Below are 57,671 nucleotides of genomic sequence, written 5' to 3'. Positions count from 1 at the left end.
AGTTGATATAGCCGCGATCCAGATACCAGGAACGCAAACGCTCAAGGTCGCCGGTCAGTTTTTCCCGGGCATAGCGATCATCTTTTTTGTAGAAGGACCAGAAGTTGGGCAACTTTAATGAGAACAGGTCAGTCAGTTCTTCATCACTGAAAACTGTATTACCCACTATGTTGATATGCTGAATCGAGGCAACCTGGCCTTCGCGAATATTGATATTCAACTGTACCCGGTTGCCTGAAAGAGGCTCAACCTCGGTTTGAATATCGGCACCGTAGCGCCCCTGAGAAGTATATACACGCAACAGATCCTGGCTGATCTGATCCAGCGCAGCGCGACGGAACACGTCGCCCTCCTGCAGCCCTGATTGCTTAAGGCCGTTCAGGAGATCCTCTTTTTTAATGACCTTATTGCCATCAATGTTAATCAACGCAACAGATGGCCGCTCCTGCAGGCGTACAACCAGCACACCACCATCACGCTCGACCTGCACATCTGCAAAATAGCCCGACCGAAACAATGCCTTGACCGCATCCGACAACTGGGAGCGTGTCAGCTCATCACCGGCTGTAACAGGAAAATTACGGAATACGATGCCGGGCTCAACCCTTTGCAACCCTTCCAGACGAATATCGTTCACTTCGAAGGGGAATGCAGCCGCCTGCGCCTGCACCATCCATAGCATCGATACGAAAAACAGACCCAGTTTGCGTTTCATGCACTACTTCTTACGTTAGGTTATCGACTGATAGGAAAAACTGGCGCAGATCAGAACAGCCGTGCCAGATCATTGAGTATCGCCAGTGCCATCAAGCTGAACAGCAACACCATGCCGATTCTCAGACCCAGCATCTGAACCCGCTCACTGACTGGTCGCCCTCGAATCAGCTCGACCGCGTAATAGAGCAGGTGTCCACCATCAAGCATAGGTATCGGCAACAAATTGAGCACGCCGAGACTGATACTCAGATAGGCCAGAAAACTGACAAACGACTCCAGACCTGACGCAGCCGAAGTCCCCGCCACTTTAGCAATGGTTATCGGACCACTCAAGTTTTTTACCGAGATCACCCCAGCAATCATCTTGCCGATGGCATCCAGAGTCAGACCGATCATTTGGCCCGTTTTTTCGACACCCGCCACAAGTGCCTCAATTGGACCATAACTCAGGGTGCGCTGCATTGACTCGGGATATTCAACAGGAGACACGCCAGCACCGATATAGCCTTGCGGTCGTCCATCAGGCAGTGCTCGGGTGGCGGGTACCACAGTCAACGTGACGATACGCCCTTCGCGCTCAAGCATGAGTTCAAGCGGCTGCTCAGGCGCTGCCTGAACCTTGTGCACAAGCTCGATCCAGTCCGCCACCGGCTCACCGTCAACTTTCAGCACACGGTCCCCGACCTGAATGCCGGCAGCCCCGGCACGACCGTCTTCAGTCAGCAAGCCGATCACGGCCGGTATTTCCGGTTGCCACGGCATAAGCCCAAGAGCGGTGACCGGTGACTCGCGCTCAAGATCAACATCCCAGCGCTCTATTGGCACCGAATAGCTTCGAGCATAGCCACGTGCAGGCTCGCCCAACATCAACTCAACACGACCGGTTTCACCCACCCGCGCCGCCAGCCTGAGGTTCACCTCACTCCATGAGCGAACGCTATTGCCATCAACCTCCAGTACCTCATAACCGGACTCCACATTTGCGGAAGCAGCTGGTGAGTCTGGACGCACATCACCTACCACCGGTACGACCGATGAAACCCCGTAAATAAACAAAAACCAGTAGGCAAGGACCGCAAACAACAAGTTAACCAGCGGCCCAGCTGCAACAATGGCGATGCGCTGCAGTACTGGCTTGTTATTGAAGGCCTGAGCACGCAATGACTCTGGCACATCCCCTTCGCGCTCATCCAGCATGCGGACATATCCGCCAAGAGGAATGGCTGCAATGGTGTACTCAGTGCCGTCACGCCCCACACGCATCCAGAGGGGCTTGCCGAAGCCGACCGAGAATCTCAGCACCTTGACACCACAGCGACGCGCCACCCAAAAATGCCCCCATTCATGTATGGTGACCAACAACCCAAGTGTCACAAGAGTAGCCAGAATCGTCTGCAGCAAGCTCATGATGTCGTTTTCAGACCCCTGTCACAAAATAAAGACCCGCAAAAAATACGGGTGCCGCGGCCGTCAGGCTGTCGATACGATCAAGCACACCGCCATGCCCCGGCAGAAGCTGACCGCTGTCCTTGATGCCGCGCTCACGCTTGAGCATGCTTTCCAGTAGATCACCCAGCACTGACACCATACCCGTCAACAATGACAGCAACATCAGAGTGACCGATGCAATCAGGCTTAGTTCCAGCCAAACGGCAAAGCCAAAACCCGCCAGGACACAAGCCACAAGACCTCCAGCAGCTCCCTCAAGGGTTTTGCCTGGACTGACTGCGGGCAGCAATTTGCGACGCCCCCAGGTCTTGCCAGACACGTAGGCTCCAATATCAGCCCCCCACACCAGAACAAGAAGCATCAGCAGCAGCGTCAGGCCGTTTTCACCCGCACGCAGAGCAGAAACGGCGTACCAGGCCGGCACCAGCACCAGCAATCCCATCATCAACCTGAGCGGTACTCGGCTGTAGCCTGCCGTTGCCGGATATCCTTTCACCAACAGCAGCGCTACCGACCAAAACAGCAGGGCAAGCACGATAGCCACCGACTGACTGCCCGGAACGAATGCCACAACAGTCAGTACCACGGCATGCAAGGCAAGATAAACAATCCGAGAAAACAGAGACAGCCGACACAGGTTGCCCCATTCCCAGCTGCCATACAGGAAAACCACAGCCAGCACGATTTCAAAGGCCGCCTGCGGTAACAGAAAAACAGCCGCCAATGCCAGAGGAGCCAGCACAAGCGCCGTCAAAACACGCTGTTTCAACACTGATTATCAGCCCCCACCTGCTCACTGGTTCGACCAAAACGACGCTCACGAGTGAGATAGGACTGCAGCGCCGCCAGCATCTCCCGCTTATCAAAGTCAGGCCAGAAGCAGTCGGTAAAATAGAGTTCAGTGTAGGCCAGCTGCCAGATCAGGAAATTACTGATGCGCTGCTCTCCACCGGTGCGTATGCACAGGTCCGGCGGCGGCAACTCTGCCAATGAAAGCTGACGAGTAAACAATTCCTCATCGATCTGCTCAGGTGACAACGCCCCCTCAAGACAGCGCTGTGCCAGAGAACGGGCGGCCGATACAATATCCCAACGACCACCGTAATTGGCGGCAATATTGAGCGCAAGCCCAGTATTGGAAGCGGTTTCGGCTTCAGCCTTGCGAATCAGGGCCTGCAGTTCCGGACTGAAGCGCGAAAGATCACCGATAACCCGCAGTCGGATATTGTGACGGGCCAGCTTGCGCACCTCATTCTTGAGCGCAAGCATGAAGAGCTGCATCAACCCACTGACCTCAACGGCAGGCCGCTTCCAGTTCTCGCTACTGAACGCAAACAGCGTCAGCGCTTCCACACTCTGTTCGGCACAGCATTCAATGACAGCACGCACACTGTCCACACCAGCCTTGTGCCCTGCCAACCCCGGCAGTCGCCGCTCTTTGGCCCAACGGTTATTGCCATCCATAATGATGGCGATGTGACGGGGCAGTGAGCGCCCCGGAGGTATCGTCAATTGGTGCTCAACAGCCATGCAGATCCGCGGCGGGGCGTACCCCGCTCCGTTGGTTCAGATTTCCATCAGGTCCGATTCTTTTTGTGCCAGCAGGCTATCCACCTCGGCCACATACTTGTCGGTCAGCTTCTGCACCTGATCTTCGCCACGACGGCTGTCATCTTCAGTGATCTCTTTTTCTTTCAGCAGATCTTTCAGATCACCGTTGGCATCGCGACGGATATTACGGATGGCAACGCGGGCATTTTCCGCTTCGGTGCGTGCCTGGCGAATATAGCCCTTACGGGTCTCTTCGGTCAGTGCGGGCATGGGCACGCGAATCACATCTCCGTTGGTGCTCGGATTCAAGCCCAGATCAGACTTGTGAATCGCTCTTTCGATATCGCTGACGACCTTTTTTTCCCAGGGAATAATGGTCAGGGTACGGGCATCTTCTACCGAAACGTTGGCAACCTGCTGAATCGGTACATCCGAGCCGTAGTAGGACACCGTAATGCTGTCGAGAATGCTCGGATGGGCACGCCCGGTACGGATTTTCTTGAAGTTTTCAACCAGCGCCTCAACGCTTTTTTTCATGCGCGCTTCAGCATCTTGAACAATTTCATTAATCATCGTTTTCTCCAGCAACAGAGCCGCTATCAATCAGGGTACCTTCATCGCCACCGAACACCAGATTCACCAGCGCACCGGGCTTGTTCATATTAAACACCCGCACCGGCATATCATGGTCCCGCGTCAGGCAGATGGCGGTCATATCCATCACCCCAAGCTGTTTTTCCAACACTTCATCGAAACTCAAACGGGTGTACCTGCGCGCATCCGGATCTTTCATCGGATCTGCCGTGTATACACCATCAACCTTGGTCGCTTTCAGGACCACGTCCGCTTCAATTTCGATGCCGCGCAGGCAGGCAGCAGAATCGGTTGTAAAGAAGGGATTGCCGGTACCGGCTGCAAAGATTACCACATCGCCCTGATTCAGGTAGCGCATTGCGTTACGGCGATCATACTGATCAACCACACCGCTCATTGGAATGGCGGACATAACACGGGTCGCAATATTGCAGCGCTCAAGCGCATCACGCATGGCCAGCGCATTCATCACTGTTGCCAACATACCCATGTGATCACCGGTAACCCGATCCAGGCCTGCCGCACTCAGCGCAGCGCCACGGAACAGGTTGCCACCACCAATTACCATTCCAACCTGAACACCTATACCTACCAGCTGACCGATTTCCAGCGCCATGCGGTTGAGCACCTTGGGATCGATCCCGAAGTTCTCCTCTCCCATCAGCGCTTCGCCGCTGAGCTTCAGCAGCAATCGTTTGTATCTGGATTGTTTATCTTTGGCAGGCATGATCTGTCTCCGCGCGGACGAAATGGCGTAAAGTGTAGCAGGAAAGCATGCGGCTGGGCATAAGAGCTACACCCAGCCGGAAAGCGCAGCAGCTGTTTACTTTTTCAGCTGTTCTGCAACCTCAGCAGCGAAGTCCTTGTGCTCGACCTCGATACCTTCGCCAACGGCAACGCGAACGAAGGATACAACTTCAGCACCGGCAGCCTTGGCTACCTGACCTACGGTCTGCTCAGGATTCTTGACGAACGGCTGCTCAACCAAGCTGTTTTCAGCCAGGAATTTCTTGATACGACCACCAGCCATCTTTTCCTTGATTTCCTGCGGCTTACCTTCCATATCCGGCTGTGCCATGATGATCTCTTTCTCACGAACCAGCTCTTCTTCCGGCATATCTTCCGGACGTGCAACACGCGGGTTGACTGCGGTTACGTGCATCGCAATATCGCGTGCCACATCAGCGTTACCGCCATTCAGTGCCACGATGGCAGCCAGACGGTTAGTGCTGTGCACGTAGGCATCAACCTTGTCGCCTTCAACCAGCATCAGACGGCGCACGCTGATGTTTTCACCGATTTTCTGTACCAGCGCTTCACGTGCAGACTCCAGCTCACCTGACATCAGCGCAGCCACGTCTGTTTCCTTGGCAGTAAAGGCCTTTTCCAGCACGGTGTTAACAAAGCCCAGGAAATTGTCGTCACGCGCAACAAAGTCGGTTTCAGAGTTGACTTCAACCGCAATCGCATAGCTGTTGTCATCAGCAACCTTGACCGCTACCACACCATCAGCTGCAGTACGACCCGCCTTTTTAGCCGCTTTCATACCGGAGGACTTGCGCAGATCGTCGATCGCCTTTTCGATGTCGCCTTCCGATTCAACCAGTGCCTTTTTGCATTCCATCATGCCCAGGCCGGTACGTTCGCGCAGTTCCTTGACCATCGCTGCAGAGATATTCGCCATGTCGCGTTCCTCTTTATTAATCGCTTCAATTCAAATTCAAAAAAGGGGAGCCAGGCCCCCCTTTGCACATCCAGACACGTTTACACGCGTCAGTTGTCAACTCTATTACTGAGCAGCTTCTTCAGCGTCGACTTCAACGAACTCGCCTTTGCCGGCATTGGCAGCAGCGCCTTCGATGCAGGCATCGGCAACTGACTTGACGTAAATCTGGATGGCACGCAGAGCATCGTCGTTACCCGGGATAACATGATCGATGCCATCCGGGTTGCTGTTGGTATCAACCACGCCAATAACCGGGATACCCAGCTTGTTAGCTTCGTTGATGGCAATACGCTCGTGGTCAACGTCGATCACGAACAGCGCGTCAGGCAGACCGCCCATTTCCTTGATACCACCGATGGAAAGCTCAAGCTTATCCATTTCACGGCTACGCATCAGCGCTTCTTTCTTGGTCAGCTTGTCAAAGGTACCGTCCTGAGACTGGGCTTCCAGCTCACGCAGGCGACGGATTGACTGACGGATGGTCTTGTAGTTGGTCAGCATGCCACCGAGCCAGCGGTGGTTAACGTAAGGCATACCGGCACGCGCGGCTTCCTCTTTGATCACCTTAGCCGCTGCACGCTTGGTGCCGACAAACATGATCTTGTTCTTGTTGCTGGCCATATTCTGAACCACATCCAGGGCGTTGTTCAGCGCCGGCAGGGTGTGCTCCAGGTTAATGATATGGATCTTGTTACGCGCACCAAAGATGAACTTGGACATCTTCGGATTCCAGTAACGGGTCTGGTGACCGAAGTGAACACCTGCCTTCAGCAGATCGCGCATTGAAACTTTAGCCATTGTGGTATTTCCTCTAACGGGTTATAACCTCCACATATCCCATCGCCCAACCGCTTGGCGGCACCCTGAACGCATGTGACGATATGTGTGTGTTTTCAGTTGATGTATTTAAAAGCCCCGATCGATGCCTGAGCATCCCTTTCGGGAGCGCGATTTATACCATAGCCGATACACTTTTTGAAGCGCCCTTTGGCTGAACGCGTCTTGTTCGCTACAATAGACGCCAGTTCACGCCCGGCTTCTCGCCCTACAGCCACGGGCATCCCTTCAAGCGCCAAGACCGAGTATTTATGACTATCAAAATCAAGACCCCGGAAGAGATTGAAAAGATGCGTACCGCCTGCCGACTGGCAGCGGAAGTTCTCGAAATGATTGAGCCATATGTCAAGCCGGGCGTGACAACCGATGAACTGAACCAAATCTGCCACGAACACATCGTTAACAAGCAGCAGGCCATTCCTGCCCCGCTCAACTACCACGGCTTCCCCAAGTCGATCTGCACCTCTGTAAATCAGGTGGTTTGTCACGGCATCCCCAATGATAAAAAACTCAAGAATGGCGACATCATCAATATTGATATCACCGTGATCAAGGATGGATACCATGGCGACACCAGCAAGATGTTCTACGTGGGCGATGTTGCCCCACATGCCCAACGTCTCTGTGAAATCACGCGCGAATGCATGCAGAAAGGCATCGAACTGGTTCGTCCTGGCGCACACCTGGGTGATATTGGCGAAGTGATCCAGAAGCACGCCGAGAGCAATCATTACTCAGTGGTCCGTGAGTACTGCGGCCACGGCATCGGCGCTGAGTTCCATGAAGACCCACAGGTACTTCACTACGGCAAAGCGGGCACCGGCGACGAACTCAAGGAAGGCATGATTTTCACCATCGAACCAATGATCAACGCCGGCAAGCGCCACGTAAAACTTAACAAGCGCGACGGCTGGACCGTTGAAACCACTGACCGACGCCTGTCCGCACAATGGGAACATACAGTTCTGGTAACCGCTGACGGTTACGAGATTCTGACCCTGCGCAAGGAAGAGATGGTCGCCTGATTTCACTCTGAACGAGCCCTTTCCATGACCCGTACCGCTCAGCCACTAGAAGCCGCACCGGAGCTGCTGGACCCCAGCCAGCTCCACACCAGCCTGTCCAATCGTGACAGACCGGTCATGAAAGTGCTCAAGGAATCGTTGCGTGAAGCACAACAACGCATGGATGATGCGTTCCGGCAGGGTGAAGACATTCGCCGCCTGATCTATGGCCGCGCCTGGGTACTGGACCAGATCCTTGATGCTGCCTGGTCCCAGTTTGCCTGGCCACCGGCACATCAGGCCGCCCTCATAGCCGTGGGCGGTTATGGCCGCGGAGAACTACACCCCTTCTCTGATATCGACATCCTGCTGCTGTTCGACCAGATCGATCCCAACGAATGCCAGGACAGCATCAGTGGCTTCCTGACTCTACTGTGGGATATAGGCCTGGACCTGGGGTCCAGTGTGCGCACCATTGACCAGTGTTATGACGAAGCGCGCAACGACATCACCATCGCCACCAACCTGATCGAGTCGCGCACGCTCTGCGGCGATCCTGCCCTGCAGAACGAGATGTATGATCGAGTGACCTCTGAGGGCGCCTGGACCGACAAGGAGTTTTTCAAGGCCAAGCTGGCCGAACAGAAAGAGCGCCACGAAAAAACTAACAACACCGAATACAATCTTGAGCCCAACCTGAAAAACTCGCCCGGAGGCCTGCGAGACCTTCAGACCGTAGGCTGGGTAGCCAAGCGCCACTTTGGCGCCACCTACATCCGCGATCTGGTGGACCACGGCTTCCTGACCGAACCCGAGCTGGACACCCTGAACAAGGGCGAACTCTATCTTTGGACCGTCCGCTACGCCCTGCATATGCTATGCAAGCGCCGCGAGGATCGACTGCTGTTCGATCATCAGCGTGCACTCGCCACATACTTCGGCTACGAAGACCAGGAAGGCGCTCTGGCGGTTGAGCAGTTCATGAGCAAGTATTACCGCGTCGCCATGGCCATGTCGGAATTCAACGACATGCTGCTGCAACACTTCGACGAGGCGATCCTGCGCATTGACGACGAGCAGAGCATCCAGCCACTGAACAATCGCTTTCAGATTCGCAACAACTACCTGGAAGCAGTCTATGACAAGGTATTCGAGCATCACCCCTTTGCCATCATGGAGCTGTTCGTACTGATGGCCCAGCACCCTGACATTCAGGGGGTTCGCGCCTCAACCATTCGACTGGTGCGCAACCATCGCCATCTGATCGACAACGACTTTCGCAAGGATATTCGCAACACCTCCCTGTTTATGGAGCTGCTGCGCTCACCGGAACGCGTGTCGACTGAACTTAAGCGCATGAACCGCTACGGCATTCTGGGGCTTTACCTTCCCGAGTTCGGCAAAATCGTGGGCCAGATGCAGCATGACCTGTTCCATATCTACACCGTGGATGCGCATACCCTGAAAGTGATTCAGAAGATGCGTCAGTTCCGTCATCGCGAATACCGCGAACAGTTTTCCATTGCCCACCGTATCGTCAACCAGCTGCCCAAAATTGAGCTGCTGTACATTGCGGGCCTTTATCACGACATTGCCAAGGGCCGTGGCGGTGACCACTCGGAGCTGGGTTCTGACGATGTAATAGCCTTCTGTCGACGCCATCATCTTGGCAAATGGGACACCCACCTGGTGGCCTGGCTGGTACGCAACCACCTGAAGATGTCCATGACGGCGCAGCGACGCGACATTTCAGACCCGGAGGTGATTCACGCTTTCGCCATGGAGGTGCGCGATTTGGTACATCTGGACTACCTTTACGTCCTGACCGTCGCGGATATCAATGCCACCAATCACACCCTGTGGAACAGCTGGCGCGCCACTTTGCTGCGCCAGCTCTATATGGATACCAAACGCTCACTGCGCCGCGGACTGGAAAACCCCATCAACAAGGAAGACCGTATCGAGCAGGTACAGCATGAAGCGATGCTGCTGCTGGCCCGCCAGGGTATTCGAGAGCAGGACATATTCGACCACTGGGCATTGCTGGGGGATGACTACTTCCTGCGAGAAGATGCGCACAACATCGCCTGGCATACACAGGCGATTCTGGAACACGGTGACAGCCCGCTACCGCTGGTCCTGATTCGCAAGACTTCTTACCGCGTCTTTGAAGGTGCTACCGAGATCTTCATCTACAGTGAAGATCTGCCTACCCTGTTCCCGGCGACGGTTGCCGCCATGGACCAGTTGCACCTTAACATTCAGGATGCCCGTATCATCCTCACCGACCATGGCCGCACTCTCAACACCTACACGGTACTGACGGATGACAACCAGCCACTGTCGGAAAACCCTGAATATCTGGCCAACATCCAGCGCCACCTGACCGAAGAGCTGGACGACCCGGAAGACTACCCCGAGATCATTCAGCGCCGGGTGCCGCGCCAGCTCAAGCTGTTTGCCACACCCACGCGCCTGACTCTGAGCAACGACCCCTCATCTCAGCAAACCATTCTGGAGGTGATCACTCCGGATCGCCCCGGCCTGTTGGCACGCATCGGCCGCATTTTTGTGGAGTTCGGCATTTCAGTGCGCAAGGCAAAGATTTCAAGCATTGGCGAGCGGGTTGAGGACTTTTTCTTCATCACCGACAGCAACAATCAGCCGATCAGTGATCCCGAGCTGTGCCACCAGCTGCAGCAGGCGATCTGCCAGCAGCTGGATGAACATGTGCAGAAACAGTAGCAGATCTCGACTCAGCGCGCCGCCTCATGCACCCAGGCGCGCTGAACCTGATTCAGGTCCACCTCCAGCACTGTTGCATAGGTATCGTCCTGTACCGGGTAGCTTTTGACCACCCGTGCGCCACGCACGATACCGGCAACGGCCGTTTTGAAGCTATCATTCTGCACCACCATGTCCTCGACCCGTGTAGTGCCATACAGATACTGCCCATGAATGATACCGGCCAGCTCCTGATAGGCTCGCAGCTTGGACGCACGCATCGCCATCAACATCCTCTGCTGTTCGGTCTGCCCCGGCTGCAAACTAATCGGCGCATAGCCGGTCGCACTGACCCAGTTCGGCTCTACAGGCGCCTCAATTCGAGGGCTCGCGTGCACGTCCGGCAACGCTTCCGCCACCGTCTTGGCCGAATGCACCACAGTTTCACAACCGGTCAGTACCAACGCCAGCATCATCAGAACCACTGATCTCATCACTGAGAACCTCCAGCCGGACCTTGCCGGTTTTCGATGATCATGCCACGCTCTCGCGCTTCCAGCAGATCGTAGCCGGGCCAGCGTTGCTCCAGGCGGGACAGAGGAATGTGGCTCTGGCCGGAGGCCAGCACCTGACGTGTTGTGGTATCGAGCAATCGAGCGTTAATCACAACACCATCAGGGTGCAGCGCATAGGTACCGGTAAGCACAAAGTAGATTCGATGACGGGTACGCAGGGCCGACATGTTATAGGGCTCGATATCCGGCTTTACACTGGTCACCAGGCTCTGTGCGCGGTAATCAACCAGATTGTAACCCCGCTGCTCCAGCTGAAACACAAAACTGTCACCCAGCCGTTCGCCCAGTTCGCCCACCTGGCCCGGTTGCAGCAGGTTGCGAAAAGCCAGCACAGCCAGCGGCAGCCGACTGATATTGCTTTTGTCCATGCCTGTTTCCAGCTGATGTGCCATCTGCACAACCGCCTCACTGACAGGGTCCAGTCCATTGCGATCACCCCCTGTCTGTTTCAGCTCGGTTCTGCCGTACGACCGCTCTGACCGGGCATCTTCTATTTGCGCAAGCACTTGAGGATGCATGCTGACTACATGAGCCTGGACCGGGCCGGGCCCCTGCTGGGCGCAGCCGGCCAACAGCATCAGCAGACTGCAGGCTGTAAGCACTGCCACTCTCATCAGTTTTGCTCTCTGTCAGGTGTGATTTTTCTGAATGTACCACAAAATGGAGCGATGACAGGAGAGTACCGCCGTCAGCGTTTGCATCGCACTCGCAAATTGCATACCTTTTGGCCAATACCTGAGGACACTGACCATCATGCTGACCCGACTTTGCCGTCTGCTACTGCTCTGCCTGACACTGGCCATCCCCCATGTTGCAGCCATCACCATCGAAGCCGAGGGCTCGGCACCGATTATAAATAATGACCTTGATCAGGCGCGAGAGCTGGCCGTCAGTCGTGCCCGAGAACAGGCTTCCCTTCAGGGCAGCGCCTGGATTTCTACCACACAGGAAGTACGTGACGGCATACTTGAAATTGACAATATGCGCATTAACAGCCTGACCCAGCTCAACAACATCCGCATCATCGATGAATACATCCGTGGCAGCCTGCTGACTGTGCGTATCCTGGCCGAGGTAGAAGCTGAGGCCGGCTGCGCCAACGGCCAGCCTCCCCTGGCCTATCGCAAAACGATTGCCATCGGCGGATTCAGCCTCGCCCGTCCCGCTGACGCCAGCCATGGCAATCTGCAAGGCATTCAACAGGGACTGGCCACGATAATCAGTCAGTCTTTGCAACAGAGCACACTTAATGTCATTGACCGTGGCAATCTGCAGTTGATGGGCAACCAGGATCAGCCCCCCCAGCAACTGTCCGAGGGCGCTCTTTCCCGCCACTTGAATCACGCACAACAGCAACAAACCCAGTTCCTGGTAACCGGCATTATCCGGGACCTGAGCCTGCACAACCCGGCGGGCCCTCGTCCACCCAACATCCTGCTCGACACCTACCGCAGGCTCGACTTCGCCAGCTCAAAACATCTGCGCAACTTTGTATTGGACCTCTACATTTTTGACACTTTCACAGGCCAGATGATGTGGCAACAATCCTTCGCCACAGCAGGCCGCTGGAACCGCCCAGTACATGAAAAAACAGGCTTCGGGAGCCCCCTGTTCTGGCAGCAGGACTTTGGCCAGAAGGTGGAGGCCACCCTGCAGGATATCAGTCGCTATATTGATGAAACACTGATGTGTGAACCGTTCCGCAGCAGCATCACACATACGGAAGGCAATGAGGCATGGATCGGCGCCGGCTCGCTGGCAGGCCTGAAACCGGGTGATCGGCTGAGCGTGTATAGACTCTACACCCATTATGATGCCAATCAGATGCCGATGAGCGAGCTGCGCAACACTCGCCAGACGCTGACTCTGGAAGACGTACAACCCACCATGTCACGGGGCCGACTGCCTGCTGACAGCAACACCCTCAACATCCAGCAGGATGATATTGTAATCGCCCATTGAGCAGCTTAGTCTTGCGCCCTTGAATCATCCACACCCATACAGGAGCACCACCAAAATGCAGAGCGGACTCTTTACCGAACTGGAAAAAAAGATTGAGGGATTAATCGAAGAGGTCGAACTGCTGCGACTGGAAGTCAGCGAGCTGCGTGAGAGCAAGACAACACTGGAAGCCGAACGCGAAAGTACTGAGCAGAGTCTGCAGCGACTGCTGGGCAAGTTTGACCGGCTTCGGGAAAGCGAAAACCTTTGACAGATATTTGCAGCCGTGCGGAACCAGCGCCCGCACGGCCAGCAGACTCAGCGCTGAGTGCCGCGAATCTTGATCTCGACGCGACGGTTCATAGCCCGCCCCGCTTCAGTGTCATTATTGGCAATCGGGTAACGCTCACCCAGACCGCGCGCATCCAGTCTCAAGTGGCTGACCCCAACCGAATTCAGGTAGCGTGCAACACTGGTGGCGCGACGCTCCGACAACTGCTGATTGTATTCAAATGAACCGGTTGAATCGGTATAGCCTTCCACTGCAACCTGACTCTTCTCGAACTTGATCAACACACGAGCAACCGAGTCGAGCACCGAGTAAAAAGACGGATCAACCCGATCACTGTCGGTGGCAAAGGTAATATTGCCCGGCATAATCAGCCGGATGTCATCCCCGACACGCTCCACTCGAACACCGGTACCTTCAAGCTGCTGGCGCAGCTGCATTTCCTGCTGATCCATGTAATAACCGATACCACCACCAACAGCACCGCCAATAACAGCCCCTGCCAGTGCGCCCTCATTTCGATCGCCCTTGCCAGCCACGGCTGCACCCAGTACGGCGCCACCCAGAGCACCCAGACCTGCGCCCTTGGTTGCCTGCGACGTTTTAGACTCCTGAGTGTAGGGGTCCAGCGTTGTACACCCACCCAGCAACAATACTGACGCAAGTGAGGTGATCATCAGCTTTTTCATGGTTTCCTCCTGAATACGGTCTCCCGCTCCTCCATATGAAAGAGCAGGCCTGATACCTTTTAGCTCAGAATAGCTTAATACGAAATGAAAACCAGTATCGCTTTTACACCGGAGTGCATATGGGTGCTGGCCAGCGCCAGGATCAGACGATAAAATGCGCTGTTATCCTTCTTTGTCATCCGCGTCACCACTCCGAGGAGTATCTTTTGTCTCAGCTGCCTGTCATTGTCGGTTTTGGTGGTATCAGCCCCGCTGGTCGCTCTTCCTTTCACCAGGGCTATCGTCGCCTGATACTGGATCAGCTGGATGCATCCAGTCGACAGGATACGCTGGTTGATCTGGCAACACTGACCGGGCTTGCGCAGTATAATGCCGGCAGCTACCAGCTGCAGGGTGACACCAGCCAGCACTTCACGGCTGCAGAGCTGGCCAGCCGCATTGAACAGCAGGTACGAGACAACACCCTGATTCGCCGCATCCACCCCGATTGGTTCGATGTTAATGCCGTCATGTTCAACCGCCCAGCCAGCATCAAAGGCAGCGATCAAGGCCTGAGTTTCCGCCTGCGCAGCCGCCAGCTGCCGCAGCAAATCCCGGCAAACTGGCAGGTAGAAGAGATAGGTGGCGGTCAGGTTGAGGTACGGATCGACGGCAGTTGCGAACTGATTTTCCCGGATTCCAAACCAGCCCTGGTACAAAGTGCCGGCATGCTACCGACCGGGTTCGAGCCCGGCAAACTGTACCAGTCACGCAACCATCCCCGCGGCCTGCAGATGGCGGTTTATGCTGCCTCCGATGCACTGCGCTCGATGGGGATCGAGTATCAGACTATTCTGGATCTGCTCTCTCCGGATCAGATCGCAGTGTTCGCCAGCAACTCAATTGGCCAGCTGGACGATCTTGGCTTCGGCGGCCTGACCAAGTTCCCGGCGCTGGGCAAACGCACCACCTCCAAACAGATGCCACTGGGTTATGCCCAGATGCCGGCTGACTTCATCAACGCCTACCTGCTCGGTAACGTCGGCACGACCGGCGGCGCGCTGGGCGCCTGCGCCACCTTTCTGTACAACCTGAAAAGCGGCGTCGAGGCGATACGTACCGGCCGCAGCAAGCTGGTACTGGTCGGTGGCAGTGATGCCCCGGTAACGCAGGAGATCATTGAAGGCTTCCGTGCTATGGGCGCCCTGGCCGAAGACAAACAGCTGATGGCGCTGGACGGTCTTGCCGAGATGGCTGAGGAGCACTACCGCAAAGCCTGTCGTCCATTCGGCAACAACTGTGGCTTTACCATGGGTGAATCCAGCCAGTTCCTGGTGCTGATGAGTGACGATCTCGCACTGGAGCTTGGCGCTGACATCCACGGTGCGGTGGCCGATGTTTTTGTCCATGCCGACGGGCACAAAAAGTCGATTTCGGCACCGGGCATCGGCAACTACATGACCCTTGGCAAGGCGGCATCGCTGATCGGCACACTGTTGGGTGAAGAGTCACTCAAGCAGCGCAGCTTTGTACAGGCACACGGCACCAGCACCCCGCAAAACCGCGTAACCGAATCTCATGTCATCAACGAGACCGCCAAGGCGTTTGATATCCCTGACTGGACCGTCAGTGCCATAAAAGCCTATCTTGGGCACTCACAGGGCACTGCAGGAGGGGATCAGCTATTTGCGTCACTGGGCGTCTGGAAACACGGCATCGTGCCGGGTCTGACCACCACAACCGAAATTGCAGAAGATGTGCACAGCTCCAACCTGCATTTCCCGCTGACCCATAAGGAAACCGGCGCTACAGGGATGGACTCGGTATTGATTAACGCCAAGGGGTTTGGCGGCAACAACGCCAGCGCCGCTGTAATGGCACCCCATGTGGTCGAGCAGCTGCTGACAAGGCGCCACGGCGAAGCCGCCATGAATGCCTGGCGCAAGCGACGCGAGCAGGTACGCGAACAGGCCGAAAGCTATAACCAGTCTGCTATCATGGGTCAGGCAAAACCCATCTATCTGTACGACCACAACGTGCTGACGGGGGATGACCTGCAGATCAGTGCCGATGAAATTCGCCTGCCCGGTTATGCCAACCCGATCTCACTGCAGGTCGAAAACCCGTACAAAGATCTGTGCTGAAACGACCATAACAAGGAGGAATCGGGATGAAACAACTGCTGTTACCGGCCGCTGCAGCCCTGCTGCTCGGTGGCTGCGTCAACCTGTCAGGGGCTCTGAAGGAAGACCCGACCGCTGATCAGTTCTATGTCCTGGACACCCGTTACTTCCAGTTTTGCAAGGGTGAAACCCGTCGTTGCCAGGAGCTGACGTCCATCGTATCGGTACGTTACAAACTGGGGCCGATTGAAGAAACCTATGGTGAACAGATCAAGGGCCCGAACTACCCCGCCAGCCTGGCAAAGCTGATCCTCACCCCGCCGGATGGCAGCTACAGCAGTGAAGCGGTTGATGCAGAGAAGCGTTACTATCGCGTTCCCGTGAACAGCAAGACCGACACTGTCTGGAACACGCTGGAAGCCGCCTACAGCAGCATTTATCAATAAGGCAGCCGCAACAGACCGGAAGCCGTAGCAGTGGTTACGGCTGAAACTTCTGCATCGTCCATCCCTCGCAGTTGGGCAATGAACGCGGCCACTTCCGCCACACGGCAGGGCTCATTTCGCTTACCCCTGTGCCCCTGCAGTGGCATATCCGGCGCATCGGTTTCCAGCACCAGCCACTCCAGCGGCAGCTCAGCTGCCAGTCTTCTCAATTTACGCGCACGTTCGTAGGTGACAGCCCCACCAAAACCCAGCTTAAAGCCCAGTTTTGCATACTCCCGCGCCTGTTGTTCACTGCCGGAGAACGCATGCACGATACCCGCCCGGGGCAGGTGCTGACGACGCAACAACTTCAAAACCCGGTCGTGTGCTTTCACCGCATGCAGCAATACCGGCAGGTCGTGAGCCTTTGCCAGTTTCAGCTGCGCTTCCAGCAGCTGCTCCTGCTGTGCTGTCCCCTCTTGTCCGGAACGCAACTGTGCAGGGCGAAAGTCCAGGCCGATCTCGCCCACCGCCACTACGGCTCCTGCCGCCAGCGAAAGCATCTCATCCAGCCGTGCCAGATCGTGCTCAATATCATGACTGAAACAGGGATGCAGACCCAAAGCAGGATACAGGCTTCGATCTGAAGCACACAGATCCAGAACCCGCTCAAAGTTATCCACCGTGATCGACGGCACCACAATCTGCTCAACACCCGCAACGTGCGCACACTCAATTACCGCTGCTCGGTCAGGATCAAAATCAGCAAAATCAAGGTGGCAGATGGTGTCGATCAGCAATCAGTGCTCCCGCGTTGCGCGGAACTGGATATCCGGCCAGCGCTCTTCGGTCAGTGACAGATTTACCCGGGTTGGCGCCAGGTAGGTCAGCAGGCCGGAGCCATCCACCGCCAGATTGTCGTAGCCCTTGCGGCGGAAATCTTCCAGCATCTTGTTATCACTGCACTCCACCCAGCGTGCAGTCTGTACGCTGATCGGTTCGTACACGCACTCGACCTTGTACTCGTCCTTGAGACGGAACACCACCACTTCAAACTGCAGCTGTCCGACAGCACCAAGGATCAGGTCGTTGTTCTTCAAAGGCTGGAATAGCTGAACCGCGCCTTCTTCCGACAGTTGCTGCAAACCCTTCTGCAGCTGTTTCATTTTCAGCGGATCGGTCGGGCGTACACGGCGAAACATTTCCGGTGCGAAGTGCGGAATACCGGTGAACTTGAGGCTCTCGCCAGCGGTAAAGGTATCACCGATCTGGATGGTGCCGTGGTTGTGCAGACCGATGATGTCACCAGACCAGGCTTCTTCCACGTTCTCACGATCGCCGGCGATAAAGGTTACGGCATCAGCAATGCGGATATCCTTGCCGATACGCACATGTTTCATCTTCATGCCTCGAGTATAGGAGCCGGAGCAGATGCGCATGAAAGCGATACGGTCACGGTGCTTCGGATCCATATTAGCCTGGATCTTGAAAACAAAACCGCTGAATGCTTCCTCACTGGCCGCTACTTCACGGCTTTCGGTCGGACGCGCCGGCGGTGCGGGTGACCACTGGACAAAATCATCCAGCATCTCTTTCACGCCGAAATTGCCCAGTGCCGTACCGAAAAACACCGGCGTCATTTTACCTTCCAGATAGGCCTGTTGATCCCACTCATGACAGGCGCCCTTGACCAGTTCGAGCTCGTCAACCAGCTCGTCATAGTCATCTTCCAGCAGCGCGCGGGCCTCTTCCGAATCGAGCCCCTGAATGCGTTTGTCTTCCGGCAGCTTGTGGCCCTGACCCGGAGTGAACAGGTGGATGGTATCGGTGTAGAGGTTATACACACCCTTGAACCACTTGCCGGAGCCAATTGGCCAGTTGATCGGGGCCGCCTGAATCTTCAGCACCTCCTCAATCTCGTCAAGCAACTCGATCGGGTCACGAATATCACGGTCCATCTTGTTAACGAAGGAGAAGATCGGCGTATCGCGCAAGCGACACACATCCATCAGCTTGATGGTGCGCTCCTCAACGCCCTTGGCACCGTCCACCACCATCAGTGCCGAGTCCACAGCGGTAAGAGTACGGTAGGTATCCTCGGAAAAGTCTTCGTGCCCCGGTGTATCCAGCAGGTTGACGGTACGGCCGTTGTACGGAAACTGCATCACGGAGGAGGTGATGGAAATACCGCGCTCCTGCTCCATGCTCATCCAGTCAGATGTGGCATGCCGGTCGCTGCCACGCCCCTTGACGGTACCCGCCACCTGAATCAGCTGCCCAAGCAGCAGCAGTTTTTCGGTGATAGTGGTCTTACCGGCATCCGGGTGCGAGATAATGGCAAAGGTGCGGCGTTTGGAAACTTCCTGAGCGATGGACATGAATTCGGGTCTTCTGTTCTGGACAGGGACAGGGCGTTGCGCCCCGTGTGTGCGGTTGATCGTCAATGGCGGGTATTTTCGCTGATCACACCGGGTTAAACAATGTCCGTTTTCACTCAGCCCAGGCAACAGCATCGTGTGGGTGAAGGCTTTCAAGATGCTTGACCTGAGTACGTGGCGCCCTGAAGTGGGCTTGCAGGGCATCCTGTATACGCCGGGCCGCATCCTCCACAAACATCAAATTGGCGCCATTAAGCGCCGCAAACGCCTGCTCATCCGCCCGTTTCACTGCGGTTTGCACCGGTGTCGCAACGGCAGCCTCAATGGTATCAATCAATGCAAGCAGCGCCAGCGAAGGGTCGGTTGCCTCCAGGCCCACGCTGACACGCGCTTCACTGCGCTGGCTGTGCGGCGTTGCCAGTGTAGCGTTGCGGCGAAGCCAACTGGCCATTTCTTCACGATTAAGGGGCTGATCTCCGGGAAAATCGTCAAGAAAGCGACGCTCCACAAGCTGTCGTGCCAGCGCCGCCGAACAGGGACAGGTTGAGGAGTATTCCACAACCACTTCGGCGCGCAGACTGAAGCGGCCCTGTACCAGTTGAGCATTCAGCCTGACAGGGTACGATTTCCAGCCCGCCAGAGCCTCAGATACCAGTGCTGCCCGGCGCACCAACAGATTAAACGAAAGACCGATACGCGCACTGCTGCTGTTGCAGTCCCGGTGACTGTCGATCATCGCCAGCAGTACCTGCTGTATGCGCTCAGGTGTCAGCGCATCCTCACCCAGACCATCTAGCAAACGGTAAAGACGCGACATGTGAATACCCTTGATATGCGCAGCCGGCAGATCCACCTGAGCATCGGCACACGCATGCAGACTACGCCGGTAACCCGGCTCTGTCAGCGTAATGGGCAGATCAATGTCCTGCATCCCAACCCACTGCAAAGGGGTCATAAATGGGGCGTCGTCGGTCAAGGACACATCGGGCAGTACTGCATTCATAGGTATGTCGCTCTCAAAAAACTGCGGGTATTCAGCCGACCCACGGGGGTTTTGCCCACAGGCGACCATCAAATTAATGTTATGATATAACACATAATAAGACTTTGAATACCGTTACGCCCCCCCTCAGTGTATCAACCCTGACTGGACTCGCGCTTGAAACGGGCAAACATCCGCTCTCCCAGCACCAGCATGCAAGGGGTGAGCAATAAAGTCAGCAGGGTGGCAAAGGTCAACCCACCGGCAATGGCGCTGGACAGCTGCGTCCACCACTGGGTCGAGGGCGCACCAAAACCCAGGCTGGGTTCCAGCAGATTGACGTTTACGCCGATCACCATCGGCATCAATCCCAGCACTGTGGTAATGGCGGTGAGCAGTACCGGACGCATGCGCAGACAACCGGTTTCCAATGCTGCATCTACAGGCGACATGCCCTCACTGCGCAACTGGTTGTAAGTGTCGATCAGGACGATATTGTTGTTCACCACAATACCTGCCAGCGCAATGATGCCCATACCCACCATGACAATGCCAAACGACTGGCCATTGACCAGCAGCCCGATCAGAACACCCGCGGTCGAAAACACGATGGCCGACAGCACCAGAAGAGTCTGGTAAAAGCTGTTGAACTGGATCACAAGAATCAGCATCATCAACAGGATTGCAGTGATGAAGGCACTGATCAGGAAGCTGGCCGACTGCTGCTGATCCTCACCCTCGCCCCCAACACTGAGGCTTACACCCTCAGGCAAATTACTGTCACTGGCCTCCAGCAGCGCTTGCAGCCGCTCCGCCACTTGATAGCCTGACGCCACATCGGCCTGCAGTGTAATGGTCCGCTGACCGTCCACGCGGCGCAGGGTGCCAGTCTTATGAGACGGCTGCAGCGTCACGAAATGACTCAGTGGCATTTGTCCACCATTGCCAGTCAATGTCATGCGCTGCAGCTGATCCAGGCTGCGCCACGACTCGGGCAGGCGCACACGAATATCAACTTCATCCAGCGCGTCTTCAGGCCGCCAAGTAGCCAGCAACAAACCATTACTGACCATTTGCACGGCATTACCGACGGATAGCACATCCGCACCGAAGCGAGCGGCCTCCTCCCTGTCCACCTGCAGCTGCCACTCGATGCCCGGTAGGGCACGGTCATCCTCGATATCCACCAGGCCGCCCAGCTCAACCATGGCACTGCGCACCCGGCTTACCGCCTGATCCAGTGCTGTGCTGTCCTGTGAACTGAGTTTCAACACCACCGGCTTACCGGCGCTGGGGCCCTCCTCCTGTTTGCGAAATTCAAGCTTCAACCCGGGAAGATCAGCGGTTCTATCACGCATGTCATCCAGGATGGTGGCCGCCGGACGGCGCTGATACCAGTCGATCAGCTGAAACTGCAGTATTCCAATCACGTCTTCAGCCATTTGCCCGTCGGCCATGGCAAAACTGCGCGCGTACAGCACCTCGACCTCAGGCATGCCAAGCAAACGCTGCTCTACCCCCTTGACCAGCGTGTCCCGCTCATACACGGACAGATCACCACGGGCGTGAATCAAAACCTGGGCGGACTCCGGCTCCACATCCGGAAAAAACTCAACGCCATGGTTAAAACGACCATAAAAAGCGTAAACCAGAAGCATGGCCAACAGCATCGCCGTCAACGTTTGTCCGGGCCTTGCCAGCAAAAATGCCAGCGTGCGGCGATAGCCACGGCCCAGCCTGCTGTTGCGGCTTTTCTGTGGCGACAGGCGCCCACCTCCGCTGACCTGTCCCATAACCGGCAGAAACACCAGTGCCATCGCCAGTGACGCCAGCAGGCAAAGGATCACGGTAGCTGGCAGGTATTTCATGAACTCACCCACGATACCCGGCCAGAACAGCAAGGGCAGGAACACCATAACAGTTGTGGCAACGGAGGCGATCACCGGCCAGGCCATGCGACTGGCAGCACCAGCCCAGGCCTCAGCCGGGTTCATCCCCTGCTGGCGGTTACGATCAGCCAGTTCAGATACCACGATTGCACCGTCCACCAGCATTCCGGCCACCAGTATCAGCGAGAACAGCACAATGATGTTCAGCGTGAATCCCAGCATGTAGATCAGCAGAATACCGGTCAAAAAGGCGCCGGGGATGGTCAGCCCCACCAGTAACGATGAGCGCAGCCCAAGCGCCGCCAGCATTACGATCAACACCAGCACTACCGCCGTCAACACGTTATTGAGCAGATCGGTAAGCAGTTCCTGCACCTCTTCCGACTGATCCATCACGTAGTGCACCTGCACCCCCTCGGGCAGCAGTGGGCGCGCCTGCTTGATCAACTCCTTGATCTGATCAATGGTGTCGATGATGTTGGAGCCGGCACGCTTGGACACTTCCAGCACCACACCCGGTTGACCATTGATACGCGCAAAGCCGGTGGGGTCCTTGAAGGTTCGACGCAGCACCGCCACATCGGAGAAAGTGACGACCCGATCATCTTCCACCTTGACCGGCATGTTGAGCAGATCTTCGATATTTTCGATCACGCCGGGCACTTTCAGCGGCAACCGCCCCGAACCGGTATCAAGGCTGCCGGCGGCGACCAGCCGGTTATTGTTGCTGACCAGCTGGTAGAGGGCGGCATAGTCCACGTTGTAGCTGTCCAGTACCTGAGGGTCGACAATGATCTCAAGCAGGTCTTCACGATCACCGCCGATATCCACTTCAAGCACATCGGCAATACCTTCTATTTCCTGCTTGAGCCGACGCGCGGTTCCAACCAGTTCAGCTTCACTCACCGGGCCGGAAAGGGCTATGGACAGCACCGGAAAGAGGGCGATATTGATCTCGTTCACGCTGGGTTCGTCGGCCTCAGCCGGCAGTTCGGTGCGGGCGGTATCAACCTTCTCACGCACATCCGCCAACGCGGTTTTGGGGTCAAAACCGGCATCGAACTCCAGCATCACCGACGCGTGTCCTTCCGCGGCGATGGAAGTCATCTCCTTCACTCCTTCGAGCGATCGCAACTCCTGCTCCATCGGCCGCACCAACAGCCTCTCTGCATCCTCGGGGCTGATCCCTTCAAGGCGCATGGAAACATATATATAGGGGATGGTGACATCCGGGTTGGCCTCCTTGGGAATTGTCACCCATGAAGCAAACCCAGCCGCAAGCAGGATCAGCAACAGCAGCAGAGTGGCTCTGCTGCGGTTCATTGCGGCCCGAATCAGCGCATCCATCAACGCGTCTCCGACGCTTGATCAACCTTGACCTGCTGACCCTGCGAGACAAAGCCGCCGCCCAGCGTGATCAACCGAATTTCTTCCGGCAACCCACTCACCCAGCTGCCTTCGGTTCCGGTACTGATAAGCTGCACCGGGGCGAACTGTACCCGGTCGTCCGGCTCCAGATACAACACACCCAACTGACCGCCTTCACCCAGCGTCAGCAGGGCTGTGGAGATCCGGTGAGCATCCACGCCGCCGATATCGATCCGAACCGTGGCACTGGCGCCGGCGATTCTGAGACCTTCGGGGTTTTCCAGCCGTATCTCCACTGTAAAACTTCGGGTGGCGCTATCCGCCTCCCTTGAGATGTGACTGACAACACCGCTGAAAGTACGTTGATCCAGCAAAACCACTTCTGCTCGTTGCCCCAGCTCGAGCCCGACCACCTGTTGCTGCGGCACCTGCGCTCGCACTCGCAGTACTGCCGTATCGAGCAACCTCCCCCACACTTGACCGGCAACCAGATAGTCCCCCAGGTCCACATCGAGACTGTCAAGTACGCCTGCGAAAGGTGCGACCGGACGTGTGTGTTCAAGTTCAAGTTCTGCACTGCGTACTGCCTGCTCAGCAGCGGCCAGCTCACTTTGTAATCGCAACAGGTCGGTTTGTGCATTCAGTCCCTGCCGACGCAAACTCTGTCCTGCTTCCAGCTGACTGCGGCTATAGGCCAGCTGGGCACGCGCCTGCGACAGGCGGCTGCGGCGGTCGTCTTCCGACAGTTGCAACAGAAGATCGCCCTTAGCAACCTGAGCACCCCGCCCTACCGGCAGAACATCGACTGTAGCACTGATCTGTGCACGCAAATCCACACTTTGCCAGGGCTCTACCTGCCCCTGCAGCACAATTTGTCGACGATAGGGCTGAGCCGCACTCAGCCTGGCAGCGACCGTAATCGGCTGTGCTACGGGAGCAGCCGCTTCAGGTGCATTGTCGCGACTGCTGAGCAGTTCACCGCTGAACAGCCACACCAGCAACGCCAGCGTGAGCAGCAAGGCTAGATGACCAAAACCGGGTTTGAATTTCATGGCCTGACAAGACTCCGTTTCGGGCCTGAATCGGGGGATAAAAGCTGGCTTAAGACTACCATTGCCATGGTGCAGGGTCATCCGGTTTCAGCTTTAACCCTGCCGTTTCTACTGCTACTCTTTGAGCAAACTTCAGGAAGGAAACCACCTCCCATGACCGCAAAAACCGGATTTCGTACCCGCATCGCGCTCCCCTTTGTTATTACGGCCGCAGCACTGGTCTTTGTCGGGCTGTTCAGCGTCAACACCAGCCGCAACCTGGTAGCCGACACCGATGACATTTCCGGCAACTATCTTCCCGCCATCAGCGAAGTGCTCAACGGTGACCGCGATCTTTATCAGGCACTGGTAGCACAAATGGCGGCCGTCGATGCGGGCACCAACCTGCAGGAAGCCGACGCACAAGTCGCAAGCTTTGACGAAAATACTCAGCAGGCGCATGACCGTTTCAATCAGGCTGTTGCGCGCCTTCGCGGTACCGGTATCTCGAGTTCGTCCGAGGGATTTGAGCAGGCTTTCCGGCAGTGGGAGAGTTCAGCTCGTCAAGTGATGGAACTGGCGCGAGGCGGTAACCCTGAGCGTGCACGTGCCTTGTCACATCAGGTCACACAGCCGCTGTTCAGCCAGCTGCGCGACTATTTCGACCGGGTAGGCTCCCATACCGAGCAGCTGGCTCAGGAGAAAGCCGCCGAGGCATCCTCGGAAGGCGTCAGCAGTTCGGTCACCACGTTGATCATTACCTTGCTGGCGCTTTTGCTCAGCCTGGCCCTGTTCTTTATTTTCATGCGTCTGATTCTGCGCTCCATCACCGCTCTGCGTGAGCAGCTTGACAACATTGCCAAGGGCGAAGGCGACCTCACCCAGCGTATTCCGGTTGAAAGCAACGACGACCTGGGTCGACTGGCCAGCAGCTTCAACCTGGTATTGAGTAATCTGCAGCAGATGATTGGCAGTATTCAGAGCCTGAGCCGTGACCTGGGACAGGAGTCAGGTCGCCTGGCCTCGGCAGCTCAGGATAACGATGCAGGTGTCAGCCGCCAGACTGATGCCATCTCCATGGTGGCAACGGCCATCAATGAGATGCAAAGCGCCATCGAAGAGGTGGCAGGCAACGCTTCACGAGCCGCGGACATAACCCGTGAAGCGGATCAGACCGGCCAGCGCAGCGCCGAGATCATTCACCAGTCTTCGGCGCAGGTGCGACGACTGGCCGAACAGACCGAGAAGGCGGTGACCTCAATCCGAACGCTCGCCGACAATTCCAACGAGATCAGCAGTGTGCTGGATGTGATCCGTGATGTGGCTGAGCAGACCAACCTGCTGGCGCTCAACGCGGCCATCGAAGCCGCCCGCGCAGGCGAACAGGGACGCGGTTTTGCAGTGGTGGCCGACGAAGTGCGTACCCTCGCCAGACGTACTCAGGAGTCCACTGAAAACATACAGAACATGATCAGTCGACTGCAGGGTGGCGTTTCTGAAGTCGTCACCGTAATGGAAACCGGCAGCAAAGAAGCCAGTGCCACCGAATCTCTCTCCAGCAGCGCCGAAGCCGAGTTACAGACCATCTTGCAGGCGATCTCTCATATTACCGACGTCAATACCAGCGTAGCCTCCGCTACCGAACAGCAGACTCAGGTCGTGGATGAGATCAACCGCAGCATCACCGAAATCAATGATTTGGCCACACAGGGGGCCGACCGCTCACGAGACATCGGCAGCATCAGCCGCTCACTGGATGGGTATGCCCAGCAATTGCAACAGCAAACCGGTCGTTTCAAGGTGTAATGCCGCACCGCAACTGAGCAGGCCTGCACCAGTGTACAGCACAGCGGCGGTACCCATTACCGCCGCATCACCCCACTTAACACAAAAACTCCTTTAAAAACATAAAGTTGATAAAACTGGCCCCTCTTTTGCTGTAACCATATCAACCTTCGGGCCCCGGCGGCCCTGACAAACTGACTGTATTCGGATAATGGCGTCCGTCACCTCTCTGCCCCACCGGCAGAGCCGGTGCGGGCGCTTTTTTTATGTCCCGTCGCCAGTTTTTCTCGACCGCCAGATAACACAGACCGGCATACAACTGACCTATCTCTGAGGTGACACCATGGCTTATCTGATCCCATCCGAATTCGTGACCAAAATGGTCGACGCAGGCGAATCCAAAATTCACATGTCCACCCGCGATACCCTGATCCGCGCCTATATGGCCGGCGCAATACTGGCGCTGGCCGCTGTATTTGCCGTGACCGTGGCGGTACAGACCGGTGTTTTCCTGATCGGGGCACTGCTGTTTCCGGTCGGCTTCATCATGCTCTACCTGATGGGGTTTGACCTGCTGACCGGCGTATTCATGCTGACCCCACTGGCCTGGCTCGACCGACGCCCTGGCGTAACCTGGCCGCAGATTCTGCGCAACTGGGGACTGGTTTTTGTGGGCAACTTTGCTGGTGCACTGACCGTCGCATTCATGATGTCCTACATCTTCACCATGGGTTACAACACCGATGGCGGCGCCATTGCCGAGAAGGTAGCCCATATTGGTGAGTCACGCACCCTGGGCTATGCCGCCTACGGTTTCGATGGCTGGATGACAATCTTCATCCGCGGCATGCTGTGCAACTGGATGGTATCAATGGGCGTTGTCGGCGCCATGATCTCCACCCATGTCAGCGGCAAGGTTCTGGCAATGTGGATGCCGATCATGCTGTTCTTCTTTATGGGCTTCGAGCATTCGGTAGTGAACATGTTCCTGTTCCCGTTTGGCCTGATCATGGGCGGCGACTTTTCGGTGATGGACTACATGATCTGGAATGAGATCCCCACAGCACTGGGCAACCTGGTCGGTGGTCTGGCCTTCACCGGACTCACCCTGTACACCACCCATGTGCGTACCGCGGCCAAACGCAAACTGGCGACCAACACTTCTGCTGCCAAACCGGCATCCGCGTCGGCCTGATTACGGCCATCCATCCGCGCAGCGCTTTTCCGGGAGCGCTGCGCTGTTGTATTCAGGGGAGAGAAACCATGCCGCCAGGACTCCAGCTCAGTCTGGGCCAGTATTCAGACGCAGGACGCAAGGACTGCAATCAGGACTTTTACGGTGCGCTTATCCCCACCGAACCTCAGCTCAGCCTCAAGGGCGCCGCTTTTGCCATCGCCGATGGCATCAGTTCCAGTGATGTCAGCCAGATCGCCAGTTCAGCGGCGGTCAGGGGCTTTCTTGATGACTACTTCTGTACCAGCGACACTTGGAGCGTTAAGACTGCCGCGGAAAAGGTGCTGTTCGCCACCAACTCATGGCTTTGCAGCCAGACCCGTCACAGCGAGCACCGTTTTGACAGGAACCGGGGGTATGTTTGCACCTTCAGCGGGTTGATTATCAAGGGCCACAGCGCACACCTTCTTCATGCCGGCGACAGCCGCATCTACCGGGTGCGCAACCGTTCGCTGGAACAGCTCACCAAGGATCATCGCTTGTGGATATCACGCGAGGAAAGCTATCTGAGCCGTGCACTGGGCATTGAAGACTGTCTTGAATTGGACTACGACTGCCTGTCGCTGCAGTGCGGCGATCTGTTTCTGCTTGCCACCGACGGGGTCTACGAGCATCTGGATGCACAGTATCTGCTCGATCTGCTGGAGCAACATGCCGAGGATCTGAACCAGGCTGCCCGATCAATTGTGGAGGCGGCGTTCGCACAGGGCAGCCCTGACAACCTGACCCTGCAGATTCTGCGTATTAACCGCCTGCCTTCTGCAGAGCATCAGGTGGTGCAGCAACAGGTTGAGCAACTTCCCCTGCCACCAACACTGGAGCCCGGCATGGCGTTTGATGGCTACCGGATCCTGCGTGTGCTGCACGCCACCAGTCGCAGCCATGTGTTTCTTGCCCAGGACCTGACCTCAGAGGAGCAGGTTGTCATCAAGACACCCTCTATTGACTTGGGCGAAGACCCGGCCTACCTGGAGCGCTTCATGATGGAGGAGTGGATCGCCAGACGCATCGACAGCCCACATGTATTGAAAGCGATAACGCCCGGGCGACCACGCCGGTTTCTCTATACCGTCACCGAATATATCGACGGCCAGACATTGGCTCAGTGGATCAATGACCACCCCCGCCCTGAGCTGGAAAACGTGCGCAACATCATCGATCAGCTCGCTCGTGGTTTACAGGCATTTCATCGCCGCGAAATGGTGCATCAGGACCTCAAGCCCGACAACATCATGATCGACACCAGCGGAATAGTCCGCATCATCGACTTCGGTGCTACCCGCGTGGCAGGCATCGTTGAGTCATCCCATGCACTGGAGCAGCCCCATCTGCAGGGTACTGCACTCTATTCGGCCCCTGAATATTTCTTGGGCGAATACGGTGACTGGCGTGCCGACCTCTACTCACTGGGCGTGATCACCTATCAGATGCTGTCCGGTCGGTTTCCTTATGGTAACAGGGTCGCACGCACCCGTACCCGCGCCGCTCAGCAACGCCTGAGTTATGACTCGGTGCTGGAGCGGGAACGCGAGATTCCCACCTGGATCGATGACACCCTGGAACGGGCGCTAAAGCCTGACCCGAACAGGCGTTACGAGAGTCTTTCAGAGTTCATCTACGATTTGCGCCATCCCAACCAGCGCTTTCTCAACCGTACACGCGCGCCACTGCTGGAGCGCAATCCGGTATTGTTCTGGCAAGGTGTTTCTCTGGTGCTGGTGCTGTTGGTGATCCATTTGCTGCTGCGCCCCAACTGAAAGGACGCCGGTTGTTTGCCGGAGTATCGGTGCATCAGCACTCGATACTCCGGCAAACAACAGCGATGCCGCCGATGGCGGCCATTCACTCAATGCCGACTTCAACCCTGTCACCATTGAATCTGGCCGGCCAGCGAGGCAGAACGACATCCGGCTGTTCCAGGCAAACGCCGTCATGCAACCGGAAATGCTGCTTGTAAAGCGGCGCAGCCACTGACCATTCACCCTCCAGTTCACACAATATCCCCCAGGCCAGTACCTCCGCCTGAGAGAAGGGGTCACGATGGCACAGCGCATAAAGTTGCTCTTTAGCAGGATCTGGCCAGTACAATGCGGCGGCCTGATCACCAATTTTGACCGCCACACCCGACCCGGGTATCAGGTCATCACGGCTACACAGATCCTGCCATTGCAAGCTGTTCATCATACCTCCTCCACGGCCAGTTCGCGGGCCGGAATCAACTGTTCTCGCTCAACGACTTGTACAATCCGTGCTCGGCCCGGTTCATCCGAATTGACGAAGCTGCGGAAGCGCTTGCGCCGGTTGGGATCATCTACTGCCTCTTTCCACTCACAGCGATAACTGTCGACGACATGCTGCATGCGGGATTCCAGCTCTGCCGCCAACCCCAGACTGTCGTCCATCACAACCTGCCGCAGGTAATCCAAACCACCTTCAAGGTTTTCCATCCACACTGAAGTACGCTGCAGGCGGTCGGCGGTGTAGATGTAGAACATCAGGATACGGTCGATGTAACGCACCAGCGTTTCATCATCCAGATCAGTCGCGAACAGGTCCGCATGGCGCGGTTTCATGCCGCCATTACCACAGACATAGAGATTCCAGCCGTTTTCAGTGGCAATCACGCCAATATCCTTGCTTTGGGCCTCGGCACATTCTCGGGTGCAGCCTGACACGGCCATCTTGATCTTGTGCGGCGCGCGCAGGCCCTTGTAGCGGTTCTCGATCTCGATCGCCATGCCAACGCTGTCCTGCACGCCAAAGCGACACCAGGTGCTGCCAACGCAGGATTTCACCGTTCGCAGCGACTTGCCGTAGGCATGACCGGTCTCAAAACCGGCCGCAATCAGCTCTTCCCAAATCAGTGGCAGTTCATCCAGCGCCGCACCGAAGAGGTCAATCCGCTGGCCACCGGTGATCTTGGTATAGAGTTGGTATTTCTGCCCTATTTCGCCCAGCACGATCAACATCTTCGGTGTAATCTCGCCGCCCGGAATGCGCGGCACCACCGAGTAGGTACCGTTTTTCTGCATATTGGCCATGAAGGTGTCGTTGGTGTCCTGCAAAGGCACCAGTTCGGGGCTGTGGATAGGTTCATTCCAGCAGCTGGCCAGCATGGAGCCGACGGCCGGTTTACAGATTTCACAACCGCCGCCATGTCCGTGACGCTGAATCAGCTCGTCAAAAGTCTTGATCCCATCTACACGGATCAGGTGGAACAGTTCCTGACGAGTATGGCTGAAATGCGCACAGAGCGAACGATCGACCTGTACGCCGCGCTTTTCCAGCTCCGCATCCAGCACGGTCTTGAGCATGGCGGCACAACCACCACAGCCGGTGGCGGCTCGGGTGCTGGCTTTGAGATCGGCCACCGACACGGCACCATCATTCATCGCCTCGCAGATATCACCCTTGCTGACGTTGTGACAGGAGCAGATGGTGGCCGTCAGTGGCAGCTCGGCACTGCCCGCACTCGGCAGTCCGCCCTCAGAGGCAGGCAGAATCAATGCTTCCGGCTGCTCCGGCAGCGGCATGTCATTCAGTGCCAGCTGCAGCAGTTGATCGTAGCCGCTGTTGTCCCCAATCAGGATGGCACCCAGCAGGCGCTTGCCATCCTCCGAGACCACCAACCGACGATAGACGCCGCTGCGCTCATCGCTGTAGCGGTAATTCTGACACCCCGGTGTATGGCCGTGAGCATCACCTATCGAGCCCACATCCACACCCAGCAGTTTCAGTTTCGTCGACATGTCGGCCCCCTGAAAATGTGCCTGGCCATCACCAACAAGATGCGACAGGGCCGCTCGTGCCATGGCATAACCCGGTGCAACCAGACCGAAATGACGCCCGTTCCACACCGCACACTCGCCAATGGCATAGATGCCAGGATCGCTGCTGCGGCAGTGCTGGTCCACCTCAATACCGCCACGCTCACCCAGCTGCAGGCCAGCCTCACGGCCCAGCATGTCCTGCGGCCGGATACCGGCGGAATACACGATCAGGTCGGTCTCCAGCTCGGTAGCGTCGGCAAAGCACATCTTCATCCTTGCACTGTCACCCCGAATAATCTGCTGCGTCGCCTTGTCGGTATGCACCGCAACCCCGAGCGCCTCGATCTTGTGGCGCAGCAAGGCTCCCGCTTCGTCATCCAGCTGAACCGGCATCAGCCGGGGGGCAAACTCGACCACATGTACCTCCAGCCCCAGCCGCTTGAGGGCGTTGGCGGCTTCCAGGCCGAGCAGTCCACCGCCGATCACCACGCCGACATTGGCACCCTCGGCACTGGCACGAATCGCATCCAGGTCATCCAGTGTTCGGTAGACCAGGCAGTGTGGCTGAGCCCCGCCGGGGATGGGTGGAACGAAGGGCCACGAGCCTGTCGCAAGCACCAGTTTGTCGTATCTGTATTCCCCCCCCTGGGTGTGCAGGGTTTTGCATTGGGGATCAATGGACAGAACCGACTCACCCAGTTTGAGGCTCACGGCGGGGTGTTGATACAGCTCCGGTGACCCCAGCCTCAACGCGTCGGCACTGCCCGAATCAAAATAGTCTGACAGGTGTACCCGATCATAGGCGGGATAGCGTTCAGCCCCGAAAACCATCAGTTCACCCTGCTCAGCAGCTTCACTGGCCAACCACTGTTCCACAAAGTGATGCCCTACCATGCCGTTGCCAATCACGGCCACGCGCAAAGGGCGACGGGTACCGGTGCAGTCTGTCTGTTTCATACGGCACTCTCTTAGTTTCAGATAAAAAAAAACGGTGCCACTTCTGTGCTGCACATGCAGCAAGGAGTGGACACCGTTGTCCAAAAAACCACTTGATGAGCGTCTGACCTCAGGCCTGACCTGCAACTGGTATTGCAGGGTTTATGCCAATCGGTCAATAACAGGCAGAAGCGGGGCTTTTACCCGAACAACAACGACAAGGGCGCTTTAAAAAGGTGCAGACAGGGTCGAAACGACCCTTAACAGGGCACGGAAAAACATAATTACGTTTTCCCCAGGCCGTCACAGGCGGCTATCAGACGAGCCGCCAGATCGACCAGACGGATGTTGGCCTGCATCGCCTGCTGCCGCATCTGACGATAGGCCTGCTCTTCACTGAGGCCATGAAACTGCATCAGCAATCCCTTCGCCCGCTCTATCTGCTTGCGTTCATCCAGAGCCGAACGTGCCAGCTCCAGCTCTTTCTGAACCTGTTCCAGATGGCGTGCCTGAGTCAGTAACAGGTCATATACCGTATCGTTCAACCCCCCGCCTTCATGTCCGGGACTGCTCAGCAGCTCAGCCATGGGTGTCAGGTTGACCGGAACCGTACGCTGCGCAGCGGCTTCTATCAGGGTGTTAAGCTGTTGCCGGTGATGCCTCAGCTCCGCTTCAGCCGCGGCGGTCTTGTCACGACTCTTTTGCAGAAGGAGCTGCTCCAGATGGGCTTCAAGCTGCTGCATGCGATCGATGCGGCAGGTGGCCAGCTCATACCAAAGCTCACTCAATGACATCGGCACTTCTTCTTTGGGTTGCAGTCGGCTGAACATGCCCCGCAATCGTAACAGCTCGGCATGCTCCGAGGTCGCCTGCAGCTTGTGCCAGAGTGCCAGCGGTTCTGCCTCTGCATAACAGGTGAAGGTATCAAAACTGCGTTGCTGGGCATCCTGCAGGTTTATCAACCGCTCCAGCTGCTCGGCCTCGAACCGACCTGCCGCGAAGCCGATTGCTCCCCAGGCACGTTCCTGCCCTGCATACTCCTTCCCCTGTATGAAGTTGAATGTCGCGACCAGAGCCCGCGTCAACTCCGGGTCGCCACAGCTGTCCGCCAGTTCAAATATGACCGCCAGCAAACGGGCAATCAGCTCACTGAGCCAACAGGTGAGCGTTGCCGCCTCCAGTTGTTGCTGCTGCACCTGAGCACGCAGCAGATCCAGCTCTTCCAGCTGCAGCAGTACCGCCGCGATGCAGTTGCACAGGCGCATTCCCGCCGGTGCACTGCCTGTGCCCGGCATCAGGTCTGCAACTCCCTGCCGAAAGGCCTGTTCGGCCACACGGCTACGCGCGACCTGCTCCGGATACTGACGGGCAAAGCACTCACCGCCGGAAGCCAGAAAGACATTTGAAATACCGCGTTCACGCTGCAGCTCATGGATTAACCTCCCGGTCAGAATCGCCTGTTGGCAACCCACGGCCAATTGTTTCAGTGCCTCAATCTCGGCCTCACGAGCAGCCAGCAGAAAGCGGTGGGTCAGCGGTGTACTTGAAGCTTGCATCGGCGGCCTCTCAGCAAAGAAGTTGCAGGGATACCATCGGGACAAGCAATTTATGTTCCAGCTCTCGCAACTGGCACCGGTTTTGCTTGTTTATTTCTGCTTAACATTTGAATTAAGGCAACGACGCCTGCTCCGTGATCGCCAAACCGGTCACGGGCAGGCGTTTTTTTATGAGGGCTAGAACATGTTTACGCTTTTGGTACGTTCGTTTGCTGAAATACGGTTAGCATTACCAAGCCGACAGACATTGTTCGGCAGCCGTTTATCCCACACCGACAACACCCCCCTCGGGCGCGTGGACCTGGTGGGTGCCGGCCCCGGTGATCCGGAGCTGATCACTCGCAAGGGCTGGCGCCTGATTGAGCAGTCCGAGGTAGTGCTGCATGACGCCTTGGTCAGCCCTGAGTTGATGGCTCAGATACCGCTGCATGTACAGCGCATATATGTCGGCAAGCTGAAGGGGCGACATTCACACTCTCAACGCGAAATTTGTGAGCTGCTGGTCAAGCTGGCTCGGCAAGGGCACCGAGTGGTAAGGCTCAAGGGAGGCGACCCGCTGATATTTGGTCGATTGGGAGAAGAGTTGAATGCACTGAGAGCCGCCGATATTCCGTTCAGTATTGTACCCGGCATCAGCGCTGCAGCCGGCTGTGCCGCCAGTTGCGGATTTCCGCTGACCGAGCGAGGACAATCTGCACGACTGAGGCTGATCACGGCCCATTCCTGTGATGACAGTGAAATCAATTGGCAGGATCTGGCGCGGGCGGATGAAACATTGGTTTTTTACATGGGGCTGTCGATGGCCGCTGCCATCAGTCACGGCCTGCAGACTGCCGGTCTGCCTCCGGACTGGCCTGCGCTGCTGGTCGAAAAGGGTACCCGAGAGGACCAGCGCACCCTGGCCTGCACGCTGGCGGATCTGCCACAAACGGTGCAACAGCACCGATTACAGTCACCGACGTTGATTTATATTGGATCAGTGGTCAGTCAACACCACAGTTCCCCCACTGGGGTATCGACCGAAAACCGGTCCGCAACCTGAGCCTGCAGCAGCTCGGCACAGGCCAGCGCGTCGGTCAGAGCATGATGAGGGCGATAGTGAGGCAGATGATAGCGCTCGCGGCTCTGAGCCAGGCGGATTGAAACCGGCCTGCGTCCGCGCAAACGATCCCAGAGGCTAAGAGGCCTGCGACGGTGCAGTCGCGCTTCAAGCTCCATGGTATCAATCACCGGGAACTCGATTCCTTCGCCAATTCGTGCCTGCAGGGCCGCATTGAGAAAGCTGCGTTCGATGCCGCGATGGTGCACGACCCCAACTCTGCCACGCAACTGTTCCAGCAACTGATCCAGGATCTGGGACAGATCAGGTGCTGCCGCTATCTCTGAATGGGTGATGCCATGAACCACCACCGATTCAGTGCTGAGCCGAGCACGGGGCTTGACCACCCAATGACGCGCACCGGCACAGTGAATACGGCTCAGACTCATCGGCATCAGCCCGATACTGACAATGCCGCCCTTCCGGGGGTCCAGCCCAGTGGTTTCGAAATCGATCGCCACCAGCGGCACGTCCTTCAGCGGTGTATCCGGCATCACGGCACCCGCCTGATAAAAGTCCTTCAGCGCCGGGTAGCGTGCCTGCCGAGCCAGTTCGGCAAACCGGACCGACCAGTCGCTCACCTGCAGGTCTTGGGCATCCCGAGCCGGCTCCTCCTGCAGGGCATTCCGATCCAGATAGAACATCAGTTCGAGCGTCCGGGCTGATAACGATATTTCAGAAACTTCTGCGCGTGGCTCAAAATCTGGAACGCGTCCTTGAGATTCTTGCGCTCGAAGTCGGACAGGTTTTCCGGCTCCACGTTATTGTCCGGTTCCTGTCCCGCTTCAAGGTCCAGCGCCTGATGCCGTATCCGTACCATGGAAATCAACTCCAGCGCATCGCGCAGGTCCGGCCCACGTCCGGGGGGCATCACCGACGCATCGATCACATCACGCAGACGCTCGAAAGAGTTGCTCGCCCGAGACCCGACAGCCAGTGCATGCACGCGAATCAGGTCTGCCACCGGTGCCGTCCCGCGCCGCTTCATGTTAATCGAGTTAGTGTGCCGGCCATCGGTCTCCATCACGAAGTCCTTGAAGAATCCCAGCGGTGGCGTACGCAAAAGTGCATTGCGTGCCATACAGGCCAGGAAGCGAGGATTGCGTTGCGCTTTGCGCCGGATCAGGTCATTCAGCATCTCAGCCCAACGGGTCCTGCCCCACACACCCTCCAGATCGAAGAATATGGCACTGTTGAGCAAAAACTCCGGTGTCGGTTTGTCTATCCACTCAGTGAAGTACTGCTCCCATACCCGTAGCGGCTGACGCCATTTCGGGTTGGTGGCCATGATCTTGCCGCTGCAATAGGTGTAGCCACAGGCATCCAGCCCGTCACAGACAAACTCCGCCAAGGCCTTGAAATAGTCTTCATGCTCTTTGGGGTCGTAACGATTGTCGAGAATCATGGCGTTATCCTGATCGGTGACGATCAGCTGCTCTTCCCGCGCCATGGAACCCAGTGCCAGAAAACAATAAGGCACCGGAGGTGGCCCCAACTCTGCCTCGCCCAACTCCAGCAGACGCTGCTTGAAGCTGCGACCGATCACCGCCATGGCACCGCCAATCATGCGCGAGTTGGCATCCTCGTTCACCATGCGGGTGAAACAGGCGCGTACATCCTGCTTCAGTGCCACCAGCTCTTCCACACTCTGTGCCCGGAAGATGCTGCTGACCACAAACAGGCTGTTCTGCGACTCGTAGCGGATGATGTCGGACAGGGCGATCACCCCGATCGGCTGCCGGTGTTTCAGAACCGGAAGATGGTGCACATTGAAACGCAGCATCAGCAGCATCGCTTCAAACACGAACTGGGAGTGCTCAACGTACCGAAGCTCGGAGGTCATAATCTCGGTGACCGGCGTATCGTAGTCCAGTCCCGGAGAGACCAAACGATTGCGAATATCCCTGTCGGTGATAATACCCGCCATGCGGCTGTCACGCTCGGGATCCTCGTTCGCATCCAGAATCAGCAGAGACGACACACCCTCTTCCGTCATCCGAATGGCCGCCTCGCGCGCCGTGGCCGTAACCGGCAGACACACAGGCTCACGACTCACCAGGGTTTCAACCCTGGAGGTCATCAACTCATTGGCATCCTCACGCCGCGCCACTGCCTGGCGCAGACGAGTGCGGTCTTCCACCTCAACAATATCAGCAAAGCCTTCGTTATTGTCGAACAGGTCGTTGAACAGGGGCTCGGCAATCAGATACACCAGCGTGTCTTCCAGCGCCACTACCGGAAATCGCACCCGCTTGTTGCGCAGCAGGCCGAACTCACCGAAGAAACCTCCTTCACTCAAACGGTTGTAAAGATCACCGTTACGTCGGAACACCTCAACGGCACCGCTGCGGATGATGTACCAGTCACTGATATCTTCACCAAAGTTCAGTATCTGGCTACCCGCCTTGAAATAGGCGACTTCAACCTGCCCCGCAACCTGTCCCAGGGTTTCCTCGGACAGCTCCGTAAAGGGAGTAGTACGGCGCAGGAAGTCGAGTATCTCGATATGTTCAGCCTGCTGCGTCTCAACCATGGGTAATCAGACCCTCGGCTCGGAGGCTAGCCCTTTCACCATCGAGAAGGCTGCAACCAGCAACACAATGGTAAACGGCAAACCGGTCGACACTGCCATTGCCTGCAGCGCGACCAGCCCCCCGCCAAGAATCAACGCAATGGCCACCAGCCCTTCAAACGTACACCAGAACACGCGCTGTGGCGTCGGCGCATCCACCTTGCCACCGGCTGCGATTACGTCGATGACCAGCGAGCCAGAGTCGGATGAGGTTATAAAGAACACCACCACCAGAATGATCGCGATGAACGAGGTGATCTGTGCCAGCGGCAATACGTCCAGCATGGTGAACAACTGCAGCGGCAGCTCCGCGTCGGCCACGGCGTCGTAGCCCGCATTCACCACCTGGTCGATGGCGGTGGTACCAAACACGGTCATCCACAACACGCAGGCCAGCGAGGGCACCAACAGTACCGAGATGATGAACTCACGTACGGTACGCCCCCTGGACACGCGCGCGATAAACATGCCTACAAACGGACACCAAGAGATCCACCAGGCCCAGTAAAACGCGGTCCAGCCAGATGCAAAGTTGCTGTCCTCACGCCCAACGGGGTTAGCCAGCTCCGGCAGATAGGTCAGATACGCCATCAGGTTATCGAAGAAGCCGGTTGCAATGGCCAGCGTCGGCCCAACGATGATCACGAACGCCAGTAACAAGACCGCCAGCACCATGTTTATTTCAGACAGTCGCTTCACCCCGGCATCCAGACCGGCCAGTACTGAAACCAGCGCTATGGCGGTGATCCCGATCACCAGAACAATCTGTGTCGTGTTGCCCAGCGGAATACCGAACAGATAGTTCAAACCTGATGCAGCCTGAGAGGCACCGAAGCCCAGAGAAGTAGCCAGGCCGAACAGGGTCGCCAGCACGGCCAGAATATCAATGACATGTCCCGGCCAACCCCAGACTCGTTCACCCAGAATCGGATAGAACACCGAACGGATTGTCAGCGGCAGACCCTTGTTGAAGGAGAACAACGCCAGCCCCAGTGCCATGACGGCATAGATTGCCCAAGGGTGAAGCGCCCAGTGGTAGATGGTGGCGGCCATGCCCAAGCGCGCAGCCAATTCGGCATCCCCCCCAGCAGCCCCCAGTGGCGCCCAGTCGGTTCGAACGCCGTTCTCGATACTAATGCCACCAAAGGCCGAGCTGAAGTGGGACAGTGGCTCCGAAACGCCGAAGAACATCAAGCCGATACCCATACCAGCAGCAAACAGCATGGAAAACCAGCCGGCGTAGCTGTAATCCGGTGTGGCTTCGGTCCCGCCGAGGCGTACCCGGCCAAGTGGGGTGAAAATCAGCACCAGACAGATAATCACGAAAATGTTGGCTGCACTGATGAAAAACCAGTCCAGATTGGTAGTCAGCCAGCCACGAAGGCTGCTGAACAGCGGTTCCACCTGGCTTTGAAAAACCAGGGTAAGCAGTACGAACGCGATCACGGCAAGACCGGAGATCGCAAAGACGCGGTTGTGGATATCCAGGCCGAAAGGGCCTACGTTGACAACGATGTTATCCTGACCGATCTGGTAGTCGGTATCGATCGGATTCACATCACCATCGGGGATCATGGGGTCTTTATTGGCCGCCATTTGGTTTGTCTCCCTCAGGTCAGATTTGAAACGTTTACCTTTTTAGTATGTTGGATCGGGTTATACTTTCGCAAGTCGCAGCCTGCCGGCCGTCACCGTTTGTGCGACGCTTTGTCGCACAAACGCTGGACCACATACGTGCCGTTGGCAGGTATACTGCCCCATTAACCTTAGCGTAATTCCTCCGGGGCTGCTGTGCTGAGCGGATTTCATCACCACCTGCTGCAACTGACCTATATCCGTACTCTGGTGCTTTTTGCCCAGAGTGGCGCTCTGCTGTTCGCTCTGTTTGTACTGCATCTGACACTGGATGTATGGCTGCTTGGGTCCACTCTTGCAGCTCTGGCACTGCTGAATGTGATGACGTTTGCACGCCTGCACTCGCGCTGGCCGGTGACCGAACTGGAGTTTTTCAGCCAGCTCTGTGCCGATGTCGTGCTTTATGGCTGCCTGCTGTACCAAAGCGGTGGCGCCACCAATCCGTTCATCTTCATGCTGCTGATTCCGTTGCTTGTCAGCGCCGCCACCCTTGGCGCTCGATACACCCTGTTGATGGCCACCATGCTGGTAGTGCTCTATACCTCACTGCTGCGCCACTACATACCGGTACTGAAGTTGGAACAGGGTCACCAACACCGGATTTTCGATTTGTATGACCTTCACATCACCGGCATGTGGATCAATTTTCTGTTTACCGTCCTGCTGATCAGCTGGTTTATCGTGCGCATGCATCAGACCCTGCAGCGCGGTGAACAGCGCTTGCAGGCCGAACGTGAACAACATATTCGTGATCAGCAGCTGCTTGCGCTGGCCACACTGGCCGCCGGTACTGCGCACGAGCTGGGCACCCCGCTGTCCACCATGCAGGTTACCCTGCGTGAAATGGAGCTGGATCATCCTGGTGACGCGTTACTGCAGGATGATATCGCGCTGCTGCGCCAGCAGGTGGCCACCTGCTCGGCACGACTGCAGCAGATGAGTCGCAGCGTGCAGGAAGAACAGCAACGCAGCCATAGCCGTATCGCCGTTACCGAACTGCTTGAGCGCGTGATTGAAGAATGGACCCTGATGCGCCCCGAAGTCAGCTACCGCATACCCCCGTTTCCTTCTGGCCCGGCACCAAGGGTGAGCGCTTCTATAACACTGCAACAGGCATTGCTTAACCTGCTCAACAATGCGGCCGATGCCCACCCCGAGGATATCGAGATTGCGCTGAGCTGGGACAGTGAGCGTATCCTCCTGCAAGTGCATGACCAGGGTCCCGGGCTACCGCTGGAACAGGCCGATCAACTGGGCAAACCGTTTGTAACGACCAAGGGGCGAGGGCTGGGTATTGGCCTGTTTCTCACTTCTTCCACTCTGGCTCGACACCAGGGTGAAGTGCGCCTTTACAGCCACCCGGACGGGGGCACCCTGACTGAAGTTGAACTGCCGATCATACCCGAGCCATTCAAGGGAGCTGACGTATGACCCGACATTTTCTGATTGTGGACGATGACCCGGCCTTTACCCGTGTACTGGCCCGTGCCATGACCCGGAGAGGCTTCGAGGTTCAGGTCGCACGCGACGTAGCAACAGCCGTTGCGCTGGCCCATCAACAGGCGCCAGACCTGGCCACTGTGGATCTGAAAATGGAGGGCCCATCCGGCCTGTGCCTGATTCCTCAGCTCAAACAGCTGAATTCAGAGGTACGCATTCTTGTGCTGACCGGCTATGCCAGCATTGCCACTGCTGTCGAAGCAATCAAGTCGGGGGCACATAACTACCTGCCCAAGCCGGCTGATGCAGATCAGATCCTGCGGGCACTTGAAGGTGAAGCAGAGGCTTCAGAGCTGAACAGCGACATTCCGGACACACCGATGTCGGTCAACCGGCTGGAATGGGAACATATCCAGAAAGTTTTGCATGAGCACGAAGGCAATATCTCAGCCACGGCACGGGCACTGGGGATGCATCGCCGCACCCTGCAGCGCAAGCTTGCCAAGCATCCGGTGCGGCGCTGACGTCGGCAGAGCTACTGCTCATCAATGTAATGGCGGGCGTCGAATGTACGGATCCAGTCAGGATGAAACACCATCATGCCGGTCATGATAATGCCGTTCAGCAGTCCTTCGGGGAACATGATAAGCGGCAGAAAGCGCACATACTCCAGATAGATCTTGGCCCAGGGATACACACCATCGGCCCACAGCAGAAGTGCCATCGCCATGCCGCCAACAGCGGTTGCCACACCGGCACCAAAGAAGGCACACAGAAACAGATAGACAAAGAAGTTGCGCGGCAGTTTTGCTTCAACCAGGCGCAGTACCGCCATACTGGCAAGCGCCGGCAACACCACTGAACAGAGCACATTGACACTCAACGTGTCCCAGCTTTCCCGCCCGATCAGGGTCATGCCCAACAATGCCAACGTGCCGGACAGGATGGCCAGGTCCCAGCCAAACATCAGCGTCAGCGTGGTCATACCGAGAAAGTGAATGCCCAGCCCGGGCGAGATGCCGGCCCGCATGGTCCACATCAGCATCAGTACAACGGTTGCGCCAAACAGAAGATGCTGCAGCCGGCGCTGCTGCATCAGCACTGACCAGGGAGCAGTCTTCAGCGCCAGCAACAGCACCAGCAGCGCTGCCAGGCTTGCCGCCCAGAGCCAGCCCCCACTGATCAGTCCCTGTGTCAGACTCATTTCGGCTCACTCCCGCTTCAAGGTTCCCGGCTGAACAACAGCGCGTCTTCAAGCGCATCACCCAGAGGATAGTAGTTTTTACGGCGACCGCAGGGTTGCCAACCACAACGATGATAAAGGGCCTGTGCAGCACGGTTGGATGCACGCACCTCAAGGAAAAAGCGGGTTATCCCTCGCTCAATCAGTGCATCCTGTACCTTGTGCAGCAGGTCGGTAGCCAAGCCCTTGCCACGTTGTTGCGGATCAACCGCTATACGTAGCAGCTCAGCTTCATCCATTATCTCGCTGAACAAACAATAGGCCACCGGTCGGTCCTTCCAGGACAAAATCCAGCTGCTGGCCCCGGCGCTGGTCAATGCCTTCTGCCACCAGACAGCAGCAAAAGGCTCGCTCTCGAAACAGATCGCATCAAGCTTGAGCACCGCATCCAGCTGAGCCTTCTCAAGCTGTTGCAGCTGCAGATCAGTCACTTGAACGGACCAGGCGCAGCGGCTGAATATCACGCCAGGCTTCAGCTTTACGCTCGGGCAGCCGCAGCAGTTCACTCAGACTCAAGGTTACCACCACCGGCAGCCCTGAAGGCAGTTTGAAGCTGCGCCCCTGCAGCGTATCCAACGGTGCCGTTTCACCAAGTATCCAATGGGCAGCGGCCTCTCCCATCAGCAGCACCTGAGTGATACGGCGATGTGACTCCAGCGTACGCCGGAGCTTGTGCTGCACGGCGCGGCGCGCCTCCTCGGCGCCCTGATCCAGCGTGCGGCTGGCCAGCATCGGCCAGGGCAGCATCATGGCATCGCTCAGTTCAGTATCAGCTTCAGCCCCCAGCGCGGTGGTGATTCCGGTCAGCAGGGCACGATGATGCCGGCTGAACCCCTGCGGCTGGTGTGGCGGCAGTGAATCGACAATCAGCAGATCCTGCCGCAGCACAAAGGCCAGCTTGAAACGCGGCGCTTCAACCACTGTTGAGGTTGGCGTCGTGCGAACCGGTCGCTCAACCGGTGTCGCTTTCGGCACAGCGGCAGGCCGCTGATCCAGCAGGGTATCGGTGTCAATTCTGGCACGTGCAGCGACAGGTTTTGGAGCAGGGGTAGAAACAGGGATCGCCTGCTCCTCAACGCTTTCGGCAACATCTTCCAGCCAGGCATCGGCCTGAGCATCATCAGGATAGCAAAATGATTCCACCCAGGGCGCTATCTCGGCTGCACCGGGCAAATTTCCACGCGGCAGCCAGCTGTCGACACCCAGTGCCTCCAGCCAGCGGTGACGATTCTGTTCTTGTGCCGCCAGCGTCATACCGGCCTCACACCTGCGGATGAGCTTTCTGGATATTGGCATCCAGCAGATTCAGTGCGTGCAGATAGGCCTTGGCCGAGGCAATAATGATATCGGTATCGGCACCCAGACCGTTGACGATGCGACCAGCCTTTTCCAGCCTCACGGTGACTTCACCCTGAGAGTCGGTGCCGCTGGTGATAGCATTGACCGAGTACAGCTGCAGATTGGCACCGGAAGCCGCCACCTGCTCGATCGCCTTGAAAGCCGCATCCACGGGACCGCTGCCGGAGGCTTCAGCGCTGTGTTCCTGCGTATCCACGGACACCACCAAGTTAGCCACCGGCACTTCACCGGTCTGGGAAGTGACATTCAGACTGCTCAGTTTGTACTTTTCATGACCGGCAGAGGCACGGGCATCGCTGACCAAAGCAACCAGATCATCATCAAAGATTTCGCTCTTCTTGTCCGCCAGTTCCTTGAAGCGGGCAAAAGCCGTATTCAGCTCGGCGTCGGTGGCAAACACGGTGCCCAGCTCTTCCATGCGGGCGCGGAAGGCGGCACGACCGGACAGCTTGCCCAGAACCATGCGGTTGGTATTCCAGCCCACATCTTCTGCCGTCATGATTTCATAGGTTTCACGGTGCTTGAGTACGCCATCCTGATGAATGCCGGACTCATGAGCAAAGGCATTGGCACCGACAATCGCCTTGTTGGGCTGTACCGGGAAACCGGTGATGCTGGAGACCAGACGCGACGCCGGCACAATTTGAGTGGTGTCGATGCGGGTTTCCAGACCGAATGTATCCTTGCGAGTACGCAGCGCCATGACGATCTCTTCCAGCGCGGCATTACCGGCACGCTCGCCCAGGCCGTTGATGGTACATTCCACCTGACGCGCACCGGCATTGACGGCTGCCAGCGAGTTGGCCACTGCCAGCCCCAGGTCATTGTGGCAATGAACCGAGAAGATCGCCTTGTCGGAGTTGGGAATACGCTCGATCAGCTGACGAATGGTGTTGCCGTATTCGTGCGGCACCGCGTAGCCCACGGTATCGGGGATATTGATGGTGCGGGCACCGGCTTCGATCACCTGCTCAATGATGCGGCACATGAAGTCCAGCTCGGAGCGACTGGCGTCTTCCAGCGAGAACTCCACGTCACCGACCAGATTACGCGCCCGCTTGACTGCACGCACGGCGTTTTCCACCACCTGATCCGGCTCCATCTGCAACTTGTACTGCATGTGGATCGGAGAGGTCGCAATAAAGGTATGAATGCGACCGGAGGCGGCATTTTTCAGCGCTTCACCGGCCCGGTCGATATCCGCGTCCAGCGCACGGGACAGAGAGCAGACGGTGCTCTCCTTGATGGTATCGGCGATCGATTTCACCGACTCGAAGTCGCCGGGGCTGGCGATGGCGAAGCCTGCTTCGATCACATCCACACGCAGCTTTTCCAGCTGTTTGGCGATGCGCAGCTTTTCATCACGGGTCATGGAGGCACCGGGACTCTGCTCACCGTCACGCAAGGTGGTATCAAAAATAATGACGCGATCGTTGCTGCTCATGCTGGCTACTCCCTTCTATACAGGCTGACAACCGTCGCCTGCATGTAGATACTGAAGCTCTGATTGTAAGATCGGGCATTAACCCGAGTGAAAAACAGGATCAGGGCTGTGTTATGGCTATTATTGTATCACCAGATTGTCGTTGACCGCAGACCCGATGAAGGAGTACCGATGAGCCCAACCCGTTTCGACCAGCTGATTGACCGCCGCGCCACCTCCAGCGAGAAGTGGGAGAAATATGCCGACACGGAAATTCTGCCGATGTGGGTGGCCGATACTGACTTTATGGCGCCAGAAGCCGTGATTCAGGCGCTGCATCAGCGCATCGATCACGGCGTGTTCGGTTACACCAGTACTCCTGCCGAGCTGAATCGGCTGGTGATCGAGCGGATGCAGCGGCTGTATGACTGGTCTATTGAGGTCAACGATCTGGTCTGGCTGCCCGGATTGGTGTGCGGCCTTAACCTGGCCTGCCGCTCGGTGGGCGAATCAGGCTCTGCCGTACTCACTCCGGCACCGGTCTACCCGCCGTTCATGTCGGCCCCGCGTCTGTCCGATCGCAGCCTGATCAAGGTACCGCTGATCCGTGAGGAGGATGGGCGCAGCGTCATCGATCTGGACGCACTCGAAGCTACCATTACACCGGATGCCAGGCTGCTGCTGTTCTGTAACCCGCACAATCCCGGCGGCACCCTGTATCGCCGTGAAGAACTGGAAGCCCTGTCCGAAATCATCATCCGCCACGACCTGATCATCTGCTCTGACGAAATCCACTGCGACCTGATTCTGCAACCGGGCCTGACACATACCCCGATCGCGTCGCTGAACGACGAGATTGCGGCCCGCACCATCACCCTGATGGCACCGAGCAAGACCTACAACATCGCGGGCCTTGGCTGCTCCTTTGCCATCATCCAGAACCCGGAACTTCGCCAGCGCTTTCAGCGTGTACGCAAAGGGATCGTGCCTGACGTCAACCTGCTTGGCTATACCGCCGCACTGGCGGCCTACCGCGACGGCGATGAGTGGAACCGTGCCCAGCTGGATTACCTGCGCGGCAACAGGGACTATCTGGTTGAAGCGATCAACGCCCTGCCCGGCCTCAGGCTTGATCCAATTGAAGCCACCTACCTGGCCTGGATCGATGTCTCCGCCGCCAGCCTGGATAACCCACCCCACTTTTTCGAGCAGGCCGGCGTTGGCCTGTCACCAGGACGGGACTTTGGCGATGAGCGTTTTATGCGACTGAATTTCGGCTGCCCAAGAGCACTGTTGGAAGAAGCTGTCGACAGAATGAGACGGGCGTTGTTGAAGGAACTGCCGGCATGAGCAGGCTCACGCCCGCTCATGCATGAAGGATACCACCTGATCCAACCCTTCGGCGCCCAGCGCCAACATCACCAGCCGGTCGACGCCGAGGGCGACACCGGCACAGTCCGGCAGTCCGGTTTCCAGCGCCTGTACCAGTCGCAGCTCCAGTGGTCGCTGTGGTAGCCCCAGCGCCGCACGCTGCTGCTGGTCAGCTTGCAGGCGTCGCGCCTGTTCAGCCGCATCGGTCAACTCATGGTAGCCGTTGGCCAGTTCGATGCCGTTGACGAACAGCTCAAAGCGGGCGGCCACCCGGCGCCCCTGCTCATCCTCGCGCACCTGCGCCAGCGCCGCCATGGAGGCCGGATAGCTGTGGATAAACACGGCACTCTGCAATCGCGGCTCCAGCACGTGGGACATCAGCAAGTTGAGCCAGGTATCGCGATCATCGTCCTCGAAAGGCGCATCCACGTGCTTACGGCAGATCCGCTGCAACTGCTCCAGACTGGCCGTATGTGGATCCAGCCCCAGCTCGGACTCGAACAGCCGGGCATAGCTTAGATAGCTCACTTCAAGATCGGGTATCACCGAGCGCAGCAGAGCGTCCACTTCCGCCATCAACTGGCGATCATCAAACCCCAGACGATACCATTCCAGCATGGTGAACTCGGGGTTGTGGCGCCGCCCAGACTCGCCGTTACGAAACACTTTAGCCATCGAATAGATATCACCACTGCCCGCGGCGAGCAGCCGCTTCATGGCGTATTCAGGCGAAGTTTGCAAATAAAGCCGTTCATCCTCGATTCCCGGCTGAAAGCCGAAACTGACCTCAAGACTGTCGATAAAAGGGTCACTGACCGCGCAATGAGACAGTACCGGAGTTTCAACTTCCAGTACGTTGCGCTCGGCAAAGAAATGACGAATCCGTTCCAGCACTTTGGCTCGGGCACGCAGATTGTGAATCGGGGCGCTGGGACGCCAGAATGACTCTTGCATCGGAATTTTGCTCAAAAACAAGAACGGCAGCCGAAGCTGCCATTTCATAAGCGAGCGGATGCCGGTGAAGGTTTACGGACACGTCATGAATACATCCCTGTAGGCTTGACTGCGACCATCCTTGGCCGCAGACAGTCCGTAAACCTCCTCCGGCTCCACTTCAGCAGAATCAGTTGGCGCGGCTGACGTACTCGCCGGTACGGGTATCGATGCGCAGCACTTCACCACGTTCGATAAACAGCGGCACACGCACCACAGCGCCAGTGCTCAGGGTAGCAGGCTTGGAGCCACCCTGGGCGGTGTCGCCTTTCAGGCCCGGATCAGTCTCAACCACTTCCAGTTCAACAAAGTTCGGTGGTGTTACGCTGATCGGGTTGTTGTTCCACAGCGTGATGATGCTCTTGTCCTGTTCCTTCAGCCACTTGGCCGCATCGCCAACCGCATTCTGATCAGCCGCGAACTGCTCAAAAGAGCTTGGATCCATGAAATGCCACATTTCGCCATCGTTGTAGAGGTACTCCATATCCAGATCCATCACATCAGCACTTTCAACCGATTCGTTGGACTTGAAGGTACGCTCCCAGATACGGCCGGTCAGCAGGTTACGCAGACGCACGCGAGTAAACGCCTGCCCCTTGCCCGGCTTTACGAATTCAACATCGACCATACTGCAGGGGTCGCCGTCGATCATCACTTTCATGCCGTTTTTGAACTGGTTGCTGGAGTAATTAGCCATAAATTGAAGGTTCCGCGTCTTGGATTCCAGAGCAGGCTACATTCTTCTGAAGGGCAGCCCGATAAATTGACAGCCATTCTACTGCAAAGGAGAATGCAGGCCAATTTATCCTGCTCACCCTGCACCGGCACTTTTGATGAATCTGCTCTACCCCACTGCCTCTGACTGGCAGACCGAACTGCGCCAGTGTATTGAAGACCCGGCTGAACTGCTGGAGTTGCTGGAACTGCCCGCAACCCTGCTTGAGGGTGCTCTGTCTGCCAACCGCGAGTTTGCACTGCGCGTGCCTCGTCCGTGGCTAAGCCGCATCCGCAAGGGCGACCCGAACGATCCGTTATTGCGTCAGATTTTGCCGCTGGCGGATGAGCTGTTGCAGGTGCCCGGTTTCAACACCGATCCGCTGGCCGAGGCCGATGCTAACCACACCAGCGGTCTGATCCATAAATATACCGACCGGGTACTGCTAATCCTGTCCGGTGCCTGTGCCATTAATTGTCGTTACTGCTTCCGACGCCACTTCCCTTACGCCGACAACCAACTGGGGCCGCGCCAGTGGCAGGCAGTGCTGGACTACCTGCATCAACACACTCAGGTCAGTGAAGTGATTTTCTCCGGTGGCGACCCGCTTGCCACACCGGACAATCGACTGCAGCGGATGCTAAGCGATTTGGGTGAAGTGCCCCATCTTCAGCGTGTACGCATCCACTCTCGCCTTCCGGTGGTCATCCCGCAGCGAGTGACAGACACCTTGATCAGCGCATTGACCTCCTCACGTCTGCAGCCGGTACTGGTACTACACGTCAATCATCCTCAGGAGATTGACGCAGATGTGATCAAGGCATGCGTGCGCCTGAAGCAGGCCGGCATCACGTTGCTTAATCAGGCGGTACTGCTGCGTGATATCAATGACAACAAATCTGTACAAAAAATACTCAGCGAGACATTGTTCTCCTGCGGGGTCCTGCCCTATTATCTGTTCGTACTGGACGCGGTCGCGGGTGCTGCACATTTTGACGTTGATGACCGACAGGCCCAGCGACTGGTAGGGGAATTGCAGTCGGAGCTGCCTGGTTACCTCGTGCCTCGGCTGGCGCGCGAGATTCCCGGGCGTCCATCCAAGACACTGCTGTTGCCATTACAGCCAGGGCAGGTTGACTGAGCGCGTTGCTCAGCCGATGTTCAGATGTAAAGCTGCACTTTTGCCCACAGAATTAAAAATGAGGATCATCAACTCCATGGAGACCTGCATGACCATACCTTCAGCCCGTCAGGTGATTCGACTGGGCAGCCTGGCACTGACGGCAGCACTGCTCAGTGCCTGCGCCCAAAAGAAGCCTGAACCGGTTGCACAGCCCAAACCAGCCCCTGTGCTCAAGCCGGTATTGATGATCAGCGACCACCGTGCCGGTGGCAGCAGTGATGCACATATCAGCTTTATCAACGGTACGGACAAGACACTGCAGTACGTGATGTTCAAAACCACCGCCTTTACCCACAGCGGTCAACGTGTGAACTCGAAAAAAAGTGGTCGTCCCGACACATGGCTTCGTGTTGCCGGCCCCTTTGCGCCGGGCGAGCACAGTGGTGACAAAGTCTGGAAGCAGGTCTGGCAGCACCGTGACCTGGGCTGTTTTCGGATTGAAGGTGCCGAGCTGATCTATGCCGAAGACCAGAGCGTGGAATACCATGCCACTGACCGTTTTGCCCTGCTCAACGGCAGCGAGCTGCGCAACAGCAACTGCGGCAACAACCTCACGGCCGAACGCACTGTACGCTAGGCACACTGACGCGACGATTATTTGTCACGTTTGGGAGGAGCCAAAGGGAAAGCCGCCACATTCCCTTTGGCCTCACTGATGCGCGCCACCCCTTCGTTGCGTACTTCGTCGATGCGAATGATGGCCTGCATCGGCACATAGCAGGTATTTACGTCAGCAAACTCCTGCTTCAGTTTTTCTTCACCGGGATCGACCAGCAACTCTGAACGATTGCCGAAAACAAACTCTTCCAACTGAATGAACCCCCACATGTCGCTTTGATAGACATGTCGGACATAAACCTCGTACACCTTGTCCTGATTGACGAAACTGACACGATAAAGACGTTCTTCACTGGCCATGGCCCGACTCACTCCGACATAAACTCTGTTGCTGCGGCGATTATGGGGGCAGCCCAAAGAAAAACAAGGCTGAGCATTTTTTGATCAGTTTGTAGCCGACAACGCCCCCCTTGGGTATAATTCGCGGTCCTCTTTCGAGGCCCTTTTTATTTTCACGACGCAACACAGGTGATTCATGGCCAAAAAGCTGTTTATCAAGACACATGGCTGTCAGATGAACGAATACGACTCCTCCCGCATGGCAGACTTGCTGGGCGAGAGCCACGCGCTGGAGTTGACGGACAATCCGGACGAAGCGGATGTCCTGCTGCTGAACACCTGCTCAATCCGTGAGAAGGCGCAGGACAAGGTGTTCCACCAGCTGGGGCGCTGGCGCAAACTGAAGCAGAACAAGCCTGACCTGATGATCGGTGTCGGTGGCTGTGTTGCATCTCAGGAAGGGTCCGCAATTCTGGAACGCGCGCCCTATGTCGACATGATTTTCGGACCGCAGACCCTGCACCGCCTGCCGGAAATGATTACCGAAAGCCGCAAGGGCAGTGTTGGCATCGTGGATGTCAGCTTCCCCGAGATCGAGAAATTTGACCACCTGCCGGCTCCCAAGGTGGAAGGCGCCGAAGCGTTTGTGTCCGTAATGGAAGGCTGCAGCAAGTACTGCACTTTCTGTGTGGTGCCTTACACCCGCGGCGAAGAGGTCAGTCGTCCGCTGGATGATGTCCTTGCTGAATGTGTCGAACTGGCGGAACAGGGCGTACGCGAAGTCAACCTGCTGGGGCAGAACGTGAACGCCTATCGCGGCGCTACCCATGACGGCGACAGCGCCGACCTGGCTGAGCTGATCCGTTGCGTGGCGGCCATCGACGGCATCGACCGCATCCGCTTCACCACCTCGCACCCGGTAGAGTTCAGCGACAGCCTGATCGATGTCTATGCGGAAGTACCCGAGCTCGTGAGTCATCTGCACTTGCCGGTACAGAGTGGCTCCGACCGTATTCTGATGGCTATGAAACGCGGTCACACGGTACTGGAGTACAAGTCCAAACTGCGCCGCATCAAGAAATTGCGTCCGGACATCAGTTTCTCCTCCGACTTCATCATCGGCTTCCCCAACGAGACCGAGGCCGATTTTGAAGCCACCATGAACTTGATCGCCGAGATCGGCTTTGACGCCTCGTTCAGCTTTATCTACAGCCGACGCCCGGGCACTCCGGCCGCCGATCTGCCGGACAACGTGGACGAAGAAACCAAGAAGCAGCGTCTGAAGATCCTGCAGGACCGCATCACTGCGCAGGCGTTTCAGATCAGCCGACACATGGTGGGCACTACGCAACGCATTCTGGTCAACGGCTATTCCAAAAAAGACCCAGGGCAGTTGTCTGGCCGCACCGAGAACAACCGAGTGGTCAACTTCCGCTGTGACAACCCTGACCTGATCGGCCACTTTGCCGATGTACGTATCGCTCAGGCCTACGCCAACTCCCTGCTGGGTGAGCTGGTCAGCTCCGAGCTTGATCACTGATTTTTCCCGAGGAGCATTTTTTGACCCCGACCCAATCCGTCACCCTGCTGCTGGAACCCAATAACCCGGCAGCCCTGCTCACTCTGTGCGGCCAGTTTGATGCTCACCTCAAACTGTTTGAGGAACGCACCGGCGTCGAGATCCGCAACCGTGGCAACCGTTTTCAGCTGGTCGGTCAGCCGACTCAGGTCAAGGCATTGACCGCACTGCTGGAGCAGATTTATCAGCAGATTCTGGGTGGCGCCGATCTGTCTCCCGAACAGATCCACCTGCAACTGCAGGGCAGTGGTCTGGATCAGCCCAAGCGCGACAAGGCCGAAACTGAAGCGGAAAAACGCTACGCCATTTGTACCCGCAAGGTATTGATCCGTCCACGCGGCGGCAATCAGCAGGACTATGTGCAGCGCATCCGCACCCACGATATAAACTTCGGCATCGGCCCGGCCGGCACCGGCAAGACCTACCTGGCCGTGGCCTGTGCCGTGGAAGCACTGGAGCGTGAAGAAGTCAGTCGCATCCTGCTGGTGCGCCCAGCGGTCGAAGCCGGTGAAAAACTGGGTTTCCTGCCCGGCGACCTGAGCCAGAAGGTTGACCCCTATCTTCGACCGCTCTATGACGCGCTGTATGAGATGATGGGGTTCGAAAAGGTTGCCAAGCTGATCGAGCGCAACGTGATCGAGGTTGCACCGCTGGCTTACATGCGTGGTCGCACACTGAACGGCTCGTTCGTGATTCTGGACGAAGCCCAGAACACCACCCGGGAACAGATGAAAATGTTCCTGACCCGTATCGGCTTCGGTTCCACTGCGGTGATCACCGGCGACAAGACCCAGATCGACCTGCCCAAGGGCACCCGCTCGGGTCTGCTGCATGCGATGGAGGTACTGGATGGCGTAAAAGAGATCGGCTTTACCCATTTCGGTTCGAAGGATGTGGTACGCCATCCGCTGGTACAGCATATTGTTGAAGCCTATGAACGGTATGAGAGCGCACAGGAGCAGGACAATTGAGCACACAGATTGATCTGCAGATTGCATGTGATGCACCCGACCTACCCTCCGAAGCCGACTTTGCACGCTGGGTGGAAACGGTTCTGAAGCAGCAGAAATCCGAAGGCGAAGTGTGCATCCGCGTGGTAAGCCCAGAGGAAAGTCGAGAGCTGAACCGCGACTACCGCGGCAAGGATGCACCGACCAATGTCCTCTCATTTCCGTTTGAAGTTCCAGCCGGAATTCCGGTCACGCTACTGGGTGATCTGGTGATCTGCGCCGAAGTGGTGGCCCAGGAGGCGGAAGAGCAACACAAGGCCCTGCAGGACCATTGGGCACACATGGTTGTGCACGGAGCCTTGCATCTGCTCGGATTCGATCATATAAATGACGACGAAGCCGAGGAGATGGAGGCGCTGGAACGCGCCCTGCTGGCCCGGCTGGATATAGCCGACCCCTATGCATTCAGAGGACCCGTATGAGCGAAGACCGATCGAGCGGCACGTCAAAAAGCTGGCTGGAAAAACTGGCCCAGGCCTTTTCTGACGAGCCCCGCAGCCGAGAGGATGTCCGCGAAATCCTGCAGCAGGCCTGCGAATCCGGGATTCTGGACAACGATGCTCATGGCATCATCGAAGGCGCCATTCAGGTCACCGAAATGCAGGTGCGGGATGTGATGATTCCGCGCTCACAAATGACCATGGTGCAGGTCAACCAGACACCACGCGAGTTTTTGCCGGTGATCATCTCCAGCGCCCACTCCCGCTTTCCTGTCTGCGGCGAGAATCCCGACGAGGTGCTTGGCATTTTGCTGGCCAAAGACCTGCTGCCTTACATGCTTGAAGGGACGCTTGATCAGTTCGACATCCGCCAGTGCCTGCGCAAGGCCACATTCATCCCTGAAAGCAAGCGCCTCAATGTATTGCTCAACGAGTTCCGCGGCACCCGCAATCATATGGCGATAGTAGTGGACGAATATGGCGGCATCGCCGGGCTGATCACCATCGAGGATGTGCTGGAGCAGATTGTTGGCGAAATCGAAGACGAGCATGACGCCGAGGAAGATGACGGCAACATCAAACCGTTCGACGATAATGGCTACCTGGTCAAGGCACTGACACCCATCGAGGATTTCAACGCCTATTTTGACGTCGGCTTCTCCGATGACGAATTTGACACCATTGGCGGCATCGTCACTCAACACTTCGGACACCTGCCGGCCAAGGATGAAAGCATTGTCATCGAAGGTTTCAACTTCAAAGTGCTGTCGGCCGACAACCGACGCCTGCGCCTGTTGCAGGTTACCCGCACCTGAGCGTGAGCACTGACCGCATGGCTCGATCACTGACGACAGTCTTTACTGCACTGCTTGCAGGTGCCAGCATCACGCTGGCACTGGCGCCCTTTGACCTCAAACTGCTGGTGTTGCTGGGTCCCGCCCTGCTTTACCTGATCCAGCGCCACCAGACACCCCGGCGATCCCTGTTCAGCGGCTACTGTTTTGGCCTGGGATTCTGGGGTGCCGGAGTCTCTTGGGTCTATGTTAGCATCAACACCTACGGCAGCGCTTCAGCCATACTGGCCACTGCGCTGACAGCGCTGTTCGTGATGGCACTGGCCCTGCTGTTTGCACTGCAGGGTTGGCTGTTTGCCCATTTGGCCCGAAACGCCGGACAGCGCTGGCTGATATTCACGGTTGTCTGGGTGGGATTCGAGTGGCTGCGCAGCTGGCTGCTGACGGGCTTCCCGTGGCTGTATCTGGGCTATGCCGTGCTGGACACCCCACTGGAGCGATGGGCACCCCTGTTTGGTATCTGGTGGCTGTCATTGATTCTGGTACTGCTGGCCACCGCCAGTGCCCGCGCTCTGGCAGATCGCAAATGGCTGCCACTGTTGCCGGGCGTGCTGCTGGCGGTCGGTTCCCTGCTGCTGCCTCAAAACTGGACCCAGCCAGCCGACTCTCCCGCACTGAAAGTCGTGCTGGTGCAACCCAACATACCGCAGTTGCAGAAATGGCAGCCGGACCAGCTGAGACGGATTCTGCAGCAACAGATGCAGCTCAGTCGCCAGCACCCTGATGCAGACCTGCTGATCTGGCCCGAGACTGCCATTCCTTCCACCTTCAATCGAGCAGCCCCCATACTGGGCCCGTTTCTGGATCAGCTTGATCACAATGGCGTCACCCTGATCAGCGGCTTTCCCTATGCCGAAGCCGACCCGAATAGCCCTTTCGGCCAGCGCTTTCACAACAGTCTGGGTATTTTCAGTAACGGCAGCGATCTATATCACAAGCAGCGGCTGGTCCCCTTTGGCGAATATGTACCGCTGGAGAAGCAGCTGCGTGGTGTGATCGATTTTTTCAACCTGCCCATGTCCAGCTTCAGCCTGCCTGAAGACAATACCGATACGCTGCAGCTGGATAACCTGCGCATTGCGCCGGCGATCTGCTATGAGATCGCCTACCCGCAACTGGTCAACCGCCTGGCCCGTGACAGCAGCCTGATGCTGACCGTATCCAACGACACCTGGTTTGGGCGCTCCATCGCGCCGGAACAACACCTGCAGATCGCCCGCATGCGGGCACTGGAAAACGGTCGCTGGCTGCTGCGCGGCACCAACAACGGCTATACAGCACTGATCGACCCCAGAGGCAAGGTCAGTGGACAGGCTCCGCTTGACAGCTCGACCACTCTCACCGGCGAGGTGCAACCGATGCAGGGCAATACGCCCTGGCAGCATTTTGGCCTCTGGCCTTTGCTGGCAGGGCTTGCAGGCCTGCTACTGCTGGGTTACTGGCGCCCAGGGCAGCGACACCCGCTCAAACACCACCGCACCACAGTGTGAACAGGCGGCAATTTTGTCGGTTGCCTTGAGCTGCTGAGACTCACCGCACTGCAGGCAGCGCAAAGTGCCCGGCGCACTGACTTCGCCTGCCAGATACTGATCTTCATCATGAGCCAGCTGTTCACGCAGCAGCTCATGCTGAACGCGAGTCTTGTCGGCCAGATCCAGCAGCGCCTGGCGCACCTTCTCTTCCAGCACCCCCAGATCGAAGTTCAGCCAAGCCGCAAGGCCATCACCGGTTTCATGCGCATAGTAACCAAGCTGCTTCAGATCACGCCGCAAATAGGCCTTCATCAGCTCGACTTCATCCCGGGTCATCTCTTCAGCAGCCAACTCCAGCTCTGCCGCTTCTTCGATCTGATCCTGCAGATAGTCCCAACTTACCTCACCGGCCTCATCAAGCCGCTGGCGCAAACGTTCCAGCACCCGATCATAGGCACGCGGTGCCTGATCCGAATGCTTTGGGGTTTTCTGTTCATGCTCGCTCATGGGCAACTCCTGTGTCAGCGGGCGGGGCCCGATTCTCGTGCCCCTTTTGCGTTCAGTATATCCCCGATTGCGGAAAAGCTCAGCGTTGCAGGTCAATCTCTGTGCTACAGCTCGCTGCCGACTTCTCCCCTGTTGACGACGAGGGGAATATTGTATGCTATGCCCCATTCAGCCTTTTGCGGCGCAGGCCCGGTGACGACCGGCCACACAGCGCAAATTCCCGTTATCAGTGAGTTGCAGCCAAGCATAATGAACGAACAATATACCCCCCAGGATATCGAGCCCAAGGTACAGCAGCATTGGGAACAACAGGACAGCTTCAAGGCGGACGAAAGTGCGCCGGGAGAGCCCTTCTACTGCCTTTCCATGTTCCCCTACCCCAGCGGCCGCCTGCACATGGGGCACGTTCGCAACTACACAATCGGTGATGTAGTTTCCCGCTACCAGCGCATGCAGGGACGCAACGTACTGCAGCCAATGGGCTGGGATGCGTTTGGTCTGCCGGCTGAGAATGCGGCAATGAAAAACAACGTACCACCGGCCAAGTGGACCTACGAAAACATCGACTACATGCGCCATCAGCTCAAGCAAATGGGCTTTGGCTATGACTGGTCACGCGAGCTGGCCACCTGCCATCCTGAATATTACCGTTGGGAGCAATGGTTCTTTACCCGACTGATGAAAAAGGGGCTGGTCTACAAGAAGGAAGCAGAGGTCAACTGGGATCCGGTTGATCAGACAGTTCTGGCCAATGAACAGGTAATCGATGGTCGTGGCTGGCGCTCCGGCGCGCTTGTCGAGCGGAAAAAGATCCCACAGTGGTTTCTGAAAATCACCGACTATGCTGACCAGTTGCTGGACGACCTGGACAAGCTCGATGGCTGGCCGGAGCAGGTCAAGACCATGCAACGTAACTGGATCGGTCGCTCGGAAGGGGTCGAACTCAGCTTCCAGGTGGACGGCTACGGCGAACTTGAAGTGTTCACCACCCGCCCAGACACCCTGATGGGCGTAACCTACGTAGCAGTTGCGGCCCAGCATCCATTGGCGTTGCAGGCCGCTGAAAACAATGCCGAGCTGGCTGCATTCGTCGAAGAGTGTCGCCACACCAAGGTTGCCGAAGCCGACATGGCAACCATGGAAAAGAAAGGTATGGCACTGGGAATTGAAGCAGTACACCCGCTGACCGGTGAAAAGCTTCCGGTCTGGACAGCCAACTTCGTACTGATGGATTATGGTTCTGGTGCGGTGATGTCAGTACCAGGCCACGACCAGCGCGACTGGGAGTTTGCCCGTAAGTACGGCTTGCCAATCAAGCAGGTCGTCGCACCGCTGAATGGCGATGTGATCGTAGACCTCGAAAAAGAAGCCTTTACCGACAAGGGCGTACTGGTTAACTCCGGCGATTTTGACGACTTGGAATTTGATGTTGCCTTCAAGGCCATCGCCCGAGAGCTGGAACGCAAGAACAGGGGCCGCACCACCATCAACTACCGCCTGCGTGACTGGGGTGTTTCACGCCAGCGTTACTGGGGCGCACCGATTCCCGTGATCAACTGCAACAGCTGCGGCGCCGTAGCGGTTCCGGAAGACCAGCTGCCGGTGCGTTTGCCGGAAGAGGTCGAATTCGATGGCACAGGCTCACCGATCAAGAAGATGCGCGACTTCATCGACACGACCTGCCCCAAGTGCGGCGGTCCTGCTGAACGTGAAACCGACACCTTCGATACCTTCATGGAGTCCAGCTGGTACTACGCCCGTTACGCCAGCATGAATCCTGATGCCATGCTTGACCCCAAGCAGGCCAATCATTGGCTGCCGGTGGATCAGTACATCGGCGGTATCGAACATGCCATTCTGCATCTGCTCTACTCGCGCTTCTTCCACAAACTGATGCGTGACGAAGGTCTGGTCGACTCAGACGAGCCATTCAAACGCCTGCTGTGTCAGGGCATGGTACTGGCCGACAGCTTCTACTATGAAAACGAAAAAGGCGGTCAGGTGTGGGTCTCCCCGGCTGACGTTACCACCGAGAAAGACGAAAAGGGCCGCGTGATTCGTGCCACCGACGCCGCAGGTCGAGAGCTTAACCATGACGGCATGTCGAAGATGTCCAAGTCCAAGAACAACGGCATCGATCCGCAGATCATGATCGACCGCTACGGTGCCGATACCGTGCGTCTGTTCATGATGTTTGCCGCGCCGCCGGAGCAATCGCTGGAATGGCTCGACTCGGGAGTAGAAGGGGCACACCGCTTTCTGCGTCGCCTCTGGAAGCAGGTGCATGACCATCTGCAGCAGGGTATCGCATGCCCGGCACTGGACAT

General features: G+C 57.1%; 51 protein-coding genes (2 of these 51 running past the window's edge). 21 read left to right on the top strand and 30 right to left on the bottom strand.

All coding sequences use genetic code 11. The features are described 5' to 3' along the window. The 8 genes from bamA to rpsB form a co-directional block, all read right to left on the bottom strand. On the bottom strand, positions 1-715 hold the start of the coding sequence (bamA, locus tag ACAM29_RS17930; RefSeq protein ID WP_369624953.1) for an outer membrane protein assembly factor BamA. Its footprint begins 1,574 nt before the window's first position; the window shows 715 of its 2,289 coding nt (coding positions 1-715); the start codon lies at positions 713-715; its stop codon lies off the left edge, out of view. Positions 716-765: 50 nt separating this feature from the next. Beyond that, positions 766-2,124, bottom strand: a complete 1,359-nt coding sequence (rseP, locus tag ACAM29_RS17925) for a sigma E protease regulator RseP (RefSeq protein ID WP_369624952.1) — start codon at positions 2,122-2,124, stop codon at positions 766-768. 10 nt (positions 2,125-2,134) lie between these two features. Further along, complete coding sequence (locus tag ACAM29_RS17920) at positions 2,135-2,938, bottom strand: phosphatidate cytidylyltransferase (RefSeq protein ID WP_369624951.1); 804 nt, start codon at positions 2,936-2,938, stop codon at positions 2,135-2,137. Then, positions 2,932-3,696 (bottom strand): polyprenyl diphosphate synthase, encoded by a 765-nt coding sequence (gene uppS / locus ACAM29_RS17915; protein ID WP_369624950.1) that lies wholly within the window; start codon positions 3,694-3,696, stop codon positions 2,932-2,934. Before uppS ends, ACAM29_RS17920 begins: the two co-directional genes overlap by 7 nt. A gap of 36 nt (positions 3,697-3,732) precedes the next feature. Further along, positions 3,733-4,290 (bottom strand): ribosome recycling factor, encoded by a 558-nt coding sequence (gene frr / locus ACAM29_RS17910; RefSeq protein ID WP_369624949.1) that lies wholly within the window; start codon positions 4,288-4,290, stop codon positions 3,733-3,735. Further along, entirely contained in the window at positions 4,283-5,038 is a 756-nt protein-coding gene (gene pyrH, locus ACAM29_RS17905) for a UMP kinase (RefSeq protein WP_091826877.1), read from the bottom strand. Before pyrH ends, frr begins: the two co-directional genes overlap by 8 nt. A gap of 96 nt (positions 5,039-5,134) precedes the next feature. Beyond that, entirely contained in the window at positions 5,135-5,995 is an 861-nt protein-coding gene (gene tsf, locus ACAM29_RS17900) for a translation elongation factor Ts (RefSeq protein WP_206836354.1), read from the bottom strand. Positions 5,996-6,100: 105 nt separating this feature from the next. Then, positions 6,101-6,835: a 30S ribosomal protein S2 gene (gene rpsB / locus ACAM29_RS17895; RefSeq protein ID WP_091826875.1), complete on the bottom strand. Its 735-nt coding sequence runs from the start codon at positions 6,833-6,835 to the stop codon at positions 6,101-6,103. A gap of 290 nt (positions 6,836-7,125) precedes the next feature. On the opposite strand from rpsB, the gene map reads away from it, so the two are divergent. Continuing rightward, positions 7,126-7,899 carry a type I methionyl aminopeptidase gene (gene map / locus ACAM29_RS17890; RefSeq protein ID WP_206836356.1) on the top strand — a complete coding sequence of 258 codons (774 nt, stop codon included), beginning with the start codon at positions 7,126-7,128 and terminating at the stop codon, positions 7,897-7,899. A 24-nt stretch (positions 7,900-7,923) separates the two neighbouring features. Further along, on the top strand, positions 7,924-10,623 hold the full coding sequence (locus ACAM29_RS17885) for a [protein-PII] uridylyltransferase (protein WP_369624948.1): 2,700 nt from the start codon (positions 7,924-7,926) through the stop codon (positions 10,621-10,623). An 11-nt stretch (positions 10,624-10,634) separates the two neighbouring features. On the opposite strand, the gene ACAM29_RS17880 is transcribed toward ACAM29_RS17885, so the two are convergent. Beyond that, complete coding sequence (locus ACAM29_RS17880) at positions 10,635-11,096, bottom strand: LPP20 family lipoprotein (protein WP_369625155.1); 462 nt, start codon at positions 11,094-11,096, stop codon at positions 10,635-10,637. After that, positions 11,096-11,791 carry a FlgO family outer membrane protein gene (locus tag ACAM29_RS17875; RefSeq protein ID WP_206836362.1) on the bottom strand — a complete coding sequence of 232 codons (696 nt, stop codon included), beginning with the start codon at positions 11,789-11,791 and terminating at the stop codon, positions 11,096-11,098. The genes ACAM29_RS17880 and ACAM29_RS17875 overlap by 1 nt, the downstream gene beginning before the upstream one ends. Positions 11,792-11,930: 139 nt before the next feature. Here ACAM29_RS17875 and ACAM29_RS17870 point away from each other — a divergent pair, with 139 nt between their 5' ends. Next, positions 11,931-13,139, top strand: coding sequence for a flagellar assembly protein T N-terminal domain-containing protein (locus tag ACAM29_RS17870; RefSeq protein WP_369624947.1), 1,209 nt, complete (start codon positions 11,931-11,933; stop codon positions 13,137-13,139). 55 nt (positions 13,140-13,194) lie between these two features. Then, the gene (gene zapB, locus ACAM29_RS17865; protein WP_091826869.1) at positions 13,195-13,389 is read left to right on the top strand and encodes a cell division protein ZapB; all 195 of its coding nucleotides are present in this window, start codon (positions 13,195-13,197) and stop codon (positions 13,387-13,389) included. Positions 13,390-13,436: 47 nt separating this feature from the next. On the opposite strand, the gene ACAM29_RS17860 is transcribed toward zapB, so the two are convergent. Next, positions 13,437-14,096, bottom strand: a complete 660-nt coding sequence (locus ACAM29_RS17860) for an OmpA family protein (protein WP_091826868.1) — start codon at positions 14,094-14,096, stop codon at positions 13,437-13,439. Between the two features lie 206 nt (positions 14,097-14,302). Here ACAM29_RS17860 and ACAM29_RS17855 point away from each other — a divergent pair, with 206 nt between their 5' ends. Further along, positions 14,303-16,219, top strand: a complete 1,917-nt coding sequence (locus ACAM29_RS17855) for a beta-ketoacyl synthase (RefSeq protein ID WP_369624946.1) — start codon at positions 14,303-14,305, stop codon at positions 16,217-16,219. A gap of 26 nt (positions 16,220-16,245) precedes the next feature. Next, positions 16,246-16,644: a hypothetical protein gene (locus ACAM29_RS17850; RefSeq protein ID WP_369624945.1), complete on the top strand. Its 399-nt coding sequence runs from the start codon at positions 16,246-16,248 to the stop codon at positions 16,642-16,644. Here the strand turns inward: ACAM29_RS17850 and ACAM29_RS17845 are convergent. From ACAM29_RS17845 to ACAM29_RS17825, 5 genes are all read right to left on the bottom strand, one after another. Then, positions 16,638-17,423 carry a TatD family hydrolase gene (locus ACAM29_RS17845; protein ID WP_369624944.1) on the bottom strand — a complete coding sequence of 262 codons (786 nt, stop codon included), beginning with the start codon at positions 17,421-17,423 and terminating at the stop codon, positions 16,638-16,640. The two genes, ACAM29_RS17850 and ACAM29_RS17845, sit on opposite strands and share 7 nt — an antisense overlap. After that, positions 17,424-19,001, bottom strand: coding sequence for a peptide chain release factor 3 (locus tag ACAM29_RS17840; protein WP_369624943.1), 1,578 nt, complete (start codon positions 18,999-19,001; stop codon positions 17,424-17,426). Positions 19,002-19,113: 112 nt separating this feature from the next. Next, positions 19,114-20,004, bottom strand: coding sequence for a GTP cyclohydrolase FolE2 (folE2, locus tag ACAM29_RS17835; RefSeq protein WP_369624942.1), 891 nt, complete (start codon positions 20,002-20,004; stop codon positions 19,114-19,116). Between the two features lie 134 nt (positions 20,005-20,138). Continuing rightward, positions 20,139-23,219: an efflux RND transporter permease subunit gene (locus tag ACAM29_RS17830; RefSeq protein ID WP_369624941.1), complete on the bottom strand. Its 3,081-nt coding sequence runs from the start codon at positions 23,217-23,219 to the stop codon at positions 20,139-20,141. Continuing rightward, entirely contained in the window at positions 23,219-24,292 is a 1,074-nt protein-coding gene (locus tag ACAM29_RS17825) for an efflux RND transporter periplasmic adaptor subunit (RefSeq protein ID WP_369624940.1), read from the bottom strand. Before ACAM29_RS17825 ends, ACAM29_RS17830 begins: the two co-directional genes overlap by 1 nt. 153 nt (positions 24,293-24,445) lie before the next feature. On the opposite strand from ACAM29_RS17825, the gene ACAM29_RS17820 reads away from it, so the two are divergent. The 3 genes from ACAM29_RS17820 to ACAM29_RS17810 all read left to right on the top strand — a co-directional run bounded on the left by ACAM29_RS17820 (position 24,446) and on the right by ACAM29_RS17810 (position 29,047). Then, positions 24,446-26,077: a methyl-accepting chemotaxis protein gene (locus ACAM29_RS17820; protein WP_369624939.1), complete on the top strand. Its 1,632-nt coding sequence runs from the start codon at positions 24,446-24,448 to the stop codon at positions 26,075-26,077. A 322-nt stretch (positions 26,078-26,399) separates the two neighbouring features. Next, positions 26,400-27,251 (top strand): formate/nitrite transporter family protein, encoded by an 852-nt coding sequence (locus ACAM29_RS17815; RefSeq protein WP_354406707.1) that lies wholly within the window; start codon positions 26,400-26,402, stop codon positions 27,249-27,251. A gap of 68 nt (positions 27,252-27,319) precedes the next feature. Beyond that, the gene (locus ACAM29_RS17810; RefSeq protein WP_369624938.1) at positions 27,320-29,047 is read left to right on the top strand and encodes a protein kinase; all 1,728 of its coding nucleotides are present in this window, start codon (positions 27,320-27,322) and stop codon (positions 29,045-29,047) included. An 85-nt stretch (positions 29,048-29,132) separates the two neighbouring features. On the opposite strand, the gene nirD is transcribed toward ACAM29_RS17810, so the two are convergent. The 3 genes from nirD to ACAM29_RS17795 form a co-directional block, all read right to left on the bottom strand. Next, positions 29,133-29,471, bottom strand: a complete 339-nt coding sequence (gene nirD, locus ACAM29_RS17805) for a nitrite reductase small subunit NirD (protein WP_369624937.1) — start codon at positions 29,469-29,471, stop codon at positions 29,133-29,135. Further along, positions 29,471-32,017: a nitrite reductase large subunit NirB gene (nirB, locus tag ACAM29_RS17800; protein WP_369624936.1), complete on the bottom strand. Its 2,547-nt coding sequence runs from the start codon at positions 32,015-32,017 to the stop codon at positions 29,471-29,473. The genes nirD and nirB overlap by 1 nt, the downstream gene beginning before the upstream one ends. 263 nt (positions 32,018-32,280) lie before the next feature. After that, positions 32,281-33,552 carry a nitrate- and nitrite sensing domain-containing protein gene (locus ACAM29_RS17795; protein WP_369624935.1) on the bottom strand — a complete coding sequence of 424 codons (1,272 nt, stop codon included), beginning with the start codon at positions 33,550-33,552 and terminating at the stop codon, positions 32,281-32,283. A gap of 184 nt (positions 33,553-33,736) precedes the next feature. Here ACAM29_RS17795 and cobA point away from each other — a divergent pair, with 184 nt between their 5' ends. Beyond that, positions 33,737-34,594 (top strand): uroporphyrinogen-III C-methyltransferase, encoded by an 858-nt coding sequence (gene cobA / locus ACAM29_RS17790; protein WP_369624934.1) that lies wholly within the window; start codon positions 33,737-33,739, stop codon positions 34,592-34,594. On the opposite strand, the gene ACAM29_RS17785 is transcribed toward cobA, so the two are convergent. From ACAM29_RS17785 to ACAM29_RS17775, 3 genes are read right to left on the bottom strand one after another with little or no spacing between them, the layout of a single operon-like run. After that, positions 34,540-35,295, bottom strand: a complete 756-nt coding sequence (locus tag ACAM29_RS17785) for a 3'-5' exonuclease (RefSeq protein ID WP_369624933.1) — start codon at positions 35,293-35,295, stop codon at positions 34,540-34,542. The two genes, cobA and ACAM29_RS17785, sit on opposite strands and share 55 nt — an antisense overlap. Continuing rightward, positions 35,295-37,184 carry a DUF294 nucleotidyltransferase-like domain-containing protein gene (locus ACAM29_RS17780; protein ID WP_369624932.1) on the bottom strand — a complete coding sequence of 630 codons (1,890 nt, stop codon included), beginning with the start codon at positions 37,182-37,184 and terminating at the stop codon, positions 35,295-35,297. The genes ACAM29_RS17785 and ACAM29_RS17780 overlap by 1 nt, the downstream gene beginning before the upstream one ends. 6 nt (positions 37,185-37,190) lie before the next feature. Beyond that, entirely contained in the window at positions 37,191-38,819 is a 1,629-nt protein-coding gene (locus ACAM29_RS17775; RefSeq protein WP_206836414.1) for a BCCT family transporter, read from the bottom strand. Positions 38,820-39,014: 195 nt separating this feature from the next. Here ACAM29_RS17775 and ACAM29_RS17770 point away from each other — a divergent pair, with 195 nt between their 5' ends. Both ACAM29_RS17770 and ACAM29_RS17765 read left to right on the top strand, forming a co-directional pair. Further along, on the top strand, positions 39,015-40,289 hold the full coding sequence (locus ACAM29_RS17770) for an ATP-binding protein (protein ID WP_369624931.1): 1,275 nt from the start codon (positions 39,015-39,017) through the stop codon (positions 40,287-40,289). Then, on the top strand, positions 40,286-40,822 hold the full coding sequence (locus ACAM29_RS17765; RefSeq protein ID WP_091826856.1) for a response regulator transcription factor: 537 nt from the start codon (positions 40,286-40,288) through the stop codon (positions 40,820-40,822). The genes ACAM29_RS17770 and ACAM29_RS17765 overlap by 4 nt, the downstream gene beginning before the upstream one ends. 11 nt (positions 40,823-40,833) lie before the next feature. Here the strand turns inward: ACAM29_RS17765 and ACAM29_RS17760 are convergent, their stop codons facing one another. The 4 genes from ACAM29_RS17760 to ACAM29_RS17745 are packed head-to-tail and all read right to left on the bottom strand — an operon-like array spanning position 40,834 to position 44,344. Then, complete coding sequence (locus ACAM29_RS17760) at positions 40,834-41,502, bottom strand: energy-coupling factor ABC transporter permease (RefSeq protein ID WP_091826855.1); 669 nt, start codon at positions 41,500-41,502, stop codon at positions 40,834-40,836. Positions 41,503-41,519: 17 nt separating this feature from the next. Next, positions 41,520-41,972 carry a ribosomal protein S18-alanine N-acetyltransferase gene (gene rimI / locus ACAM29_RS17755; RefSeq protein ID WP_369624930.1) on the bottom strand — a complete coding sequence of 151 codons (453 nt, stop codon included), beginning with the start codon at positions 41,970-41,972 and terminating at the stop codon, positions 41,520-41,522. Next, positions 41,965-42,795: a hypothetical protein gene (locus ACAM29_RS17750; protein ID WP_369624929.1), complete on the bottom strand. Its 831-nt coding sequence runs from the start codon at positions 42,793-42,795 to the stop codon at positions 41,965-41,967. The genes rimI and ACAM29_RS17750 overlap by 8 nt, the downstream gene beginning before the upstream one ends. A gap of 7 nt (positions 42,796-42,802) precedes the next feature. Next, a complete protein-coding gene (locus ACAM29_RS17745; protein ID WP_369624928.1) occupies positions 42,803-44,344 on the bottom strand; it encodes a 2-isopropylmalate synthase in 1,542 nt (513 codons plus the stop codon). 171 nt (positions 44,345-44,515) lie between these two features. On the opposite strand from ACAM29_RS17745, the gene ACAM29_RS17740 reads away from it, so the two are divergent. Continuing rightward, positions 44,516-45,673: a MalY/PatB family protein gene (locus tag ACAM29_RS17740; protein ID WP_369624927.1), complete on the top strand. Its 1,158-nt coding sequence runs from the start codon at positions 44,516-44,518 to the stop codon at positions 45,671-45,673. A gap of 6 nt (positions 45,674-45,679) precedes the next feature. Here the strand turns inward: ACAM29_RS17740 and epmA are convergent, their stop codons facing one another. Next, entirely contained in the window at positions 45,680-46,648 is a 969-nt protein-coding gene (gene epmA / locus ACAM29_RS17735; protein WP_369624926.1) for an EF-P lysine aminoacylase EpmA, read from the bottom strand. A 169-nt stretch (positions 46,649-46,817) separates the two neighbouring features. Then, positions 46,818-47,384, bottom strand: a complete 567-nt coding sequence (efp, locus tag ACAM29_RS17730; RefSeq protein WP_091826850.1) for an elongation factor P — start codon at positions 47,382-47,384, stop codon at positions 46,818-46,820. A gap of 136 nt (positions 47,385-47,520) precedes the next feature. Between efp and epmB the strand changes: the two genes are divergently transcribed. Both epmB and ACAM29_RS17720 read left to right on the top strand, forming a co-directional pair. Beyond that, the gene (gene epmB, locus ACAM29_RS17725) at positions 47,521-48,543 is read left to right on the top strand and encodes an EF-P beta-lysylation protein EpmB (RefSeq protein WP_091826849.1); all 1,023 of its coding nucleotides are present in this window, start codon (positions 47,521-47,523) and stop codon (positions 48,541-48,543) included. An 88-nt stretch (positions 48,544-48,631) separates the two neighbouring features. After that, a complete protein-coding gene (locus ACAM29_RS17720; RefSeq protein ID WP_091826848.1) occupies positions 48,632-49,162 on the top strand; it encodes a hypothetical protein in 531 nt (176 codons plus the stop codon). A gap of 17 nt (positions 49,163-49,179) precedes the next feature. Here ACAM29_RS17720 and ACAM29_RS17715 read toward each other — a convergent pair whose 3' ends face one another. After that, the gene (locus tag ACAM29_RS17715; RefSeq protein WP_091826847.1) at positions 49,180-49,503 is read right to left on the bottom strand and encodes a DUF1820 family protein; all 324 of its coding nucleotides are present in this window, start codon (positions 49,501-49,503) and stop codon (positions 49,180-49,182) included. A gap of 175 nt (positions 49,504-49,678) precedes the next feature. Between ACAM29_RS17715 and miaB the strand changes: the two genes are divergently transcribed. Genes miaB through lnt form a run of 5 tightly spaced genes read left to right on the top strand, consistent with a single transcriptional unit; the run spans position 49,679 to position 54,855 of the window. Further along, positions 49,679-51,022: a tRNA (N6-isopentenyl adenosine(37)-C2)-methylthiotransferase MiaB gene (miaB, locus tag ACAM29_RS17710; RefSeq protein ID WP_091826846.1), complete on the top strand. Its 1,344-nt coding sequence runs from the start codon at positions 49,679-49,681 to the stop codon at positions 51,020-51,022. A 20-nt stretch (positions 51,023-51,042) separates the two neighbouring features. Further along, a complete protein-coding gene (locus ACAM29_RS17705) occupies positions 51,043-52,032 on the top strand; it encodes a PhoH family protein (RefSeq protein ID WP_369624925.1) in 990 nt (329 codons plus the stop codon). Beyond that, positions 52,029-52,493: an rRNA maturation RNase YbeY gene (gene ybeY, locus ACAM29_RS17700; protein ID WP_091826844.1), complete on the top strand. Its 465-nt coding sequence runs from the start codon at positions 52,029-52,031 to the stop codon at positions 52,491-52,493. Before ACAM29_RS17705 ends, ybeY begins: the two co-directional genes overlap by 4 nt. Next, positions 52,490-53,326 carry an HlyC/CorC family transporter gene (locus ACAM29_RS17695; RefSeq protein ID WP_206836445.1) on the top strand — a complete coding sequence of 279 codons (837 nt, stop codon included), beginning with the start codon at positions 52,490-52,492 and terminating at the stop codon, positions 53,324-53,326. The genes ybeY and ACAM29_RS17695 overlap by 4 nt, the downstream gene beginning before the upstream one ends. A gap of 17 nt (positions 53,327-53,343) precedes the next feature. Continuing rightward, a complete protein-coding gene (gene lnt, locus ACAM29_RS17690; RefSeq protein WP_369624924.1) occupies positions 53,344-54,855 on the top strand; it encodes an apolipoprotein N-acyltransferase in 1,512 nt (503 codons plus the stop codon). Here lnt and ACAM29_RS17685 read toward each other — a convergent pair. Then, on the bottom strand, positions 54,790-55,344 hold the full coding sequence (locus ACAM29_RS17685; protein WP_091826842.1) for a metalloendopeptidase: 555 nt from the start codon (positions 55,342-55,344) through the stop codon (positions 54,790-54,792). The two genes, lnt and ACAM29_RS17685, sit on opposite strands and share 66 nt — an antisense overlap. A 249-nt stretch (positions 55,345-55,593) precedes the next feature. Here ACAM29_RS17685 and leuS point away from each other — a divergent pair, with 249 nt between their 5' ends. Beyond that, a protein-coding gene (gene leuS, locus ACAM29_RS17680; RefSeq protein ID WP_369624923.1) for a leucine--tRNA ligase crosses the window boundary here: on the top strand, positions 55,594-57,671 show its 5' portion. 511 nt of this gene lie beyond the right edge of the window; 2,078 of the gene's 2,589 nt are visible here — the first part of the coding sequence; the start codon lies at positions 55,594-55,596; its stop codon lies off the right edge, out of view.

Origin of the sequence: Marinobacterium sp. BA1 (genome assembly GCF_041155135.1) — a bacterium.
Classification (GTDB): domain Bacteria; phylum Pseudomonadota; class Gammaproteobacteria; order Pseudomonadales; family Balneatricaceae; genus Marinobacterium; species Marinobacterium iners.
This window is presented reverse-complemented; position numbering and strand designations above follow the sequence as displayed.

What these genes read in the sequence shown, in the direction of transcription:
- rseP (WP_369624952.1), bottom strand. Translation starts at nt 2,124, where the DNA reads ATGAGCTTGCTGCAGACGATTCTGGCTACTCTTGTGACACTTGGGTTG.
- uppS (WP_369624950.1), bottom strand. Translation starts at nt 3,696, where the DNA reads ATGGCTGTTGAGCACCAATTGACGATACCTCCGGGGCGCTCACTGCCC.
- frr (WP_369624949.1), bottom strand. Translation starts at nt 4,290, where the DNA reads ATGATTAATGAAATTGTTCAAGATGCTGAAGCGCGCATGAAAAAAAGC.
- pyrH (WP_091826877.1), bottom strand. Translation starts at nt 5,038, where the DNA reads ATGCCTGCCAAAGATAAACAATCCAGATACAAACGATTGCTGCTGAAG.
- tsf (WP_206836354.1), bottom strand. Translation starts at nt 5,995, where the DNA reads ATGGCGAATATCTCTGCAGCGATGGTCAAGGAACTGCGCGAACGTACC.
- rpsB (WP_091826875.1), bottom strand. Translation starts at nt 6,835, where the DNA reads ATGGCTAAAGTTTCAATGCGCGATCTGCTGAAGGCAGGTGTTCACTTC.
- map (WP_206836356.1), top strand. Translation starts at nt 7,126, where the DNA reads ATGACTATCAAAATCAAGACCCCGGAAGAGATTGAAAAGATGCGTACC.
- ACAM29_RS17885 (WP_369624948.1), top strand. Translation starts at nt 7,924, where the DNA reads ATGACCCGTACCGCTCAGCCACTAGAAGCCGCACCGGAGCTGCTGGAC.
- ACAM29_RS17880 (WP_369625155.1), bottom strand. Translation starts at nt 11,096, where the DNA reads ATGAGATCAGTGGTTCTGATGATGCTGGCGTTGGTACTGACCGGTTGT.
- ACAM29_RS17875 (WP_206836362.1), bottom strand. Translation starts at nt 11,791, where the DNA reads ATGAGAGTGGCAGTGCTTACAGCCTGCAGTCTGCTGATGCTGTTGGCC.
- ACAM29_RS17870 (WP_369624947.1), top strand. Translation starts at nt 11,931, where the DNA reads ATGCTGACCCGACTTTGCCGTCTGCTACTGCTCTGCCTGACACTGGCC.
- zapB (WP_091826869.1), top strand. Translation starts at nt 13,195, where the DNA reads ATGCAGAGCGGACTCTTTACCGAACTGGAAAAAAAGATTGAGGGATTA.
- ACAM29_RS17860 (WP_091826868.1), bottom strand. Translation starts at nt 14,096, where the DNA reads ATGAAAAAGCTGATGATCACCTCACTTGCGTCAGTATTGTTGCTGGGT.
- ACAM29_RS17850 (WP_369624945.1), top strand. Translation starts at nt 16,246, where the DNA reads ATGAAACAACTGCTGTTACCGGCCGCTGCAGCCCTGCTGCTCGGTGGC.
- ACAM29_RS17840 (WP_369624943.1), bottom strand. Translation starts at nt 19,001, where the DNA reads ATGTCCATCGCTCAGGAAGTTTCCAAACGCCGCACCTTTGCCATTATC.
- folE2 (WP_369624942.1), bottom strand. Translation starts at nt 20,004, where the DNA reads ATGAATGCAGTACTGCCCGATGTGTCCTTGACCGACGACGCCCCATTT.
- ACAM29_RS17830 (WP_369624941.1), bottom strand. Translation starts at nt 23,219, where the DNA reads ATGGATGCGCTGATTCGGGCCGCAATGAACCGCAGCAGAGCCACTCTG.
- ACAM29_RS17825 (WP_369624940.1), bottom strand. Translation starts at nt 24,292, where the DNA reads ATGAAATTCAAACCCGGTTTTGGTCATCTAGCCTTGCTGCTCACGCTG.
- ACAM29_RS17820 (WP_369624939.1), top strand. Translation starts at nt 24,446, where the DNA reads ATGACCGCAAAAACCGGATTTCGTACCCGCATCGCGCTCCCCTTTGTT.
- ACAM29_RS17815 (WP_354406707.1), top strand. Translation starts at nt 26,400, where the DNA reads ATGGCTTATCTGATCCCATCCGAATTCGTGACCAAAATGGTCGACGCA.
- ACAM29_RS17810 (WP_369624938.1), top strand. Translation starts at nt 27,320, where the DNA reads ATGCCGCCAGGACTCCAGCTCAGTCTGGGCCAGTATTCAGACGCAGGA.
- nirD (WP_369624937.1), bottom strand. Translation starts at nt 29,471, where the DNA reads ATGAACAGCTTGCAATGGCAGGATCTGTGTAGCCGTGATGACCTGATA.
- nirB (WP_369624936.1), bottom strand. Translation starts at nt 32,017, where the DNA reads ATGAAACAGACAGACTGCACCGGTACCCGTCGCCCTTTGCGCGTGGCC.
- ACAM29_RS17795 (WP_369624935.1), bottom strand. Translation starts at nt 33,552, where the DNA reads ATGCAAGCTTCAAGTACACCGCTGACCCACCGCTTTCTGCTGGCTGCT.
- cobA (WP_369624934.1), top strand. Translation starts at nt 33,737, where the DNA reads ATGTTTACGCTTTTGGTACGTTCGTTTGCTGAAATACGGTTAGCATTA.
- ACAM29_RS17785 (WP_369624933.1), bottom strand. Translation starts at nt 35,295, where the DNA reads ATGTTCTATCTGGATCGGAATGCCCTGCAGGAGGAGCCGGCTCGGGAT.
- ACAM29_RS17780 (WP_369624932.1), bottom strand. Translation starts at nt 37,184, where the DNA reads ATGGTTGAGACGCAGCAGGCTGAACATATCGAGATACTCGACTTCCTG.
- ACAM29_RS17775 (WP_206836414.1), bottom strand. Translation starts at nt 38,819, where the DNA reads ATGGCGGCCAATAAAGACCCCATGATCCCCGATGGTGATGTGAATCCG.
- ACAM29_RS17765 (WP_091826856.1), top strand. Translation starts at nt 40,286, where the DNA reads ATGACCCGACATTTTCTGATTGTGGACGATGACCCGGCCTTTACCCGT.
- ACAM29_RS17760 (WP_091826855.1), bottom strand. Translation starts at nt 41,502, where the DNA reads ATGAGTCTGACACAGGGACTGATCAGTGGGGGCTGGCTCTGGGCGGCA.
- ACAM29_RS17750 (WP_369624929.1), bottom strand. Translation starts at nt 42,795, where the DNA reads ATGACGCTGGCGGCACAAGAACAGAATCGTCACCGCTGGCTGGAGGCA.
- ACAM29_RS17745 (WP_369624928.1), bottom strand. Translation starts at nt 44,344, where the DNA reads ATGAGCAGCAACGATCGCGTCATTATTTTTGATACCACCTTGCGTGAC.
- ACAM29_RS17740 (WP_369624927.1), top strand. Translation starts at nt 44,516, where the DNA reads ATGAGCCCAACCCGTTTCGACCAGCTGATTGACCGCCGCGCCACCTCC.
- epmA (WP_369624926.1), bottom strand. Translation starts at nt 46,648, where the DNA reads ATGCAAGAGTCATTCTGGCGTCCCAGCGCCCCGATTCACAATCTGCGT.
- efp (WP_091826850.1), bottom strand. Translation starts at nt 47,384, where the DNA reads ATGGCTAATTACTCCAGCAACCAGTTCAAAAACGGCATGAAAGTGATG.
- epmB (WP_091826849.1), top strand. Translation starts at nt 47,521, where the DNA reads ATGAATCTGCTCTACCCCACTGCCTCTGACTGGCAGACCGAACTGCGC.
- ACAM29_RS17720 (WP_091826848.1), top strand. Translation starts at nt 48,632, where the DNA reads ATGACCATACCTTCAGCCCGTCAGGTGATTCGACTGGGCAGCCTGGCA.
- ACAM29_RS17715 (WP_091826847.1), bottom strand. Translation starts at nt 49,503, where the DNA reads ATGGCCAGTGAAGAACGTCTTTATCGTGTCAGTTTCGTCAATCAGGAC.
- miaB (WP_091826846.1), top strand. Translation starts at nt 49,679, where the DNA reads ATGGCCAAAAAGCTGTTTATCAAGACACATGGCTGTCAGATGAACGAA.
- ACAM29_RS17695 (WP_206836445.1), top strand. Translation starts at nt 52,490, where the DNA reads ATGAGCGAAGACCGATCGAGCGGCACGTCAAAAAGCTGGCTGGAAAAA.
- lnt (WP_369624924.1), top strand. Translation starts at nt 53,344, where the DNA reads ATGGCTCGATCACTGACGACAGTCTTTACTGCACTGCTTGCAGGTGCC.
- ACAM29_RS17685 (WP_091826842.1), bottom strand. Translation starts at nt 55,344, where the DNA reads ATGAGCGAGCATGAACAGAAAACCCCAAAGCATTCGGATCAGGCACCG.